The organism is Pseudoalteromonas sp. TP27, from assembly GCF_056470645.1.
On record NZ_JARDAK010000022.1, the window covers coordinates 1 to 57,671 of the forward strand.

Annotated in this window: 56 protein-coding genes (1 of these 56 running past the window's edge); 23 read left to right on the forward strand and 33 right to left on the reverse strand. The window is 39.2% G+C overall.

Annotation, left to right across the window (positions count from 1 at the left end; all coding sequences use genetic code 11):
- Positions 1 to 367: 367 nt before the first annotated feature.
- The 26 genes from PX700_RS18600 to rpmH form a co-directional block, all read right to left on the reverse strand.
- On the reverse strand, positions 368 to 2,161 hold the full coding sequence (locus PX700_RS18600) for a choice-of-anchor I family protein (protein WP_479521537.1): 1,794 nt from the start codon (positions 2,159 to 2,161) through the stop codon (positions 368 to 370).
- Positions 2,162 to 2,312: 151 nt separating this feature from the next.
- Complete coding sequence (locus tag PX700_RS18605; RefSeq protein ID WP_479521538.1) at positions 2,313 to 2,915, reverse strand: DUF1240 domain-containing protein; 603 nt, start codon at positions 2,913 to 2,915, stop codon at positions 2,313 to 2,315.
- Between the two features lie 120 nt (positions 2,916 to 3,035).
- Positions 3,036 to 3,626, reverse strand: coding sequence for a DUF1240 domain-containing protein (locus tag PX700_RS18610; protein ID WP_479521539.1), 591 nt, complete (start codon positions 3,624 to 3,626; stop codon positions 3,036 to 3,038).
- Between the two features lie 138 nt (positions 3,627 to 3,764).
- Positions 3,765 to 4,370: a DUF1240 domain-containing protein gene (locus PX700_RS18615; protein WP_479521540.1), complete on the reverse strand. Its 606-nt coding sequence runs from the start codon at positions 4,368 to 4,370 to the stop codon at positions 3,765 to 3,767.
- 117 nt (positions 4,371 to 4,487) lie between these two features.
- Positions 4,488 to 4,907 carry a hypothetical protein gene (locus PX700_RS18620; protein WP_479521541.1) on the reverse strand — a complete coding sequence of 140 codons (420 nt, stop codon included), beginning with the start codon at positions 4,905 to 4,907 and terminating at the stop codon, positions 4,488 to 4,490.
- A gap of 63 nt (positions 4,908 to 4,970) precedes the next feature.
- On the reverse strand, positions 4,971 to 5,189 hold the full coding sequence (locus PX700_RS18625; protein ID WP_479521542.1) for a hypothetical protein: 219 nt from the start codon (positions 5,187 to 5,189) through the stop codon (positions 4,971 to 4,973).
- Between the two features lie 205 nt (positions 5,190 to 5,394).
- Complete coding sequence (gene glmU / locus PX700_RS18630) at positions 5,395 to 6,753, reverse strand: bifunctional UDP-N-acetylglucosamine diphosphorylase/glucosamine-1-phosphate N-acetyltransferase GlmU (protein WP_479521543.1); 1,359 nt, start codon at positions 6,751 to 6,753, stop codon at positions 5,395 to 5,397.
- 284 nt (positions 6,754 to 7,037) lie between these two features.
- The gene (locus PX700_RS18635) at positions 7,038 to 7,460 is read right to left on the reverse strand and encodes a F0F1 ATP synthase subunit epsilon (RefSeq protein WP_007377666.1); all 423 of its coding nucleotides are present in this window, start codon (positions 7,458 to 7,460) and stop codon (positions 7,038 to 7,040) included.
- 13 nt (positions 7,461 to 7,473) lie between these two features.
- Positions 7,474 to 8,859 (reverse strand): F0F1 ATP synthase subunit beta, encoded by a 1,386-nt coding sequence (atpD, locus tag PX700_RS18640; RefSeq protein ID WP_024599969.1) that lies wholly within the window; start codon positions 8,857 to 8,859, stop codon positions 7,474 to 7,476.
- A gap of 33 nt (positions 8,860 to 8,892) precedes the next feature.
- Positions 8,893 to 9,753 (reverse strand): F0F1 ATP synthase subunit gamma, encoded by an 861-nt coding sequence (gene atpG / locus PX700_RS18645; RefSeq protein WP_008172041.1) that lies wholly within the window; start codon positions 9,751 to 9,753, stop codon positions 8,893 to 8,895.
- A 60-nt stretch (positions 9,754 to 9,813) separates the two neighbouring features.
- On the reverse strand, positions 9,814 to 11,355 hold the full coding sequence (gene atpA / locus PX700_RS18650; RefSeq protein WP_415638644.1) for a F0F1 ATP synthase subunit alpha: 1,542 nt from the start codon (positions 11,353 to 11,355) through the stop codon (positions 9,814 to 9,816).
- 14 nt (positions 11,356 to 11,369) lie between these two features.
- Positions 11,370 to 11,903, reverse strand: coding sequence for a F0F1 ATP synthase subunit delta (gene atpH, locus PX700_RS18655; protein WP_415638645.1), 534 nt, complete (start codon positions 11,901 to 11,903; stop codon positions 11,370 to 11,372).
- Between the two features lie 16 nt (positions 11,904 to 11,919).
- Positions 11,920 to 12,390, reverse strand: coding sequence for a F0F1 ATP synthase subunit B (gene atpF, locus PX700_RS18660; RefSeq protein WP_004335264.1), 471 nt, complete (start codon positions 12,388 to 12,390; stop codon positions 11,920 to 11,922).
- A 42-nt stretch (positions 12,391 to 12,432) separates the two neighbouring features.
- Entirely contained in the window at positions 12,433 to 12,666 is a 234-nt protein-coding gene (gene atpE / locus PX700_RS18665; protein ID WP_004335261.1) for a F0F1 ATP synthase subunit C, read from the reverse strand.
- Positions 12,667 to 12,735: 69 nt separating this feature from the next.
- Positions 12,736 to 13,593 carry a F0F1 ATP synthase subunit A gene (atpB, locus tag PX700_RS18670; protein WP_004335244.1) on the reverse strand — a complete coding sequence of 286 codons (858 nt, stop codon included), beginning with the start codon at positions 13,591 to 13,593 and terminating at the stop codon, positions 12,736 to 12,738.
- Positions 13,594 to 13,608: 15 nt separating this feature from the next.
- Positions 13,609 to 13,989, reverse strand: coding sequence for an ATP synthase subunit I (locus PX700_RS18675; protein ID WP_415638646.1), 381 nt, complete (start codon positions 13,987 to 13,989; stop codon positions 13,609 to 13,611).
- 142 nt (positions 13,990 to 14,131) lie between these two features.
- Positions 14,132 to 15,055: a ParB/RepB/Spo0J family partition protein gene (locus PX700_RS18680; RefSeq protein WP_415638647.1), complete on the reverse strand. Its 924-nt coding sequence runs from the start codon at positions 15,053 to 15,055 to the stop codon at positions 14,132 to 14,134.
- A 20-nt stretch (positions 15,056 to 15,075) separates the two neighbouring features.
- Positions 15,076 to 15,861 carry a ParA family protein gene (locus tag PX700_RS18685; RefSeq protein WP_004335235.1) on the reverse strand — a complete coding sequence of 262 codons (786 nt, stop codon included), beginning with the start codon at positions 15,859 to 15,861 and terminating at the stop codon, positions 15,076 to 15,078.
- A 14-nt stretch (positions 15,862 to 15,875) separates the two neighbouring features.
- Entirely contained in the window at positions 15,876 to 16,496 is a 621-nt protein-coding gene (rsmG, locus tag PX700_RS18690; protein ID WP_007377658.1) for a 16S rRNA (guanine(527)-N(7))-methyltransferase RsmG, read from the reverse strand.
- Between the two features lie 15 nt (positions 16,497 to 16,511).
- Complete coding sequence (gene mnmG / locus PX700_RS18695) at positions 16,512 to 18,401, reverse strand: tRNA uridine-5-carboxymethylaminomethyl(34) synthesis enzyme MnmG (protein WP_415638648.1); 1,890 nt, start codon at positions 18,399 to 18,401, stop codon at positions 16,512 to 16,514.
- A 428-nt stretch (positions 18,402 to 18,829) separates the two neighbouring features.
- Complete coding sequence (mioC, locus tag PX700_RS18700; RefSeq protein WP_479521544.1) at positions 18,830 to 19,279, reverse strand: FMN-binding protein MioC; 450 nt, start codon at positions 19,277 to 19,279, stop codon at positions 18,830 to 18,832.
- Between the two features lie 1,107 nt (positions 19,280 to 20,386).
- Complete coding sequence (gene mnmE / locus PX700_RS18705) at positions 20,387 to 21,751, reverse strand: tRNA uridine-5-carboxymethylaminomethyl(34) synthesis GTPase MnmE (protein ID WP_415638650.1); 1,365 nt, start codon at positions 21,749 to 21,751, stop codon at positions 20,387 to 20,389.
- Positions 21,752 to 22,147: 396 nt separating this feature from the next.
- Positions 22,148 to 23,785, reverse strand: a complete 1,638-nt coding sequence (gene yidC, locus PX700_RS18710; RefSeq protein WP_197239729.1) for a membrane protein insertase YidC — start codon at positions 23,783 to 23,785, stop codon at positions 22,148 to 22,150.
- An 8-nt stretch (positions 23,786 to 23,793) separates the two neighbouring features.
- Positions 23,794 to 24,069: a membrane protein insertion efficiency factor YidD gene (gene yidD, locus PX700_RS18715; RefSeq protein ID WP_479521545.1), complete on the reverse strand. Its 276-nt coding sequence runs from the start codon at positions 24,067 to 24,069 to the stop codon at positions 23,794 to 23,796.
- Between the two features lie 129 nt (positions 24,070 to 24,198).
- The gene (gene rnpA, locus PX700_RS18720) at positions 24,199 to 24,621 is read right to left on the reverse strand and encodes a ribonuclease P protein component (RefSeq protein ID WP_007377653.1); all 423 of its coding nucleotides are present in this window, start codon (positions 24,619 to 24,621) and stop codon (positions 24,199 to 24,201) included.
- A gap of 7 nt (positions 24,622 to 24,628) precedes the next feature.
- Entirely contained in the window at positions 24,629 to 24,763 is a 135-nt protein-coding gene (rpmH, locus tag PX700_RS18725; RefSeq protein ID WP_004335215.1) for a 50S ribosomal protein L34, read from the reverse strand.
- Between the two features lie 518 nt (positions 24,764 to 25,281).
- Between rpmH and dnaA the strand changes: the two genes are divergently transcribed.
- The 9 genes from dnaA to PX700_RS18770 all read left to right on the forward strand — a co-directional run bounded on the left by dnaA (position 25,282) and on the right by PX700_RS18770 (position 37,297).
- Entirely contained in the window at positions 25,282 to 26,670 is a 1,389-nt protein-coding gene (gene dnaA / locus PX700_RS18730; RefSeq protein ID WP_010555148.1) for a chromosomal replication initiator protein DnaA, read from the forward strand.
- Between the two features lie 13 nt (positions 26,671 to 26,683).
- Positions 26,684 to 27,787: a DNA polymerase III subunit beta gene (dnaN, locus tag PX700_RS18735; RefSeq protein ID WP_024599960.1), complete on the forward strand. Its 1,104-nt coding sequence runs from the start codon at positions 26,684 to 26,686 to the stop codon at positions 27,785 to 27,787.
- 15 nt (positions 27,788 to 27,802) lie between these two features.
- Positions 27,803 to 28,897, forward strand: a complete 1,095-nt coding sequence (gene recF / locus PX700_RS18740; protein ID WP_479521546.1) for a DNA replication/repair protein RecF — start codon at positions 27,803 to 27,805, stop codon at positions 28,895 to 28,897.
- 12 nt (positions 28,898 to 28,909) lie between these two features.
- The gene (gene gyrB / locus PX700_RS18745; protein ID WP_479521547.1) at positions 28,910 to 31,336 is read left to right on the forward strand and encodes a DNA topoisomerase (ATP-hydrolyzing) subunit B; all 2,427 of its coding nucleotides are present in this window, start codon (positions 28,910 to 28,912) and stop codon (positions 31,334 to 31,336) included.
- A 135-nt stretch (positions 31,337 to 31,471) separates the two neighbouring features.
- Positions 31,472 to 32,374 (forward strand): glycine--tRNA ligase subunit alpha, encoded by a 903-nt coding sequence (gene glyQ / locus PX700_RS18750; protein ID WP_007584197.1) that lies wholly within the window; start codon positions 31,472 to 31,474, stop codon positions 32,372 to 32,374.
- A gap of 2 nt (positions 32,375 to 32,376) precedes the next feature.
- Positions 32,377 to 34,446, forward strand: coding sequence for a glycine--tRNA ligase subunit beta (gene glyS / locus PX700_RS18755; RefSeq protein ID WP_479521548.1), 2,070 nt, complete (start codon positions 32,377 to 32,379; stop codon positions 34,444 to 34,446).
- Positions 34,447 to 34,520: 74 nt separating this feature from the next.
- Entirely contained in the window at positions 34,521 to 34,970 is a 450-nt protein-coding gene (locus PX700_RS18760) for an early set domain-containing protein (protein ID WP_479521549.1), read from the forward strand.
- 24 nt (positions 34,971 to 34,994) lie between these two features.
- Positions 34,995 to 36,359: an AAA family ATPase gene (locus PX700_RS18765; protein ID WP_479521550.1), complete on the forward strand. Its 1,365-nt coding sequence runs from the start codon at positions 34,995 to 34,997 to the stop codon at positions 36,357 to 36,359.
- A 2-nt stretch (positions 36,360 to 36,361) separates the two neighbouring features.
- Positions 36,362 to 37,297, forward strand: coding sequence for a hypothetical protein (locus tag PX700_RS18770; RefSeq protein ID WP_479521551.1), 936 nt, complete (start codon positions 36,362 to 36,364; stop codon positions 37,295 to 37,297).
- Here PX700_RS18770 and tusA read toward each other — a convergent pair.
- The 3 genes from tusA to fadB form a co-directional block, all read right to left on the reverse strand.
- Complete coding sequence (tusA, locus tag PX700_RS18775) at positions 37,290 to 37,532, reverse strand: sulfurtransferase TusA (RefSeq protein WP_024592278.1); 243 nt, start codon at positions 37,530 to 37,532, stop codon at positions 37,290 to 37,292. The two genes, PX700_RS18770 and tusA, sit on opposite strands and share 8 nt — an antisense overlap.
- 316 nt (positions 37,533 to 37,848) lie before the next feature.
- Positions 37,849 to 39,018, reverse strand: coding sequence for an acetyl-CoA C-acyltransferase FadA (fadA, locus tag PX700_RS18780; RefSeq protein WP_008171997.1), 1,170 nt, complete (start codon positions 39,016 to 39,018; stop codon positions 37,849 to 37,851).
- 4 nt (positions 39,019 to 39,022) lie between these two features.
- The gene (gene fadB, locus PX700_RS18785; protein WP_479521552.1) at positions 39,023 to 41,182 is read right to left on the reverse strand and encodes a fatty acid oxidation complex subunit alpha FadB; all 2,160 of its coding nucleotides are present in this window, start codon (positions 41,180 to 41,182) and stop codon (positions 39,023 to 39,025) included.
- A gap of 193 nt (positions 41,183 to 41,375) precedes the next feature.
- On the opposite strand from fadB, the gene PX700_RS18790 reads away from it, so the two are divergent.
- The 8 genes from PX700_RS18790 to PX700_RS18825 all read left to right on the forward strand — a co-directional run bounded on the left by PX700_RS18790 (position 41,376) and on the right by PX700_RS18825 (position 48,967).
- On the forward strand, positions 41,376 to 43,262 hold the full coding sequence (locus PX700_RS18790) for a transglycosylase SLT domain-containing protein (protein ID WP_479521553.1): 1,887 nt from the start codon (positions 41,376 to 41,378) through the stop codon (positions 43,260 to 43,262).
- Between the two features lie 116 nt (positions 43,263 to 43,378).
- The gene (pepQ, locus tag PX700_RS18795) at positions 43,379 to 44,701 is read left to right on the forward strand and encodes a Xaa-Pro dipeptidase (protein ID WP_479521554.1); all 1,323 of its coding nucleotides are present in this window, start codon (positions 43,379 to 43,381) and stop codon (positions 44,699 to 44,701) included.
- Positions 44,702 to 44,789: 88 nt separating this feature from the next.
- Positions 44,790 to 45,404 carry a YigZ family protein gene (locus PX700_RS18800; RefSeq protein WP_479521555.1) on the forward strand — a complete coding sequence of 205 codons (615 nt, stop codon included), beginning with the start codon at positions 44,790 to 44,792 and terminating at the stop codon, positions 45,402 to 45,404.
- Between the two features lie 96 nt (positions 45,405 to 45,500).
- Entirely contained in the window at positions 45,501 to 46,952 is a 1,452-nt protein-coding gene (locus tag PX700_RS18805; protein ID WP_121953916.1) for a TrkH family potassium uptake protein, read from the forward strand.
- A 41-nt stretch (positions 46,953 to 46,993) separates the two neighbouring features.
- On the forward strand, positions 46,994 to 47,647 hold the full coding sequence (locus tag PX700_RS18810; RefSeq protein WP_479521556.1) for a flagellar brake domain-containing protein: 654 nt from the start codon (positions 46,994 to 46,996) through the stop codon (positions 47,645 to 47,647).
- Positions 47,648 to 48,110: 463 nt separating this feature from the next.
- On the forward strand, positions 48,111 to 48,323 hold the full coding sequence (locus PX700_RS18815) for an EF-hand domain-containing protein (RefSeq protein WP_004335175.1): 213 nt from the start codon (positions 48,111 to 48,113) through the stop codon (positions 48,321 to 48,323).
- A 139-nt stretch (positions 48,324 to 48,462) separates the two neighbouring features.
- Complete coding sequence (locus PX700_RS18820) at positions 48,463 to 48,675, forward strand: calmodulin (protein WP_415638660.1); 213 nt, start codon at positions 48,463 to 48,465, stop codon at positions 48,673 to 48,675.
- Between the two features lie 76 nt (positions 48,676 to 48,751).
- Positions 48,752 to 48,967, forward strand: coding sequence for an EF-hand domain-containing protein (locus PX700_RS18825; RefSeq protein WP_415638661.1), 216 nt, complete (start codon positions 48,752 to 48,754; stop codon positions 48,965 to 48,967).
- An 81-nt stretch (positions 48,968 to 49,048) separates the two neighbouring features.
- On the opposite strand, the gene trkA is transcribed toward PX700_RS18825, so the two are convergent.
- From trkA to def, 4 genes are all read right to left on the reverse strand, one after another.
- Complete coding sequence (trkA, locus tag PX700_RS18830) at positions 49,049 to 50,425, reverse strand: Trk system potassium transporter TrkA (RefSeq protein ID WP_004335170.1); 1,377 nt, start codon at positions 50,423 to 50,425, stop codon at positions 49,049 to 49,051.
- 86 nt (positions 50,426 to 50,511) lie between these two features.
- Entirely contained in the window at positions 50,512 to 51,807 is a 1,296-nt protein-coding gene (gene rsmB, locus PX700_RS18835) for a 16S rRNA (cytosine(967)-C(5))-methyltransferase RsmB (protein WP_479521557.1), read from the reverse strand.
- Complete coding sequence (fmt, locus tag PX700_RS18840) at positions 51,800 to 52,753, reverse strand: methionyl-tRNA formyltransferase (RefSeq protein WP_479521558.1); 954 nt, start codon at positions 52,751 to 52,753, stop codon at positions 51,800 to 51,802. The genes rsmB and fmt overlap by 8 nt, the downstream gene beginning before the upstream one ends.
- A gap of 21 nt (positions 52,754 to 52,774) precedes the next feature.
- The gene (gene def / locus PX700_RS18845; RefSeq protein ID WP_479521559.1) at positions 52,775 to 53,281 is read right to left on the reverse strand and encodes a peptide deformylase; all 507 of its coding nucleotides are present in this window, start codon (positions 53,279 to 53,281) and stop codon (positions 52,775 to 52,777) included.
- Between the two features lie 118 nt (positions 53,282 to 53,399).
- On the opposite strand from def, the gene PX700_RS18850 reads away from it, so the two are divergent.
- From PX700_RS18850 to hemF, 6 genes are all read left to right on the forward strand, one after another.
- Positions 53,400 to 54,518 carry a LysM peptidoglycan-binding domain-containing protein gene (locus PX700_RS18850; protein ID WP_479521560.1) on the forward strand — a complete coding sequence of 373 codons (1,119 nt, stop codon included), beginning with the start codon at positions 53,400 to 53,402 and terminating at the stop codon, positions 54,516 to 54,518.
- Positions 54,519 to 54,549: 31 nt separating this feature from the next.
- A complete protein-coding gene (gene dprA / locus PX700_RS18855) occupies positions 54,550 to 55,641 on the forward strand; it encodes a DNA-processing protein DprA (protein ID WP_479521561.1) in 1,092 nt (363 codons plus the stop codon).
- Between the two features lies 1 nt (position 55,642).
- Positions 55,643 to 56,116 (forward strand): DUF494 family protein, encoded by a 474-nt coding sequence (locus PX700_RS18860; RefSeq protein ID WP_024593216.1) that lies wholly within the window; start codon positions 55,643 to 55,645, stop codon positions 56,114 to 56,116.
- 114 nt (positions 56,117 to 56,230) lie between these two features.
- Entirely contained in the window at positions 56,231 to 56,806 is a 576-nt protein-coding gene (locus PX700_RS18865) for a DNA topoisomerase family protein (RefSeq protein ID WP_166421555.1), read from the forward strand.
- Positions 56,807 to 56,831: 25 nt separating this feature from the next.
- Complete coding sequence (gene tsaC, locus PX700_RS18870) at positions 56,832 to 57,395, forward strand: L-threonylcarbamoyladenylate synthase type 1 TsaC (RefSeq protein WP_004335153.1); 564 nt, start codon at positions 56,832 to 56,834, stop codon at positions 57,393 to 57,395.
- A 1-nt stretch (position 57,396) separates the two neighbouring features.
- Positions 57,397 to 57,671, forward strand: partial view of an oxygen-dependent coproporphyrinogen oxidase gene (hemF, locus tag PX700_RS18875; RefSeq protein WP_479521562.1) — the 5' end (the start) only. The gene runs 676 nt beyond the window's last position; 275 of the gene's 951 nt are visible here — the first part of the coding sequence; it begins with the start codon at positions 57,397 to 57,399; the stop codon falls past the right edge of the window.

The following is a 57,671-nucleotide window of genomic DNA, read 5'->3' on the forward strand; positions in this document are numbered from 1 at the left end:
TCAAGGGATGCGAATAATACACCCTTTATTTTTCGAGTCAACACTTAGTTTTAAACTTTCTTTTTAGAAGATTCAAAACCGAAGTTTTATTTAACTCTCTGAGGTAGTTCGTGCCTCGCTATGCGTTGGCGTTTCCCGTCTCAGTGGGGTCGCATTATAGGGAGATTCGAGCGGGGGTCAATGTTTTATTTCAGCTTTTTGACAATTAAATGAATTTAGTATGAAAGCTATACAAATAAAGGGCTGCAGGATACTTTTAGTTTAAAAAACACTCACAATTTATGTATCTATTGATGATGTATTAATAAGGTTCAAACTAAGCTGTATGTTAAACAAACAACACACAGCTTTATTTAAAATTTAAGCCTTATTTAAGTGCTATTTCCCATACGGCAATAGAGCCTGATAGTTCATTTCCAACGATTAGGAGTGGGTTTCCTGTTGCACTTTGTTCTGCTGAAACGAATACCATTCCTTCAGGTGCTAAATCGCCTGTAATATTAGCTCCTTTAATTAAGCCTCTATTGTAAAAATAGTCTTCAAAATGCACATCATACGGATTGGTAATGTCATAAACCATAATGCTGCCCATGCGCTCCAGACCAATAAAGGCAAATGTCCGATCGCCAATTTTACCAATCGTCAACGCTTCCGGCTCTGCGCCTTTATCATCTGAACGAGAGTCTCCCTTGTTTTCATCTTCTTCATTGTTAAATGACTCACCATGCACTGACGCGGTTATGCGTGCTATATCGTCACCTGAATCAAAAACCACCAGCCCGTTACTATCCCAAATAGTAAATGAACGTGCGCCATAAGTATAAAGCGATTCGTATTGTCCATCGTTGTCAGTATCGCCTTTTGCTGTTGTTACTTTTAAGCGACCAATATCATTATCGTCGTTATTTAGGTAACTAAAATTACCAGCAAGCGTTAAATCTTCAACACGGCTTTTATCTGTATACGCTAAGCAACCATTATCTTTATCAAAATCCATCCCACCTTTTTTAATACAATCGGCTTCATCAATTGTATTAAAAGAATATTCTCTTGCGTCACCTTCGTTGGCAGACACTATAAAATCTGCACCTTTCCAACTAAAGCTAGAAATACTATCAGGCTGATAAATACCATAGAGCCCAGGATATGATTTGAAATTAACGCCGCCATCTTTATCTGAGGCATCAAGTTGTAAGCTTGACCAATCCTTAAAGCCTAAGCCTTTTAACTCAAGACTGTTGTCCTCTAAGTTAACAATTGCAAGTGCATTGTTTTCTTGAATAGATACATAAGCGTATTTATTATCTTTAGAAATACTGACGTATTCCGGCTCTAAATCCATAGCTACTGTGGTATTTATTAGATTACCGTTAATAGTACGACCATTTGGGTTTGCAAAAACTACCCCTTGCGCTTCTAGTTCGGTTTGTTTGTTGTTATAGGCTTTAAAATCAATATTTATTGCTGTATCAGCTATTACATTATTTGTTATATCGATAATACTAATAGAACCTTCAGGATCTACGCTGTAGTCGCCACTTGGTTCGCCTTCGTTAGCAACCACTACTTTTGCACCATTGTGAGTGAACGTCACCATATCTGGTAAAAAACCGACCGTTACGTTTTTAATAAATACAGGTAAGTCGCCACTTATATCGTAAAAAGCAATTTGCCCTGCATCACCCGTGTTTTTAGCCGCCATTGCCACAGCAAGTAAATTATTGTTTTCATCAATAGCAATACTGTTTGCATCGCCTTGGGTAAACTCGTTTAGAGGCAACGTAATAACGGATGTTAAATTTGTGCCGTTTATAACCCCTTCGTTATCTTTAACGAGTGCGGCAGTATCAAAGGTGTCGGCGGGTAGAATATTAACAACAGCGTCATCGCCTGAACTGTTAATAGCGTAAATCCATTTTTTAGATGCTTGATATGCAACTATTTCAGCTGCACCTTCTGGGCTTTGTGCATTTAATACACCTCTACCCACAAGGTTAATATTTAATGCTGAATTGGCATTTATACCATTTAATCCATTAGCTCCATCTGTGCCTTGTTCTCCCTGTAATCCTTGAGAGCCGTTTTGACCATCGTCACCATCAAGTGAGCAACCAGTAAGAACAGATATAAGTGACAGCGCAATAATTGATTTTTTAAACATGTAATTTTCCTTAGTATTGTATTTGCTAAATATCAACACACAGGCATGACAAGATTATGGCAGTTTTATTTTGACTAGCTTTCGACAATAAAAAAGCGAGTATATAACTCGCTTAAAGCTAAGGAGTAGCTTATTACTCATGAAAGTAGGTTTAGCTATTAATGGACTCGTTACGCCTTTTTCGAGTTTCTTTTATAAACTCTTTTAGCTCATCAACAGAAGGTTCAATTCCTTGTTGGTTTTTTTGCTCGAACCAATCGGCTATATCACTGATTATGACAGAGCCATCTTGTAAGCATAACTCATCGTTTTTCAGCCAAACATCAGGACCTCTAAAAGATGGACTAGTATACCAATAACAAAAACTATAACCCTTCCCTGCTAATTTAGACTCGATATAAAAACTATTAGTAATAGATAAAGTTATATATAGAGGAATTGCCCAAAGCATAAGTTTTACCATTAGCTTTATTGTTTTCTCGTTGCGAAAATTGAATACCTTTTGAAAACCGGCAATTGTCATAAACACAGGAAATGGTGTCATTACTATTATTGGAGCCAACAGGCCACTTTCTCTAATATAATAAAGCGAGTCATCAAAATAAACATTTTCAACAAACCCGTAATAAGAGAAATAAAATAAAGTAGTTGAGAATAATACAAAAACAACCAAGCCTATAACAACTGTTAACTTATGCTCGAAAGTTTGTTCTAAAAAGTGTTCTTCAGATTTCTGCCATTCTAAAATAGACATCAATTGTACTCATTTTTACTACGATTAAGATTTATTGTTGGAAAACAAAAAATCTATTGTGAAGTTGACTAGATTATCTGGTTTTGAAATAAAAACGCCTAAAGCAATCTTGTTTTAATTTTAACGATTATACTCTGCTCTAGTTTTCTGTATAAAAACTTCAAGCTCATTAAGCGTTGGCTCAATGCCTTTTTCATTATGTATTTCAAACCAATCTGCTATGTCACTAATTATTATAGAAGCGTCTTGTATACATAAATTATTATTTTTTAGCCAAACATCAGGCGCTCGAAGTGAGGGGTCAGTATACCAACTACAATAAGTGTAACCTTTACTTTTTAAATTAGACTCTATGACAAGATTCGTCGGGATTGATAGAATCAATAAAATAATTAAACCTACAACTGCACTTTTAAATGCATTAATTAAAGTTAATTTTATATCAAACCCCAAAAAACGCTGTAAAGTCGATAAAAACGTTAGAAATAAGCAAGGTAATAATAAAAAAGATAATAGTATGGTGGCTTGCTCTTTTATGAAAAATTGAGGCTGACTAACTAAAAATATAGTTTCCACTTCGGAAAAAAAGTTTAAGGCTATTTTATAGCACAGTCCTCCACTAACAATTAACAAGAAGAAAACAGAAGCTAATTCTTTCACATTTGCAAGAGATAACTTTTCATCTGCTTTTTTCCATTCTAAAATAGGCATTAGTTATAGCTCATTTCTGTTTCAACTTATATTCATCAACTAGACCGCAATAAACATAGCCCCTCGGTTGCATAAAAGTGAGTCATAAAATAGTTCTACATAGATGTTAGCTTATTACTCTTTAATGGTGACTTTTCACTACTTATAATTAGTATAATCATCACGGCTTTTTCTAGTTTCTTTTATAAACACTTTAAGCTCATCAACTGAAGGCTCAATACCCTGTTGGTTTTTCCGCTCAAACCAGTCGGCAATATCATCAATTATAACGGATCCATCCTGTAGGCATAGTTCCTCGTTTTTTAGCCATACATCTGGAGCACGGAATGAGGGTGCTGTATACCAACTGCAATAACTATAGCCACGTTTTTCTATACTTGATTCTACATAGGTATTAAATGGTATAACTCCAAATGCCAAAAATAAACAACCGTAAATACCGCTTTGAATGGCTCGTTTTATAGATAACTTAAAACTAAATTTAAACAAAAATTGAATTGCTGCCATAGCAAAATAAAACCAAAATGGAATTAAAGATATTAGCAAAACTTTACCACTGCTTTCTTTAAAGTAAAACGGGTCTTCACGGCTTATAAAAAGTAATTTATATTCATAATAAAAATTAATACCTATTAGGCAAATAATTACTAAAATAATCAACAACAATAGAATTTTAGAAAAAACTTCATTCTTACGAGCCTCTTCGTATTGGGGCTCCAATTCTCTCCAAATTAATAACTTCACTTACGAGGAGCCTTATTAAAAGTAGGTATGGCAAAAATTTTCTTCATAAAATCAACAGGGCTTTCTTTAGAAGATTCCTCTAATTGCTGTATTTGATTATTAATTATAATTTTTTATCTATAATATTTTTTCAGCGATTCGAAGGCTTTTAACAACATAACTCACGTACGCCGTAGTATCTGAAAAAATCCAAGCAAATAGAAACCCTACGGATACAACGATAATTAAAGGTGCTATAGCAATACCTGCAATTAGAGTCCCACCCATGGCGATTATAGCAGAGCTTGTAGCAATAGCGGCCCCAACTACTGCCATGTCGACCGCAACACCCGCAACTAAGTCATGCCATGTTTTTTGATCGTTTAAAAGATAGTCTGTAGCATGAAATGTCACTGAAATTATTAGAGTGAGCACAAACCCACCCTTCATCGCTTTTGCAGCTTCTAATTTACCGACACCTATAGTAAAAAGTTTGGGGTTACTTGCTAAATAACGAGTACCCGTTAAATGAGCTCTGATACCAGGGTAAGAAGTCATTATAATAGCGGGAGAGCCGTTATAAACTTTAATTTTAAACTTACCGAAAACATTACCTTGGCGCTACATTGCAGCCGCTATAATGGCTAATGCCTTCATATCATCAAATAAAGGGTATAACCCACCTCCTGTCTTTAATGGATCCTTAATTCGTTTCCATTTACTTGATAGTGAATTATGCTCTTCCAGTAACTCATCAAGCCAATCAACCACTTCAGAACGAGATTTACCTTGCTTCATCTTCACAGAAATAATGTAGTCTACAAACTCTGCAGAGTCCATTTGTATCAGCGTGTGATTGTTACCTGATAGAAGACTTTTAATTTGATTTTGACGTTGCCTTTAGGCAATAGCACGGCGAGCATATGCAGACATAAGAGTTCCTTGAGTATATTTTTTAATCCGTTAACCATAAGTTTAAATAATAGTCAAAATATAAGCAATAAAAAAGCGAGTATGTAACTCGCTTTAAAAAGGTGTTGGCTTATTATTTTTTAACTGGGCGTTTCCAACCCGTTAAATTACGCTGTTTAGAGCGTGCTATTGCTAATTGATCATCTTCAACGGTACTGGTGATCACAGAGCCTGCACCAATTGTTGCAGTTGCACCTATATTTACTGGGGCAACGAGTGATGAATTAGAACCAATAAAGGCGTTATCACCAATAATAGTTTTTGCTTTGTTAACACCATCGTAGTTACAGGTAATAGTGCCCGCGCCAATATTCACTTTTTCGCCAATTTCAGCATCACCCAAGTAGCTTAAATGATTAGCTTTAGAGCCTTTACCTAGACGAGTTTTTTTCATCTCTACAAAGTTACCAATGTGCGAGTCTTCTTCCATTACAGCACCAGGGCGAAGGCGGGCATAAGGACCCAGCGTACATTTATCTGCAACTGTGGCATCGTCAATCAGTGTATTAGCTTTAATAACAACGTTATCGCCAATGCTACAGTTTTTAAGTACGCAGTTTGGACCTATTTGTACATTGTTACCAAGCGTAACAGTGCCTTCAAAAATAACGTTTACGTCAATAAGTACATCTTCACCGGTGGTCACTGTTCCACGCACATCAATACGCGCAGGATCAGCAAGTGTTGCACCATTTAGCATTAGCTCTTCTGCTTGCCATGCTTGGTAAGCGCGCTCAAGACCTGCAAGTTGTACCCGGTTGTTTGCGCCTTCAACTTCCATAGCATGGTCTGGCTGAGCTGATGTAATTTCTACACCTTCACTGTGAGCCATTGCAACTATATCTGTAAGGTAGTACTCGCCTTGTGCATTGTTATTAGATAGATTGCCTAACCATGTTTTTAAAAGCTTACCGTTAACCGCCATAATACCGGTGTTTACTTCGTTAATTAGTAACTGCTCTGGGCTTGCATCTTTTTGCTCAACAATACCAACAAGCTTACCACCGGCACGAAGCATGCGACCATAGCCATTTGGGTTTACCAAGTTTACCGTTAATACAGCTAAACCATTTTTAGGTGTTGCAGCTAATAAACGCTCTAACGTTGATTGCTTTGTTAGTGGTACATCACCGTATAAAATTAATACCGTGTCTTCATCATTAATATGAGAGTTAGCTTGCGCTACTGCGTGGCCAGTACCAAGTTGTTCTGCTTGGAGTACCCAATTTACATCGTTATCGGCAAGTTGTTGTTGTAATAGTTCGCCGCCGTGTCCGTAAACTAAGTTTGTGGTTGTTGCACCTAATGCCATCGCATTATCAATAACGTGCTGTACCATTGGTTTACCTGCAACTTTGTGTAAAACTTTAGGTAGAGCAGAGCGCATACGAGTACCTTTACCCGCTGCAAGAATAACCGTTGTTAGAGCCATTAAAACAATTTCCTTTTTCCGTTGTTTTAGCTAAATAAGTCTTATGTATGATCAGAAGATTACGTAAACCACTTCTTGTGCAAATACTCAGTAGCTTATTTTACTATCACTGAATCTTGACTGAAAAAATAGACTTAATTGAATGGCGTTATTGTAGCGAGGATTGGTTAAGGATATAAGTGTAAATGTGTAGATAACAATCTGACTATGGTATTTAGTGTAAATACAAAAGTAACAGGCACAAAAAAGCCCACTTAAAGTGGGCTTTTTAAAACCGGATAGGCTTACTTGTGACGTAATTGCTGAATTACGCGTAACTGAGCAACTGCTTCTGCCAGTCGCGTAGCCGCTTGCTGATAATCAAACTCAACAGCTGACGAATTCGCCATATGTTCTTCAGCTTCACGTTTAGCTTTTTGTACTGAATCTTCATCTAAATCTTCACCACGAACCGCAGTATCTGCAAGAATCGTGATGTGATTTGGTTGAACTTCTAATGTACCGCCAGCAACATATATCACATCTTCGTGACCAAATTGCTTAACTAAACGTACCATACCAGGTTTAAGGGCAGTTAGTAGTGGAGCATGACCTAGGTTTACACCTAGCTCGCCTTCACTACCAGATACTTGAATCGATTCAACAAGACCAGAGAACAAACTCTGTTCTGCGCTTACTACGTCAAGATGTACAGTCATCGCTGTCATACTACCCTCCTAGTTACATGCCTTTGGCTTTTTCTTGAGCTTCTTCGATAGAGCCAACCATGTAGAACGCTTGCTCTGGAAGGTCATCAAACTCGCCGTTTAAAATGCCTTTAAAGCCAGCAATTGTATCTTTTAGTGATACGTATTTACCAGACGCGCCTGTAAACACCTCTGCCACGAAGAATGGCTGAGATAGGAAACGTTGGATTTTACGTGCACGAGATACAAGTTGCTTATCTTCGTCAGAAAGCTCGTCCATACCTAGGATTGCAATGATGTCTTTAAGTTCTTTATAACGCTGAAGAACTGTTTGAACGCCACGTGCAATACCATAGTGCTCTTCACCAATTACTTGTGGATCAAGCTGACGTGAAGATGAATCAAGTGGGTCTACCGCTGGGTAGATACCAAGTGATGCGATATCACGTGAAAGTACTACTGTTGCGTCTAAGTGAGCAAAGGTAGTTGCTGGAGATGGATCTGTTAAATCATCCGCAGGTACGTATACCGCTTGGATTGAAGTGATTGAACCCGTCTTAGTAGAAGCGATACGCTCTTGAAGCACACCCATTTCTTCAGCAAGTGTAGGCTGATAACCTACCGCTGATGGCATACGACCAAGTAGTGCAGATACTTCTGTACCAGCAAGTGTATAACGGTAGATGTTATCTACGAAGAAAAGTACATCGCGACCTTCGTCACGGAACTTTTCAGCCATAGTAAGACCTGTTAACGCTACGCGTAAACGGTTACCTGGAGGCTCGTTCATCTGACCGTATACAAGCGATACTTTATCAAGTACGTTTGAATCGTTCATCTCATGGTAGAAATCGTTACCTTCACGTGTACGCTCACCAACACCTGCGAATACTGAGTAGCCGCTGTGCTCGATTGCGATGTTACGGATAAGTTCCATCATGTTTACGGTTTTACCAACACCGGCACCACCGAATAAACCAACTTTACCACCTTTAGCAAACGGACATACAAGGTCGATAACCTTGATACCTGTTTCTAAAAGTTCAACTGAACTTGATTGCTCTTCGTAAGAAGGCGCTGCACGGTGAATAGACATACGGTCTTCTTCGCCGATTGGACCCGCTTCATCGATTGGCTCACCAAGTACGTTCATGATACGACCAAGTGTTGCAGTACCAACTGGAACTTGAATCGATTCACCTGTATTCATAACTAAAGCACTACGACGTAAACCATCAGTAGTACCCATAGCGATAGTACGCACTACACCGCCACCTAGCTGTTGTTGGACTTCTAAAGTCAAACCAGCTAAATCGCCATCTGTAACTCTTAGTGCGTGGTATACCGCTGGCACGCTATCTTGTGGAAATTCAATATCCACAACGGCGCCGATAATTTGGACGACCTTACCTAAACTCATGTCTATTCCTCTCGTTAATCTTTACCCGAAGCATTAAACTGCTGCTGAGCCAGAACAAATCTCACTAATTTCTTGTGTGATTGCTGCTTGGCGAGCCTTGTTATAAACAAGCTGTAGCTCATCCATAAGGTCACCTGCGTTATCTGTTGCAGCTTTCATTGCAACCATACGAGCAGCTTGTTCAGAGGCAGCATTTTCTACTACACCTTGGTATGCTTGAGACTCAATAAAGCGTACTAACAAAGACTCTAAAATAGCCTCTGGGTTTGGCTCGTATAAGTAATCCCATGTGTGAGCAGATACTTCTTCTTCAGCTTTTGGCAAAGGGAGTAACTGATCTATAATTGGCTCTTGCTTCATGGTATTAACGAACTTGTTATATACCAAGAATAAACGGTCTATTTTGCCTTCAGAAAATGCATCAAGCATTATTTTTACAGGACCAATAACATCTTGTACTGAAGGTTTATCTCCTAGGCCCGCTTTTTTAGCGAGTAGTTGACCACCAAAACGTTGGAAGAAACCAGCTGCTTTACTACCTAAAGTAGCAAACTCAGCATCAACACCTTTTTCTTTCCACGCTTTAACATCAAGTGCAACTTTCTTAAACTCGTTTGAGTTTAGACCGCCACACAGACCACGGTCTGTAGAGATAACAATATAACCAACTCGTTTTACTTCACGATCTTTTAAGAACGGGTGAGTAAAATCAAGATTTGCTTGAGCAACACGACCAATTACTTCACGTAATTTGTCAGCGTATGGACGGCTTGAAGCAACGCGTTCTTGCGCCCTTTTCATTTTAGACGCAGCAACCATTTCCATTGCGCTAGTGATCTTTTGAGTATTTTTAATACTCCCGATCTTGCTTTTAATCTCTTTTCCGCTGGCCATGACTCTCTCTCCGAATCAAGGTGTGCTTTAGTTTCCTAAAGCGCACCATTAATAACTAAATTACCAAGTTTGCGTAGACTTGAACTTCGTTAGAAGTTCTTTAAGCTGCGCTTCGATCTCGGCATTTAAGTTACCAGTTTCATTGATTTGAGCCACAAGCTCTGCGTATGTGCTACTTGCATAAGAAAGTAAAGCAGCTTCAAAGTCACCGATTTTCGCGATTTCGATATCTTGAAGGTAGCCTTTTTCAGCAGCAAATAACGACAAAGACATATCAGCAACAGACATTGGCGCGTACTGTTTCTGCTTCATTAGCTCTGTTACACGCTCACCATGCTCAAGTTGAGCACGAGTTGCATCATCAAGGTCAGACGCGAACTGCGAGAACGCAGCTAATTCACGGTACTGAGCTAGGGCTAGACGAATACCGCCACCTAGTTTCTTAACGATTTTAGTTTGTGCAGCACCACCAACACGCGATACCGAGATACCAGCATTTACTGCCGGGCGGATACCTGAGTTGAATAAGTCAGTTTCTAAGAATATCTGACCATCGGTGATAGAGATAACGTTAGTCGGTACGAACGCAGAAACGTCGCCGCCTTGAGTTTCAATGATTGGCAATGCCGTCAATGAACCAGTTTTACCTTTCACTTCACCATTAGTGAACTTTTCAACGTAATCTGCGTTTACACGCGATGCACGCTCTAAAAGACGAGAGTGAAGATAGAATACGTCACCTGGGTATGCTTCACGGCCTGGTGGACGCTTAAGTAGTAATGAAATTTGACGGTAAGCAACTGCTTGCTTAGACAAATCATCATATACGATTAATGCGTTTTCACCACGGTCACGGAAGTATTCACCCATAGTACAGCCCGCGAACGGTGCTAAGTACTGAAGTGCCGCAGATTCAGAAGCAGATGCAACAACTACGATAGTATTTGCTAGTGCACCATGCTCTTCTAATTTACGAACTACGTTTGCAATAGTAGATGCTTTTTGACCAATCGCAACGTACACACACTTAACGCCTGTGTCTTTTTGATTGATGATTGCATCGATTGCTAGTGCAGTTTTACCTGTTTGGCGGTCACCGATGATAAGTTCACGTTGACCACGACCAACTGGAATCATCGCATCAATAGATTTATAACCAGTTTGAACTGGCTCATCTACAGATTTACGCTCGATTACACCTGGTGCAATTTTTTCTACAGGTTCAAACCCGTCATTATCTAGAGCGCCTTTACCATCGATTGGTGCACCTAGTGTGTTTACAACACGACCAAGTAGACCAGGACCAACAGGAACTTCTAAAATACGACCAGTTGTATATACTTTTACGCCTTCAGTAAGGTCAGCGTACGGACCCATTACTACTGCACCAATTGAGTCGCGCTCAAGGTTTAGTGCGATAGCATAACGGCTGCCAGGAAGCTCAATCATTTCACCTTGCATACAGTCAGCAAGACCGTGGATGCGGATGATACCGTCAGTAACAGATACAATAGTACCTTCGTTACGAGCTTCACTTACAACTTCGAACTTCTCAATACGTTGTTTGATCAGATCTGAAATTTCAGTGGAATTAAGTTGCATGCTCTTTTTCCCAATTACGATTGTAGTGTTGTAGCTAAGCGGCTTAATTTACCGCGAATAGTACCGTCGATTACAGTGTCGCCAGACCTAATAATAAGCCCACCAACCACTGACGCGTCTTCACTACAATTCAGCTTAACTTTGCGTGCGAAACGTTTTTCAAGTGCCGCTACCAATGACTCTTGCTGCGCAGCAACAAGAGGAGTTGCAGAAATCACATCTACTTCGATTTCTTTATCGTATTCTGCTTTAAAATCAGCAAATAACTGTGCAACTTCAGGTAGAGCTGTCAAACGTCCATTTTCAGCCATCACCTTAACTAGGTTCTGACCTTGTTCATTGAGCTGCTCAGCACAAAGTTGAATAAATAATTCAGCTTGTGCAGTAGCTGTAGGCATACTCGCTAAAACAGATGATGCTTGCTCATTGCTGGCTACATGGCCTGCAAAGAACAACATATCGTTCCAGCTTTCAAGAGTGCCTTTCTCAACGGCAAGTTCAAAAGCCGCTTTAGCGTATGGGCGAGCGATAGTAGTCAAATTAGACATGCTCATACCCTCCTAATTACAGCTCAGCGACAAGTTTTTCAACGATGTCACTATGTGCGGCTTGATTAATTTCACGCTCTAAAATACGTTCTGCACCAATCACAGCCAGCGTTGCTACTTGTTTACGTAGCTCTTCTGTTATGCGATTACGTTCAGACTCAACTTCAGAGTGCCCTTGAGCAATGATACTTTCACGCTCTTGCTGACCACGAAGTGTTTCTTCGTCAACAATTAGCACTGCACGCTTTTTAGCTTGATCAATGATATCAGCCGCTTGAGCTTTTGCATCTTTAAGCTGTTCAGCAGCTTTCTTTTGCGCAAGTTCTAAGTCTTTTTCGGCTCTATCAGAGGCAGCTAAACCATCTTCGATTTTTTTCTGGCGAGCTTCAATTGCACCGTTTAGTGGTGGCCATACGTATTTCATACAAAATAATACGAACACCGTAAACGCAATCAATTCACCGATAAGAGTGGCGTTTAAATTCACAACCGCTCCTCCTTAAATAGTAAGCTGTTCAAAAAAATAAAATTAAAGTACGAACAACAATACCATAGCGATACCAACACCAATCATTGCTACAGCATCGATTAGACCAGCAAGGATAAACATTTTAACTTGTAGCGAAGGTGCAAGCTCAGGTTGACGCGCACATGCTTCAAGGAATTTACCGCCCATGTTACCAAAACCGATTGCTGTGCCGATTGCACCAAAACCAATTAGTAAAGCTACTGCGATATACTTAAGACCTAATACTAGTTCCATTTTTTTCTCCAAAGTTTCAATTGTAAATTAAAGTTAAATATTAAAAGTTATAAAAATTAAAGTTATAAATTAGTGATTATCTGAGCTTGCCATGCTTAGGTATACAATCGTTAGCATCATAAACAAGAATGCTTGTAGTGTAATAACTAAGATATGGAATACTGCCCAAACAAAATGCAATGGTAATTGCATAAAACCGATAGCGCCGATCAAGATGAAAATCAACTCACCCGCATATAAGTTACCAAACAAACGTAGTGCTAATGAAAACGGTTTAGAAACGAGTGCAATCAGTTCAAGTAATAAGTTAAATGGTATCAAAATAATTTGAACAAACATGTTATTTGAGCTGAACGGATGAAGCGTTAACTCTTTAATAAACCCGCCAATGCCTTTTATTTTGATTGAAAAGCCAACCATTAGTATAAATACACCTAGCGCTAGCGCTGAAGTCATATTGATATCAGTAGTAGGTACAATTTTCATGTACACATCGTGTGAATCCATACCAAATGCAGTTTCACCAACGAAACCTGCAAATGCTGGTAAAAAGTCAACTGGGATTAAATCCATTAAGTTCATTAAGAACACCCAAACGAAAATCGTTAAGGCTAATGGTGCAATAAGTTTGCTTTTACCATGGAAAGTATCGCGTACGTTGTCACCAACAAATTCTACGATTATTTCAATAAAACACTGAAATTTCCCAGGTACACCTAGTGTTGATTTTTTAGCGGCACTACGGAAGATCCATAAAAATATAAGACCTAGTCCGATAGACCATGCAAGGGTATCTATATGCCATGTCCAGAATCCACTGTCCGTACATGCTTTGTTGAAGGCGAGACCTGTATCGGTCGAACACATCTTAGCATTGGTCAAATGGTGCTGGATATGGCCAGATAGAGTAACTTCTTCTGCTGCCATGTTATATCCCAAAAGTTAATGTTTAAAAAAAACGGGTGCAAACAATCCAGTAAATAGCGCCAGTATATAAGTACTAAAAAAAGGTAATAAAATTACCGGAAAATGCTTCAGTACTAGCGCAAACAATACGATTGTTAGCATAAACTTTAATCCGTTGCCGCGTTTCAACGAGGCATACGCTTGATTTGCTCGGCTTGCACCCATATATCTGAATGCATAAAGCGCAAATACAAAGTGCGGAAGTACTGCTACAGCTCCACCAGCGAGTGATGAAAACGCGGCATTGACTCCCGAACTAAAAAAAATAATTATAGCAACAACTAATGCTACAACACCCTGAAGGCAAATTAACTTTAATACGGCAAGTCTATATGGACTTGCTAACTTGTCAGTCACGTTTAGTTAACCTTTATTGCGTTCTAATTGTTAGGGTGTGAAAACTGGCGAAATTATACTTAATCCTGCCAGTTTTGCAACTTGAGTAGACGCTTTGTAACACGAAATAGCTACAAATGTCCCTTTTTAGACATGTAATAAATTAATGGTGGGTATTGTCGTGATTGATATGATTTAAAATGCCGTCAAGTTCATCTAAATTAGTATAAGAAATAACAAGCTTACCTTTGCCTTTTTTATTGTAGTTAATCTCAACTTTGGCACCTAGGTTTTCAGCGAGTTGTTGCTCTAACTGCTTAACATCGGGATCTTTTTCGGTTACTTCTTTAACAGGCACAGGCTCTAAAATAGAACGTACGAGCTTTTCAGTTTCTCGAACGGTTAGTGCTTTAGCAACCGCTAAGCGGGCAGCATCTGACTGCGCTTCACCTTCAAGAGCCAACAGGCAACGAGCATGGCCCATTTCGATATCGCCATGTTCTAACAGAATTTTTACATCGCTATTTAAATTATTTAAGCGCAGTAAGTTAGTCACTGTTGTACGTGATTTACCAACGGCATCGGCTACTTGCTGATGTGTTAGTTCAAACTCTATAAGTAAACGATTAAGTGCAACTGCTTCTTCCATAGCATTTAAATCTTCACGCTGAATATTTTCTATCAGTGCAATAGCAACAGCTGCTTCATCAGGTACATCTTTAATAATACAAGGTACTGTTTCAAGCTTAGCTATTTGCGCAGCGCGCCAACGACGCTCACCAGCAATAATTTCAAAGCTATTGTGTGCAATAGGGCGCACAACAATGGGTTGAATAATACCTTGTGAGCGAATAGAACTAGCAAGCTCTTCTAACGCCTCTTCAGACATGTCTTTACGAGGTTGGTATTTACCAGAGTGTAAAAACTCTATTGGGAGTTTTTGTAATTCACTATTATTAGCCGCAGCATTTTGCACAGCCTCAGAAACGTTTGATGTGTCTTGTTCCTTGCTTGGGCTTGGTGCAGGCTTTGACGAACTTAAAAGTGCATCGAGTCCTCGGCCTAAACCTCGTTTTTTAGCAGACATGTTATTTTTTTACCTCAAAGTTAGGCGACAACGGACGCTGTTTTTTCTTTTCTGCGTAACATTTCACCAGCGAGTGCTAAATATGCTTTAGCGCCACTTGATGCCCGGTCATAGTACATAGCAGGAGTACCAAAACTAGGTGCTTCCGCTAAACGAACATTACGCGGGATCACCGTACGGTATACCTTATCGCCAAAATGTTGTTTTAATTGTTCTGATACATCATTTGCTAAACGATTACGCGGATCGTACATAGTACGAAGTATGCCTTCAATTTGTAAGCTAGGGTTTACTAACTTAGCAAGTTGCGTAATCGTATCCATTAATGCGGTTAACCCTTCAAGTGCATAATACTCACACTGCATTGGCACTAAAATAGAATCAGCTGCGGCCATTGCGTTAACAGTTAACATATTTAGAGAGGGCGGACAGTCGATAAAAATAAATTCGTACTGGTCCTGAATTTTTTCAAGTGCGTTGCGTAAACGCACTTCACGGGCAAATAATTCCATCAATTTAACTTCTGCAGCGGTAACATCACCGTTTGCAGCAATCATATGGTATTCACCAGACGTTTCTTTGATGATAACGTCTTCTATAGGCTTATCTTCAATAAGTAAGTCGTAAATAGTTGGCACGTCGCCATATTTATCTACGCCACTACCCATAGTCGCATTACCTTGCGGATCGAGATCAATTAACAACACTTTACGTTTCGTTGCAGCCATAGACGCAGCGAGATTAACAGCGGTTGTAGTTTTACCCACTCCACCTTTTTGATTTGCTAATGCGATGACTTTTGCCACAGTGTCTCTGATCCCTAGTCTTTAGAAAGAATAATTAAATGTCGTTGTGCATCTAACTTAGGTACTTCTAATGCAATTTTTTGCTCAAATTTAACGCCAGCAGGTAATGACTCTAGCTCTTCACTAGGGAACACTCCTTTAAGGGCTATAAATTTACCTGAATGATCGATTAAGTGCGAACACCAGTCAACCATATCTTGTAGTGAAGCAAATGCACGACTTAGTACGCCGTCTAATTTAACACTTGGTTGATATTCTTCAACTCTTGACTGAACCGGGGTCACATTATCAAGACCAAGCTCATGTTTAACGTGCATTAAAAATCGCACACGCTTACCTAAGCTATCTAATAACACAAAGTGTGTATTAGGCAATGCAATTGCTAATACGATACCCGGTAAGCCAGGACCCGTACCAACATCAATATAATGATGACCGGGTAAATGAGGTGCAACAACTAAACTGTCCATAATATGTTTAATCATCATTTCTTCAGGTAAGCGTACAGAAGTTAAGTTATAAGCTTTATTCCACTTATTTAATAACTCGACGTAACGAACTAGCTGTTGCTGTTGTTTTTCTGTTAGCGCAATATCAGTTTGCGCTAACAATGTAGTTAATTGTTGCTGTAACACTATGTACCCTTATCGTTACGCAGATTTGCGTAATAAGCCTTGCTTCTTCAGATACACTAATAATAGCGAAATCGCCGCTGGGGTGATACCAGAAATACGCGATGCTTGGCCAATAGTGTCAGGACGCGATTCAATAAGCTTAGCAACTACCTCATTTGATAAACCAGATACAGTTTTATAATCAAACTCTTTTGGTAAAATTGTTTGCTCGTGACGAAGCTGTTTGTTGATCTCATCTTGTTGACGCGCAATGTAACCTGCGTATTTAGTATGGATCTCAACTTGTTCAAGCGCTGCTTTATTTGTAAATTCAGATCCTAACCCTTCTATAGCCATAAGATCGTTATAACGAATCTCTGGGCGACGAAGTAATTCTTCTAAACTTGCTTCACGCGTAAGTGGTGTTTTCAGTAGTGCATTTACTTGATCTACAACGGAGTGATCTTTATGAATCCACGTATCTTTAATGCGTTGCTTCTCTTTTTCGATTACTTCCATTTTTTCGTTAAATGCCTGCCAGCGTTCGTCATTAACCAAACCTAGCTCACGGCCTTTTTCAGTTAAACGAATATCAGCATTATCTTCACGAAGTAATAAACGGTATTCGGCACGGCTGGTAAACATGCGGTACGGTTCTTTTGTACCTAAAGTTGCTAAGTCGTCGATTAATACACCCACGTAAGCTTCATCACGACGTGGTGTCCAAGAGTCTTTACCTTGCACTTTTAGCGCCGCATTCATGCCTGCAATTAAACCTTGTGCACCGGCTTCTTCATAACCGGTTGTACCGTTAATTTGACCCGCAAAGAATAAACCTTCAATAAATTTCGTTTCTAAAGACTGTTTTAAATCACGTGGGTCAAAGTAATCATATTCTATTGCGTAGCCAGGTCGGCAAATATGTGCATTTTCAAAACCTGTAATCGACTGCACAATCTCAAGCTGTACATCAAACGGTAAACTAGTCGAAATACCATTTGGGTATAATTCGTATGATGTTAAACCTTCAGGTTCAACAAATATTTGATGTTTATCTTTATCTGCAAAACGAACAATTTTATCTTCAATTGAAGGGCAGTATCGTGGACCAATACCTTCAATAACACCTGAGTACATAGGTGAGCGATGTAAGTTTTTACGAATAACATCATGTGTTTTTTCGTTTGTGTAAGTTATGTAACACGGTATCTGTTGTGGGTGATCTGATTGTTTACCCATAAACGAAAACACAGGAGTAGGTGTATCACCTGGCTGTGCTTCCATTTTTGTAAAATCAACAGTACGTGCATCAATACGTGGAGGTGTACCTGTTTTTAAACGATCAACTCTAAATGGATGTTCACGTAAGCGATCAGCTAAAGCGATTGAAGGAGGATCGCCTGCACGACCGCCTTTATAATTTTCTAAACCAATATGAATTAAGCCGCCTAAAAAAGTACCCACGGTTAAAACAACACTTGGTGCACTAAAACGTAAACCCATTTGAGTTACTACGCCAGTAACACGATCGTTTTCAACAATAAGATCATCACATGATTGTTGAAAAATCTTAAGGTTATCTTGGTTTTGTAATGTTGTTTGAATAGCCGCTTTATACAAAGCGCGATCTGCTTGTGCTCGAGTAGCACGAACAGCAGGTCCTTTTGAAGAATTTAGTGTACGAAATTGGATCCCGCCTTTATCAATGGCCTGTGCCATTGCACCACCAAGCGCGTCGATTTCTTTTACCAAATGACCTTTGCCGATCCCACCAATTGCTGGGTTGCAAGACATTTGACCAAGGGTATCCATATTGTGAGTCAGTAGCAGGGTATTCATCCCCATACGGGCAGCTGCTAATGCGGCTTCAGTGCCAGCATGTCCACCACCTACTACGATAACGTCAAAATTTTCGTGAAAAATCATTAATGGGATCCTACTTAAATCAAACCGGTAAACTTCAAAAGGGAGCGTATTCTACCTAGAAATTGGCAGAAGATAAATGATTAAACAAAGGGCAAGATCTAAGTATGTGATCTCTAATAATATAAAGGATCTTTTAAAGAGATCTTTTATTACTATTACTACTACTGATCGACTTTTCTGTTGATAAGGTTTAGATCTTCATTTAAAACATGAAATTAGATCAGATCTAAAGGTGTTAATATGATCGGATCATCCAGCAAATAAGCTCTGATCAAAAAGGCACTTTATGCACAGGGTTGAATCAGTTGGATCTTATCCAATGGATAAGCATGCTTTAAAACGCAGTTTATTCAATCTTTATCCACAAAACCTATTAAATTATTAGTAAATTGTGGGTAACTTTATATATAACTTTTTACTTGATCTGTCTATTTTATGCCTGTTTGAGCTATCCAAGAGTCTAACCATGCTAATGCAGTGTCTTCTGGTAGTGCTTCATCGAGAATATTAAGCTCTAAACGTTCTGCTACTTTTATAGCGCCTTTTTGAGTTAATAAGGCATCTATATTACGTCCTGCTAGGTTATAAGTGTCATAACTAGTGTCGCCTAAAGCGATTACTGAATATTTTAATTCAGATAAATCATCTGCTTGAGTTACATCTTCAACAAAACTAATAAGATTTTCAGGGTAATCACCTGCACCATAAGTTGATGTGCAGATTAACCAAATGGTATTTTGCTGATCAATATCGTTAAATTCAGGTTGATCATGTAGTTGCGTAGTAATACCAAGGTTATTAAGCGCGTCGCTTAATTGCTCTGCAACATACTCGGCTGATCCCATTTGGCTGCCGACAATAAGATTTACTGAACTCATGAATATTAGTGATCACATTGGTTTTAATTGCCGCCTATGATAACTGAGTGAGGATAACAGTAAAGTTAAGAGTGCTTTTTTGTATAACTATTTTTGCGGTAATTTTACACTCATTTAGAATCTCTTCTCTAAGTTGTTGATAATATAGTGTTTAACAAATTATCTTTAAATGTAATCTTCTGATCAAGTTGTTGATAACGGCGGGGAAAGCTCTGCTTAAACTGATTTTTTAGGTTGTTTTATATTCGCTAAGTTATTGATATTACTTGTCAGTAAATAATTAAATTGTAAATATCTCAATTAAAAATACATGTTGATCATAATGTGGATATAAAGCCTGTTGATAACCTTAAATTAAGATCGAAAATAATTTTTAAAAATGATCTAATAAAGGAGATCTAATGAAATTAATTAAAAATAAGTTCATAAATAGATAAATTACAATTGATCATGAGGTTTTTGCAGCTGATTTACCTAGTTTTGGTATTTATTTGAGCTGAAAATTAGGTATTGTGGATAAGTGATCTCGGTATTTTTAATTTTATGAGAATTTAGATCTGCTATTTTTATTAATTTTGCTGGTGGAGTAAGCAGATCAAAAGTTTTGAATACTTAAAAGTTGAGTCATTTTATTTAAAAATCACAGTGATTATCAAATTATATGTTGTCAAAAGTAAGCTTTTTAGAGTACTAATCAGTGTTTTTTAGCTCTTTAATTGAGCGAATAGTATCATTTTTTTGCGTGTATGAGGTGTGTTTTAGTGCATTTTTGTGAGCTAAAGTAAGTATAAGGAAGCCATTTATAACTACTTTTTGTATGACATATAACGCTATTAAAGTGTCCGGTTGTTTGAAAAGACATCGGTTTTAGCCTTAATAATAGGTGTAATTTGTGCTATTAATTCCCCCTATAAGCATTATTATTATTGTCTACTCTATATAATCTGACCTCTCTTAGCACGTAACAAAGGTAGTTTTGGATATGATTTTATTGGCAGTAATTTGCAGGCATCAGATGTACAAATACATATTTTACAGCTGAATATTTTACATAAAAAAAGAGCACCTAAGTGCTCTTATAATAAAAATATATCTGTAATAAGGTGCTTATTTACCAATACAAAATGAGCTAAATATTTTGCCAAGTAAGTCGTCTGAGGTAAATTCACCGGTTATTTCGTTTAAATACTGCTGTGTTAAACGCAGTTCTTCAGCCAATATTTCACCAGCAATGTGCATTTCTAATTGTGTTTTACCTGTTTCTAAATGATACGAAGCACTCTCTAGTGCATCCAAATGACGACGGCGCGCCATAAAGCCACCTTCTGTTGCGCCTTGAAAGCCTATACACGCTTTTAAATGCTCGCGAACAAGTTCAATACCGTCAGCATTTTTAGCACTTAAGCTGATTACCGGGTATTGTTGCTCTTGCTCCATTCCGACTATGTCGCCCGATAAATCAGCTTTATTTCTGATTACCGTCACGCCCATACCTTCTGGTAATTTTGCCATAAATTCAGGCCAAATTTTGTGCGGGTCAGTATCTATAGTATCAGTGCCATCAAGCATAAATAAAACGCGATCGGCTTGGTTTATTTCATCCCACGCACGCTCAATACCTATTTGCTCTACTCTGTCTGGGCTTTCACGTAGGCCTGCTGTATCTATAATATGCAGTGGCATACCATCTATATGTATATGCTCACGCAACACGTCGCGAGTGGTACCGGCTATTTCTGTTACGATTGCGGCTTCACGACCGGCTAGAGCGTTAAGTAGGCTTGATTTACCCGCATTAGGGCGACCTGCAATAACAACACGCATACCTTCGCGCATTATGCTGCCTTGCTTGGCTTGGTTGGTTACAGTGTTAAGCTGAGTAATAATCGCGTCTAAGTCGCCTGACACTTTACCATCGGATAAAAAATCAATTTCTTCATCAGGAAAATCTATTGCCGCTTCTACATACATACGTAAGTGAATTACTTTTTCTACGAGTGTTTCTATGTGCTTAGAAAATTCACCTTGGAGAGACTGTAGGGCGCTTTTAGCGGCTTGCTCGCTGGTAGCATTAATTAAGTCGGCGATGGCTTCTGCTTGTGTTAAATCAAGCTTGTCGTTCATAAATGCGCGCTCAGAAAACTCACCAGGCTTTGCTAAGCGAACGCCCTCTATTTTACTAATTTCTTTAAGTAACATATCCAGTACTACAGGACCGCCATGGCCTTGTAATTCAAGTACGTCTTCGCCAGTAAATGAGTTAGGACCTGCAAAGTAAATGGCAATACCTTGATCAAGTTGCTCGCCAGCAAGGCTTTTAAATGGCACATAATCGGCGTAGCGAACTTTAGGTATTTTACCTACTACTTTTTCGGCGACACTTTTAGCAAGGCTACCTGAAACGCGAATAATACCAACACCACCACGTCCAGGTGCTGTTGCTTGTGCTGCAATTGTATCTTGATTGATCATGCTATTAATTTGCCAACGATGAGTAACTTTATGCCCGTATTGTAACCTATCGATTTATTTGTAGCGAATAGCTGTGGTGAAAAACAGGCAATAAAAAAGGCGACCGAAGTCGCCTTTATATAAGTAATATACCCAAACCATATCAAGATGCGAGTTTCAGTTGGAGTTAAAAGCGATTCAGGCAAGGCATTGATTGAGAATAATAGTGGTTCTATTGTTAAAATCAATAACGCAGTATAAATCGCCTTTAAACCAACCCTTTGGGCGTTTCACAGGAACTTAATTTCATCGTTGTTACTTTTTAAAAGGGACTGCCATTCTTGCAAAGTAACGCCTTGATCTTAAGCCCCTGTGAAACGCTGAATTCTGCATCTTGATGTGGCTTGGGTATAGGCGCTAGCCTCTTACTTTAATTCCTTTCTTTTCCATGCCACGGTAGATGATTAACATCTGGACAATAGAAATAAGGTTAGACACTAACCAGTAAAGAACTAAACCAGATGGGAACCATAAGAAGAATACAGAGAAGATAACCGGCATAAAGGTCATCATTTTTTGCTGCATTGGATCAGTAACCGTCATAGGTTGTAGCTTTTGCGTTACAAACATACTCGCACCAAATAATATTGGTAGTACGTAGTACGGGTCTTGTGCAGAAAGGTCATTTAACCAAAAAATAAATTCAGCATGGCGAAGTTCAGTAGACTCTAAGAATACGTAGAACAAGGCTAAGAAAATTGGCATTTGTAGCAAAATAGGGAAACAGCCACCCATTGGGTTAACTTTTTCTTTTTTGTACATTTCCATAGTTGCTTGGCCGAACTTTTGACGGTCATCACCAAACTTTTCTTTAAGGGCTGCCATTTTAGGCTGTAGGGCACGCATTTTTGCCATTGAAGTGTATTGCGCTTTAGTAAGTGGGTACATTAACGATTTTACGATAATAGTTATAGCAATAATTGCTACACCCCAGTTACCTAAAATGCTGTGTAGCCATTTTAGCAATACAAATAAAGGTTGTGAAATAAACCATAACCAACCGTAATCTACAGTTAGGTCTAGGTCTGGGTGAATCGCTTCAAGAATATCTGACTCTTTAGGGCCCATATAATAAGTAGCAGTTAGTGTTTGTTCACTACCAGCTTGAATATTAACAGCAGGGTCTTTAGCACCAATAATAGCGGCATTACTTTTTGTAATTAAGCTATAAATTGTATTTGATTGATCCTGCATTGGAACCCAAGCACTTACAAAGTAATGCTGAATAAAGGCAACGTAACCACCTTGAGTACTTTTATTTAGGTTTTTGTCAGCCATATCCGAAAAACTATACTTTTCGTAAGGTTCTTCGTCAGTACCATATGCAGCACCTAAATAGTTTTGATCAACCATGCTGCCTTTTTCTTGTACGGTACGCTTAATTTGCGTGTATAGCTGTACTTGAAGTGGTGTGCTTGTTGTATTGTTAACTTTGTATTCTAAACCAACATCATATTGACCTTTTTTGAATACGTACGTTTTAGTAAAGTTAACACCATTACTATCAGTAAACTGAAGTGGAACGCGAAGCTCATCACCCGTTAAGGTATATGTTTTTTGTTCGGTACTATAAGTAGGGCGACCATTAGCTGATGCATCAGGGCCATTTAAGCCAATTAAGCCACTTTGTGAAAAGTATTGTCTACCTTCAATAAGCTCACCAAGAAGCATATAAGGTGTGTCGCTACCTTTGGTATCTTCATACTGAAGAAGATCTGCTTCAACAATATCACCGCCTTTGGTGTCAATTTTAACTTTAAAAACGTCAGTAGTGATATTAATTACAGAACGTTTAGCTAAAGTTGCTGAAGCGGGTAAACCTGAATCTGACGATGAAGGGATATAATCATCCGACTCTGGTGAATTTGCTTGTAGTGTTTGTGTTGTGGCACTTGGATCGACTTTAGGCTTGTTGTAATCATTATCCCATTCTTGGAACAATAAAAACGACACTAGCATTAGGCCAATTAATAAAAACGTGCGTTGCGATTCCATAACAGCTCTTATTTCTCGTGTTGGTGGTTAATATGGGTTAATTTTTCAGGAACGGGGTCGTCTCCGCCTGAATGTAAAGGATGGCATTTTAATATGCGTTTTAAAGCTAACCAACTACCTTTTACCGATCCATGCAATTTAATTGCTTGAATAGCATAACTAGAACAGGTTGGATTAAAACGACAATGCGGACCTAACAGCGGGCTAATCCACTTTTGATAACCGCGGATAAATAACACTAAATAAAAAGTTGGTAAAGCAACAAGTGGTTTAAGTAACCTCATGATGTTTATGCCCCTACTTAAGTTTAGTGAGATAGATATCATGTATTTAAAGACTCAATTAGAAAATTTAAATGCATGATTAAAAGGTGAGCTAAAGATACATTAATTAACCCTGCAATTCTATTGCAATTAGGTTTGTTTATTAGATTTAGCTGATTTGTTTGGGCGTTTCTTAAAAGGTGGCGGTTTAGGTGCACCTGGTTTACAGCGTTCGTTAATTTTTCGCCATAATTTAGTAAGTTGTTTGGTTATTTCTTCATTAGACTGTTCATCAATACCATTTTTAACCATAAGCACAATATCAATATTATCGATGCTGTGTTGATTTAAACGAAAACTTTCGCGAGCGAGACGTTTAATACGGTTTCGTTGGCATGCCTTTTTTACACGTTTTTTAGCAACAGTAAGACCTAACCGAGGTTTATCTTGGTCATTTGGTTTAGCTAATAGAGTAAAGAAAGGAGTTGCAGCCCGAGCGGGTTCATTAAATATGCGAGAGTAATGCGAGGGAGTTAACAGACGTAACTCCCTGCCAAAGCTAAAGTCTTCCACTTATAAATTAAGCAGAAAGAACTTTGCGGCCTTTAGCGCGGCGACGTGCTAATACTTTACGGCCATTTACAGTTGCCATGCGAGCACGGAAGCCGTGTGCACGTTTGCGTTTTAAAACGCTAGGTTGAAAAGTTCTTTTCATAACAATCTCATCCGATCGGTTAAAGTTAAAACATCCTATACAGGTCGCGATCCTGGCATAGGTGCCATTGCGAGCGCGAGATATTATAGAGTAAGTAATGTAAAGTCAATCATAATTACGTTAAGGGTATATAACCCACCTACTACTATATAAGAGATCATATAAGGCGATCTGTTAGGATCATCATAAATAAGAAGTTTTCCACAGCCCCTGTATAAAAAGTGAATAAAAGCAGGGGAAAAGTAAATTGGATCGTAAATTTGGTTCGCGATCTTGGTGTTATTTTGTTATGATCTCCTCTCAGGATCTAAAATAAAAACTGTTTTAAATCAGCTTGTTAATGATTTTATACATCGATATCAACAATTTTATAAAAATCAATCTTTTACTTGTGGATAAAGTGTCTTCATAATACGCGGTCTTGGGTCGCTTATTGGACCATTTGAACGCAATAAATGTATGATTTATAATCATTAATGATGTGCGGGAATAAAAATTATATCTCTGGGAGTTTAACTGTGTATCTGTCGGTTTGGCAAAGTTGTTTATATGTATTGCAAGATGAGCTGCCTTCGCAGCAATTCAGTATGTGGGTAAGACCGCTACAAGCAGAAAGTACCGAAGATACCTTAACGATTTATGCACCTAATCGCTTTGTGCTTGATTGGGTGAGAGAAAAGTACCTAAATAGAATTAACGAATTACTAGTAGAAATTTGTGGTGTTGAAGCACCAAAACTACGTTTTGATGTAGGTAGTAAACCTTTATTAAATGCACAAGCTGCACCGGTTATAGAAACTCAATCGGCACCAAGTGCACACGCTTCAGCAAAACAACAGCCTCGCGAGCAAAAGCCAGTTGTTGAACCTGCACCTAAGTCAGGTTACAAATCTAACATTAAAGAAAATTATACTTTTGACAGTTTTGTTGAAGGTAAATCAAACCAATTAGCAAAAGCTGCGGCCACACAAGTCGCCGACAATCCTGGCTCTGCTTTTAACCCTGTATTTATATACGGCGGTACTGGTTTAGGTAAAACTCATTTATTACATGCGGTAGGTAATGGCATTATGGCAAATAAGCCAGATGCTAAAATTGTTTACATGCATTCAGAACGCTTTGTTCAAGATATGGTAAAGGCACTACAAAATAATGCGATAGAAGAATTTAAGCGTTATTACCGCAGTGTTGATGCATTAATGATCGATGATATTCAATTTTTTGCTAACAAAGAGCGTTCACAAGAAGAGTTTTTTCATACCTTTAATGCATTGCTCGAAGGCAACCAACAAATTATTTTAACCTCTGACCGTTACCCTAAAGAGATTGAAGGCGTTGAAGACAGGCTTAAATCACGTTTTGGTTGGGGATTAACAATCGCGATAGAGCCACCAGAGCTTGAAACGCGCGTTGCTATTTTGATGAAAAAAGCCCAGCAAAGTAAGATTAACTTACCACACGAAGTTGCCTTTTTTATTGCCAAAAAATTACGCTCGAACGTACGTGAATTAGAAGGTGCACTTAACCGTGTAATTGCTAATGCTAACTTTACGGGTCGTCCAATTTCTATCGATTTTGTAAAAGAAGCGCTACGCGATTTACTTGCCTTGCAAGATAAACTGGTTACCATAGACAATATTCAGCGCACCGTTGCTGAGTACTATCGAATTCGTATATCAGATCTGTTATCTAAGCGCCGCAGCCGCTCTATAGCGAGGCCGCGCCAAGTAGCTATGGCATTATCTAAAGAATTAACTAATCACAGCTTACCTGAGATTGGTGACGCATTTGGTGGACGCGATCATACGACCGTATTACATGCATGTCGTAAGATAAAATCACTGCGTGACGAAAGCCACGAAATTAAAGAAGATTACCAAAACTTAATAAGAACATTGTCATCTTAGGGCTGACTTTATTATGCAAATAACAATATCAAGACAACAATTTTTAAAGCCATTGGTGCAAGTGTCGGGCGCAATAGAGCGCAAACACACGTTGCCAATTTTATCTAACGTTTTGTTAGTGGTAGAAAACGGACAACTTTCAATGACGGGTACTGACCTTGAAATTGAATTAGTTTCTGGCGTATTTGTAGGTGATGATATTGCCGATACAAAACTAACGTTACCCGCTAAAAAGTTACTCGATATTTGTAAAAGTCTACCAGATGGTTCAGACATTACTTTAAGCTTGCAAGAGCATCAATTACTTTTGACCAGTGGTAAAAGCCGTTTTTCATTAACGACTTTATCGGCTGATGATTTTCCTAACTTAGAAGAGTGGGACGGAGAGGTTGAATTTCAACTAACTCGTTTAGAGCTTCGTAAGTTACTCGAAAGCACGCATTTTTCGATGGCAAATCAAGACGTACGTTATTACTTAAATGGTATGTCGTTTGAAGTAGATAATACCGACATAAAAACAGTAGCAACAGATGGCCACCGTTTAGCTATAGCGCAAAAGCAATTAACGCAATCGCTTAATACGCAGCGCCAATTAATTATACCTCGCAAAGGTGTGCAAGAAATTATGCGCCTTATGGTCGCTGATGACGAATTGGTAACAATTCAGTTTGGTGCTAACCATATCCGTATTATTGATCTTGAGTTTACATTTACAAGTAAACTAGTTGATGGGCGTTTTCCAGATTACCGTCGTGTATTACCACGTGGTGGCGACAAAGTAATTACAGCTAACCGAGAATGGTTACGTAATGCGTTTCAACGTGTGTCTATTTTATCTAATGAAAAGTTTCGTGGCGTACGCTTAAACTTATCAAATGGTTTATTAAAAATTACGGCCAATAACCCAGAGCAAGAACAAGCTGAAGAAGTTGTTGAAGTAAGTTACGAAGGTGCCGACCTAGAAATAGGGTTTAACGTGTCTTACGTATTAGACGTACTTAACACATTAAAAACAGAAGACGTACTATTTACATTAGCCGACTCAAACAGCAGTGCATTAATTGAAGGTGCAGGCGATGAAGAAGCAATGTACGTTGTTATGCCTATGCGTTTATAAGACTATAAATATATAATGAGCTTAAGTCATTTGAGCCTCAAATATTTTCGTAATATTGAGGCGCTGACGCTAGAACCAGTTAACGGCGTTAATATAATATATGGTGAAAATGGCAGCGGAAAAACCAGCCTTTTAGAGGCTATCTATTACCTTTCTCACGGCAAATCTTTTCGCACTCCAAAACACAAAAGTATTATCGCGCATCAGCAAGAGCAGTTTGTAATTCACGGGCGCAAAACAATACACGACTTATCTATTCCTATTGGTATTAGCAAAACTCAAACGGGTGATACTAATTTAAAAATTCAAGGTAAGGCGAGCCGTAAAATATCCGAACTAGCTCAACTCATGCCAGTGCAAATTATTACACCAGAGAGCTATTCTTTATTTTTTGGTGGGCCTAAAGAGCGCAGAAAGTTTTTAGATTTAGGTTTGTTCCACGTGGAACATGAGTTCTTTTTTTTATGGCAATCGTTCAATAAAGTACTTAAACAACGTAATGCATTGTTAAAAACTAAGCCCAAGAATTATTTTGACCAAATTAAGTTTTGGGACAAAGAATTTGTTAGACTGGCTGAAGAAATAAATAAATTAAGATTGGCGTATATAAGTAGGTTTAAGCAGCAGTTTTTTGATAAAATGTGTGCAGAATTAACGCTTGTACGTGATTTAGAAATGACCTTTAACGCAGGTTGGAAAGAGACTGAATCTCTTGCAGATGCGTTAGAGCAAAACTTTGAGCGAGATGCTCGCCAAGGGTTTACAAGTAAAGGCCCTCATAAGGCTGATTTTAGTTTTAGTGTCGCTGGCAACAGTGTAGAGAATACGTTCTCACGCGGTCAATTAAAGTTACTATTGTATGCGTTAAAAGTTACGCAAAATAGCTTAATTGAGTCAGAGACAGATAAGCAATCTATATTGCTAATAGATGATCTACCTTCAGAGCTAGGCGAAGATACAAAAGAGAAAGTGGGTCAATTACTTGCTCACTGCAGTTCTCAAATTTTTATCTCTTCAATTTTGTCTGAAAGTATTTCTGCTGTGGTGGAACCCATGCAACGAGAACTACAAATGTTCCACGTGAAACATGGCAACCTAATAACAAGATAAGTGGGATTAACCATGTCTGAGAATTATGACTCGTCGAGTATTAAAGTACTTAAAGGATTAGACGCAGTAAGAAAGCGTCCTGGAATGTATATTGGGGACACCGATGATGGCACAGGCTTACACCACATGGTGTTTGAGGTCGTTGATAACTCGATCGATGAAGCCTTAGCAGGTCATTGTGATGATATTTACGTAACGATTCACTTAGACGGTTCTGTCTCAGTACGAGATAACGGTCGTGGTATCCCAACTTCTATTCATGAAGAAGAAGGCGTATCAGCAGCCGAAGTTATTATGACGGTACTTCATGCCGGTGGTAAGTTTGATGATAACTCTTATAAAGTATCAGGTGGCTTACACGGTGTTGGTGTTTCTGTTGTAAATGCACTTTCAGAAAAACTAAAACTTACAGTTCGCCGTGAAGGTAAACTTCATGAGCAGTTTTACACTATGGGTGTACCAGATGCACCTTTAGCAGTTATTGGCGACTCTGAAACTACTGGTACAGAACTACGCTTTTGGCCAAGTGGTGAAACATTCACAAACTTAGATTTTCATTACGAAATTTTAGCTAAGCGTTTACGCGAGCTTTCATTCCTAAATTCAGGTGTGAGCATCATTTTAAATGATGAACGTGAAGAAAATAAATCTGACCACTTTAAATACGAAGGCGGTATTCAAGCTTTCGTTGAATACTTAAACCGTAATAAAACACCTATACATAAAGGTGTATTCCATTTTACTCACGAACGTGAAGAAGATGGTATTAGCGTTGAAGTATCAATGCAGTGGAATGATGCATACCAAGAAAACATTTACTGTTTCACAAATAATATTCCACAACGTGATGGTGGTACTCACTTAGCCGGTTTTAGATCAGCGCTAACACGTACACTTAATAACTACATGGAAAAAGAAGGCTTTAACAAAAAAGCTAAAACAACCAGCAACGCTACCGGTGATGATGCCCGTGAAGGCTTAACGGCTGTTGTAAGCGTTAAAGTTCCTGATCCTAAGTTCTCATCGCAAACTAAAGACAAGCTCGTTTCAAGTGAAGTTAAGTCTGCAGTTGAACAAGCAATGGCTGAAAAATTCACTGAGTTTTTATTAGAAAACCCAACTGATGCCAAAATTGTTGTAGGTAAGATTATTGATGCCTCACGTGCTCGTGAAGCAGCGCGTAAAGCCCGTGAAATGACTCGACGTAAAGGTGCAATGGACTTAGCTGGTTTACCAGGTAAGCTAGCTGATTGCCAAGAAAAAGATCCAGCCCAATCTGAACTATACATAGTGGAAGGGGACTCTGCTGGCGGATCAGCCAAGCAGGGACGTAACCGTAAAAACCAAGCTATTCTTCCACTTAAGGGTAAAATCTTAAACGTAGAAAAAGCACGCTTTGACAAAATGTTATCTTCGCAAGAAGTAGCAACGCTAATTACTGCATTAGGGTGTGGTATTGGTCGCGACGAATATAACCCTGAAAAGTTACGTTATCATCGTATCATCATCATGACCGATGCGGACGTGGATGGTTCTCATATTCGTACGTTACTACTAACATTCTTCTATCGTCAAATGCCTGAAATAGTAGAACGTGGTTATATTTATATTGCTCAACCACCACTTTATAAAGTGAAAAAAGGTAAGCAAGAGCGTTACATTAAAGATGATCCTGCACTAGTAGAGTACCTAACATCGCTTGCACTTAATAATGCAGCCTTATATCCAAGTGCAGATGCATCTGCGCTAGAGGGTGAAGCATTAGAGTCAATAGTTCACGATTACCAAAGTACAGTTAAGGTTATTGAGCGTTTAAAACGTAAATACCCTAATACGGTAATGGAACGCTTAATCTATCAAACAGAGTTAAAAACTGATGACCTTTCTGACGAAGCAAAAGTAATTGCTTGGACAAAAGAGTTAGTTGATGACCTGATTGCACGTGATGAAGATGCGACTATTTTCCATGCTGGTACAGAGCATGACACCGAGCGTAATATGTATTATCCGGTTGTGAATATTCGTCAGCACGGTGTTGATAAAGCGCACGTACTTCATTATGACTTTATTGCGTCACGTGACTACCAACGCATTGCTGTGACTGGTACTAACATCGCAAACATCCTTAGCGAAGGTGCATATATTCAACGTGGTGAGAAAACAAAACCTGTTGATAACTTTGTGGATGCTTTGGAATGGTTGATCACAGAATCTAAGCGTGGGATCTATATTCAACGCTATAAAGGACTAGGCGAAATGAACCCTAGCCAGCTGTGGGAAACTACAATGGATCCTAGTGCTCGTCGCATGTTACAAGTAACTATTGAAGATGCTGTTGGCGCGGATCAATTGTTTGCAACCTTAATGGGCGATCAAGTTGAGCCTCGTCGTGAGTTTATTGAAAATAATGCACTACGTGTAGTTAACCTAGACGTGTAAAAATATTACTTACATTGAAAAAGGAGCCTAATGGCTCCTTTTTTATTTTCTACACAAACTGCTTAAAACCTGAGTGTACACACGGTATACTAAGGGTAATTTTCACGCTACTTCTTAGATAGTAAAAAGCCAAATATGCAAAAATATGACGTAAAAACCTTTCAGGGTTTGATCCTGGCTTTACAGGATTATTGGGCGCAGCAAGGCTGTGTCATTATTCAACCACTTGATATGGAAGTGGGCGCAGGGACATTTCACCCGCAAACATTTTTAAAGTCTATTGGTCCAGAGCCAATGGCAAGTGCATACGTGCAACCGTGTCGTCGTCCTACCGATGGTCGTTACGGTGAAAATCCAAATCGCTTACAACACTACTACCAATTTCAAGTAGTTTTAAAGCCATCGCCAGATAACATCCAAGAGCTTTACTTAGGTTCTTTAGCGGCTATGGGTATCGATACACTAACTCACGAAGTTCGCTTTGTAGAAGATAACTGGGAATCACCTACATTAGGTGCCTGGGGCTTAGGTTGGGAAATTTGGTTAAACGGGATGGAAGTAACGCAGTTTACCTACTTTCAGCAAGTTGGCGGTATTGAATGTTCGCCTGTAACAGGTGAGATTACTTACGGCCTAGAGCGTTTAGCAATGTACATTCAAGGCGTAGATAGTATTTACGACTTAGTTTGGGCAGACGGTCCACTAGGGCGTGTAACATACGGCGACGTGTTCCATCAAAATGAAGTAGAGCAGTCTACTTATAACTTTGAACACGCAAACGTAGAAGACTTATTTGCTCAGTTTGATAAATGCGAAGCAGAAAGCCAAAAGTTAATTGAAGCAAACTTACCACTACCAGCTTACGAGCAAGTAATGAAAGCATCGCATGCATTTAACTTGCTAGACGCACGCCACGCTATTTCGGTAACAGAACGTCAACGTTATATTTTACGCGTACGTGCGTTATCTAAAGCGTGTGCACAAAGTTACTATGACAAACGCGAAGCGCTTGGTTTCCCGCTGTGTAAGGATAAGTAAGCATGTCAGCACAAAATTTATTAGTAGAAATTGGCACCGAAGAGTTGCCACCAAAAGCACTGCGTAAACTAGCAGAAGCCTTTGCAGCAAACTTAACTGCAGAGCTAGAAACATTAGAGTTAGCACACCAAGGCGTAAGTTGGTATGCATCGCCTCGTCGTTTAGGTTTACAAGTAAAAGCGCTTGAAGCTAAGCAACAAGACAAAGAAGTTGAAAAACGCGGTCCAGCAACTAAAGCAGCATTCGACGGTGAAGGTAACCCAACAAAAGCAGCAATGGGTTGGGCACGTGGTTGTGGTATTGAAGTAAAAGATGCACAAACACTTGAGACTGATAAAGGCGCATGGTTATTGCACATTGCTAAAGTAGCAGGGCAAGAAACCAAATCGCTAATGACGGGTGCAATTACTAAAGCGTTAGCTAAATTACCAATTCCTAAGCCAATGCGTTGGGGCGCGAATAAAACACAATTTATTCGTCCTGTGCATACAGTAACTATTTTATTTGGTGATGAGCTACTTGAAGGCGAGATCCTTGGTAAGCAAATAACTAACCAGCTTCAAGGTCATCGTTTTCATCACCCAGAAAAAATTAGTATTAACCATGCGGATGACGTTTTTGACGTACTTAAATCGGCTTACGTTATTGCCGATTACGAACAACGTAAAGCACAAATTCGTACGCAAATAGAAGAGGCTGCAAAAGCAGTTAACGCTGTTGTTGCTATGGATGAAGATTTACTAGAAGAAGTAACATCACTTGTAGAGTGGCCAGTTACTTTAACGGCAACATTTGAAGAAGCATTTTTAGATGTACCAGCCGAAGCGTTAATTTACACCATGAAAGACGATCAAAAATACTTCCCGTTATTAGATCAAAACGGCAAACTTTTAAATAAGTTTTTGTTTGTATCTAACATCGAAAGTAAAGATCCAAGTGTAGTTATATCAGGTAACGAAAAAGTAGTACGCCCGCGTTTAGCTGACGCACAGTTCTTCTTTGAAACAGATAAAAAGAAAACACTAGAAAGCCGATTAGAGTCGCTTGATAGTGTATTGTTTCAAAAGCAACTTGGTACGCTTAAAGATAAGTCTGCGCGCATTAGTGAGCTTGCAGGTTATATCGCTGAGCAATTAGGTGCTGATAAAGACCTAGCACAGCGTGCAGGCTTATTAAGTAAAACAGACTTAATGACTGAAATGGTAATGGAATTTACCGACGTACAAGGTGTAATGGGAATGCATTACGCTCGCCACGATGGTGAAGCTGAAGATGTAGCCGTAGCGCAAAACGAGCAGTACATGCCACGCTTTGCAGGGGATAACTTACCAACAAACTTAATTAGCTGCGCAGTAGCGATTGCTGATAAGTTTGACACGCTGGTGGGTATTTTTGGTATAGGCCAAGCGCCTAAAGGTGACAAAGACCCATTTGCTCTTCGTCGTGCAGCTATTGGTGCACTGCGCATCATGGTAGAAAAAGAACTACCACTTGATATTTTAGACCTAGTAGCTAAATCGCAAACATTGTTTGGCGACAAGTTAACTAACTTAAATGTATCAGCTGATGTATTTGAATTTATGCTAGGGCGCTTCCGTGCGTGGTATCAAGACGAAGGTATAGAAGTAGACGTAATTCAAGCAGTGCTTGCACGTCGTCCAACTAAACCTGTTGATTTTGATCGCCGTGTTAAAGCGGTGAGTCACTTCCGCACATTAGACGCAGCAGAAGCGCTTGCAGCCGCTAATAAGCGCGTAAGTAATATTCTGGCTAAAAACGACATTACCAGCCAAGGTAACGTTGATGAGAGCTTATTAAGCGACGACGCCGAAAAAGTATTGGCATCACAAGTAGCAAAGTTTGCAACTGACCTTGCACCACTTTACGCAGACGGTAACTACCAAGAAGCATTAAGCCAATTGGCGGGTATTCGTGAAAGTGTTGATAACTTTTTTGACAACGTAATGGTTATGGCCGACGATGAAGCTGTTAAGCAAAATCGTCTAGCGCTATTAAGCCAGTTAAGCGGATTGTTTTTAGGTATTGCAGATATTTCTGTTTTACAAAAATAACACCGATTAGCAATTTTAAAAGCCAGCGTTTTGCTGGCTTTTTAGTTTTCACTGTACGCAAAGGATACCCATTGATGATTTCTATGAAACGAATTTTAACCTTAGCAATTGCTGGTTTACTTACCGCATGTACTAGTCAAATTTCGATTAACGATGTATTGCCACAGCAAGAGCTTGACCGCACAATTTACTTACGTGGCGACTTTACATTGTGGGATGCAGAGGCCCAGTATCAGTTTGCGCCAGTTGGCCCTGCGCTTTATCAAGCACAAGTTAAATTTTCGACGCCTGGTAAAGTGTACGAATTTAAAATAGCCGATGCCGATTTTAGTGAAGGTTACAACTGCGGCTACAGCGATGCACAACCAGAAGGGCAGAAACTAACACTCGGCCAGCCAGCTATCGCAGACTGTAATACTATTTATAACTACTTTAGTTACACGCCAGCAATAAAAGGCACGTACATAGTAAGTATTGATTACAGTGACTACGACAAACCACAAGTGACGATAACGAAGAAATAAACTCCAACTACAATGAGGCTATGTATGAAAAAGGAATTATGTGTACAAAAATTAATTATTGAAGGATTGCATGGTGTTTATTCCTATGACCTAGATTTTAAATCGAACTTAAATATATTATATGGGGAAAATGGCTCAGGTAAATCTACAGTCCTGCACATTATAGCTAACATTCTCAATTGGGATTTTGCAAAGTTTGTTAGCTTAAATTTTCAATATATATATGCATTTTTTGATGATCAAAGCTATATAGAAATTATAAGATTCAAGGACGAGAATGACGATGATGCACACTTCTTTATTACTGGCGGTTATAAAGATAGTTCAGAAAAGTTGAACTTTAGCGAGTCAGAGGCGATCGATCTACTAAAAGGGGTAAACAAAGATAGGGGCATAATTACTTTTGAAAAAGAAATAACGCATCCGTTACAAAAACGAATAGATAAATTTTGTCATCAAACAAGACTAAAAAAAGTGAATACGTCTTACTTTCCTGCTTTTAGAACTATGCTTGAGGCTTGGAGTCATAAAAAATCGCCAAATCAGGTTGAAAGTTTTGCTAGAGAGATTTTTGGTCACTTTTTACCTCAACTAAATTATCCAACACCAGTTTTTGTTGAGGAGAGTTTAGGACGGCAATACCATCGAGCACTGTACAATTTGAGTGAGAAGGAAAATGAAATATTTTCTGCTTCGTTCTTAAAAATGTTATCTAAAGTAACAAATAAGTCATCTGTTCCGATTCATGATGCTATTAATACTATCGAGAAGTTTGAATTACATTCTAAGAAATATCTCAATTCTATTAGCTTAGAGTCATCATCTAAAATTAATGCGATTTTAGAGAGTGTTAAAAATTTATGTAAAGAAGAAGCTGAGGGAGAGAACGATTCCTTGTCGGGTGCATTAGAAGTTTATCTAGAAGCATTAGAGGAGATAAACTTATATAAATATAATTTATTCTCAAAAATAGATACATTTATTAACAACGTTAACTTTTTCCTGAAAAATAAAAAGTTAAAGTGCTCAATCGAACCTTTAGATGAAGATAGAGAGAGTTCGAATACAAAGCTAGCATATAGCCGAGTTCGAGTCGGTTTTGACGTTGGTACAAAAGAGCTGTGTAAATCTATAGACCTTTCTTCGGGAGAAAGGCAAATATTGACAATGCTTTGGGCTGTAAATCAAGTCGTTGATAATACAGTAGTATTAATTGATGAACCTGAAATTTCCTTGCATATTGATTGGCAAGAAGATTTAATAAAAAAAATGGGAGATGGTCTAAAAAGTTGTCAACTCATTATCTGTACACACTCTCCGGCAATTGCTGCTGACTATGATGGCTACATGCAAGAAGTAAAGCCGACTTTACTTAAGCACGGTAAATAATTATGTTAAGTAACAGCGCTAATGATATTCCTAATTACATCGCGAAAGTAAGGATTAGCAATCGAAAAAGAGTATTGGTCGAAGGTCGAGATGATAGATCTCATTTAACTAATTTGCTTGATGTCCTTTTGGAGGAGCATTCAATAAAAATCGATGTGGCCGAGGATATTAAGGGTGATTGTCGAGAAACCTCCAAAAATAATAGAGCAAAAATAGATAAAGTGCATGAATTGTGTCGGGAGTCTGAACCCCATCAAAACTTGTTTTATTTAATCGATCGTGAATTTTATGGATTTGAAATTGATGATAAAATAAAGGATATTTTGAATGGTGAGCATGAAACTATAGGGAATTATAATAGAACGGTAGGCCATTCTTTTGAAAACTACTTTATTGATTTTGAGCTTATTTCTGATGCATATAAATACTTATGTGGCTCTGAGTATAAAAAACCAGCAATCATACTTTTCTCTGCATTATTTCCAGATGCTTTAAAAATAATTACAGCCCTTAGTTTTGCTTCGAAAGATATAAATAAAGCAACATATTCAATAGGTAATATCAAATGGGAAGATTTTGAAATAATAGATGAAAAATTATTTTTTGATATAGCTAAATGGTCAAATAATACAGATAACGCCTTATCTGCTCCTTTTCAGGATGCGTACAATAGATATCTCCCTTTAGTGAATAATACTCCTGACTATATATGTAATAATGTTTGCAGAGGGCATACAGCTATGATTTTTATTCAGCGTATTTTTTCAAAATGTTTATTCATTGTAGGGGAAGACAAAGATTTAGCTTTACGACATGCCAATAATTTTTCTTCTATTAAAGAGCATGCAATTTCAAGTGCTCTTTCTGAGGCTTGGGTTCGAAAGATTAGTTTAGGAAGTATGAACTATCCAATAAAGTTAATAAATGCTTTCATATAAGTCCTTTCTTAACCACATATCTATACGGTGCTTCTTCTGCATCTTTAGCCACCAGCGTGTGATCCATAAACGTACAAAAACTCGGAATATCGCGGGTGGTTGATGGATCATCAGCAGTTATTAATAACGTTTCACCATCACTCATTTTACGAATTGCAGCGCGCACCATCATTACTGGCTCTGGACAGCGTAGGCCAATGGCATCTAATTGGTGATCGGGGTTATCAAAGCTCATAATAAATTGGCCTGTTTAATTAAAGTGATTACTGTGTACGCGAGTGCTTAGGTATAGCAATTAATAAGTTTGGAAGTTTAACGCAATTTTAAGTGTAATTTAACTATTTTACTTAGATCTAGATCAGCATTTTATTTAATGCTTTTAGCAGCTTCAAAATGCTTTATTTAATAATACGCCCGATCACATAATTACGCAGTTACATGCTTGTTTGATAAAAGGTCGTTTTTATAAATAGAAGCTAATAAAAAAGGCGAACTGAATAAAATCAGTCCGCCTTTTTAATCACCAAGATGGTTTTACATGTTTAAACTAATTAGTCTTGAACACGTTCAAATACAGTGGCAATGCCTTGGCCTAAACCAATACACATAGTTGCTAAACCGTATCGTACATTTTTGTCTTCCATTAAGTGAATAAGCGATGTGCTAATACGCGAACCCGAACAACCCAGTGGGTGACCAAGTGCGATTGCGCCGCCATTTAAATTCACTTTTTCGTCAACAACATCCATTAACCCTAAATCTTTCATTACAGGTAATGATTGTGCTGCAAAGGCTTCGTTAAGCTCTACTACGCCTAAGTCATCAATTGTAATACCGGCTTGTGCAAGTGCTTTTTTACTTGCTGGTACTGGGCCGTAACCCATAATTGATGGATCGCAACCAGCCACTGCCATTGCTTTAATGCGCGCACGAATTGGTAAGCCAAGCTCTTTAGCTTTTTCTTCGCTCATTACTAACATTGCAGATGCACCGTCAGAAAGTGCAGAAGACGTACCGGCTGTTACCGTACCCGATGCAGGATTAAACACAGGGCGAAGCTTTGATAGGCCTTCTACTGTTGTTTCTGGACGAATTACTTCATCGTCTTCAACTAAGATAAGAGAACCATCTGCTGCGTGACCTTCCATTGCTAAAATTTCGCGACGAAAACGCCCCTCAACAGTTGCAGCTTGTGCACGTTGATGTGAGCGATATGCAAATTCATCTTGTTGCTCACGGCTAATGCCATGAAGCGTTGCAAGGTATTCTGCTGTTAAACCCATAGAGCCCGAGGCTTGTGCAATTGATGTTGCTAAGCCTGGGTGAAAGTCGTTGCCGTGAGTCATAGGTACGTGGCCCATGTGCTCAACACCACCAATTAGGTAAGTGTCGCCAGCGCCGGTCATTATTGCGCGTGCTGCGTCATGTAATGCTTGCATTGACGAGCCACATAAACGGTTAACCGTTACAGCAGGTACGCTGTGCGGAATACCGGCAAGTAATGCTGCGTTACGTGCTACGTTAAAGCCTTGCTCTAATGTTTGTTGTACACAACCCCAATAAATATCGTCAATTGATGCTGGATCAACTGCTGGGTTGCGATCAAGTAAGCCTTTCATTAAATGTGCGCTTAAGTCTTCAGCACGTTTATGTTTGAATACACCACTTTTAGAGCGACCCATTGGTGTGCGGATACAATCTACAATTACTGGATTATTCATGATATTAACCTTCCACCTTATAGAAAACACGACCTTCTTCGGCCCACTTGCGAGTTTGCTCAGATACTTGGTAAATCGCACCTAGGTGAGCGTATTTGTCTGCTGCTGCAACAAAGTTAGCTAAACCAGTTTGATCTAAGTAACGGAACGCGCCGCCTCTAAATGGAGGGAAACCAACACCATAAACTAATGCCATATCTGCTTCTTGCGGAGAGGCAACAATGCCTTCTTGCAAACAAAGTAGCACTTCGTTAATCATTGGAATCATACAACGGTCGATGATTTCTTGTTTATCAAATTCTTTTGGTGCGTCTGTAATTGGGCTTAATAGCTCAACTGCTGTCTTGTCATGAGACTTTTTAAGACGACCGCGACGATCTGTTTCGTATTTGTAAAAACCGGCTTTGTTCTTTTGACCAAAACGTTTTTCGTTGGCAAAAATAGTCACAGGGTCTTTATCAGCACGCGCCATACGTTCAGGGAAACCGTCAGCCATTACGCCAGTACAATGGAACGCCGTATCAATACCTACAACATCAAGTAAGTAAGCCGGACCCATAGGCCAGCCAAATACGTTTTCCATTACTTTATCTACTTTTGCAAAGTTAGCGCCTTCAACCACTAATTTGCTAAAACCTGCAAAGTAAGGGAATAAAACACGGTTTACAAAAAAGCCTGGGCAATCGTTAACAACAATTGGTGATTTACCTAATTTAAGCGCGTAATCAACTACTGCATTAATTGTTTTATCTGAGGTTTTTGCACCACGGATAATTTCTACTAATGGCATTTTTGGCACTGGGTTAAAGAAGTGCATACCACAGAAATTTTCTGGCTTATCTAGCGCTTCTGCTAGTAAATCAATACAAATAGTCGATGTGTTTGAAGTAAGTACAGTGCCTTCTGGCATGTTCTTTTCAAGATCAGCGAGTACTGCTTGCTTAACTTTAGGGTTTTCTACAACGGCTTCAACAATAATATTGGCGCTTTGTAGGTCTGAATCGTTAAGTGTTGGTTTGATTTTGCTAAGAGTTGCCAACATTTTTTCCATTGGCATGTGGCCACGCTTAACTTTTGCACCTAATAACTTAGACGCTTCACCCATACCTAAATCAAGCGCATCTTGTTGGATGTCTTTCATTATAATAGGTGTGCCTTTATAAGCAGACTGGTATGCAATACCGCCGCCCATAATACCTGCACCTAATACAGCTGCTTGTTTAATTTCTACATCGCTGTGCTTAGCAAATTTACGTGCTTTACCTTTAATGTATTGGTCAGCTAGGAATATACCTGTTTGAGCTGCTGCTTCTGGTGTACGTGCTAATTTAGCAAAGTTGGCATTTTCGATTGCCATTGCTTCATCGCGAGTACAGTTTGCCGCTGCTTTAATGGTACGTACAGCCATAACCGGTGCAGGATAGTGGCCTTTGGTTTTACCCATTACCATACCTTCTGCCATTGCAAAGCTCATGCCTTGCTCAACACGGTTTAATTTAAGTGGCTGTAGTTTTACGTTACGTTTTGCTTGCCAATCTAGCTTGCCAGCAATCGCAAGTTCAAGAGTTGATATACTTGACTCTAAAAGTTTGTCAGTACTAACTACCGCGTCAAACGCACCTACTTTAAGGGCATCTGCTGCGCGGTTTTCTGCGCCTGAGGTAATCCACATCATCGCGTTATCGGCGCCAATGATACGTGGTAAGCGCACTGTGCCACCAAACCCTGGCATTATGCCAAGTTTAACTTCTGGTAGGCCCATTTTAGCTGTTTCGCTTGCCACACGATAATCGGTAGCAAGTGCCCACTCACAACCACCGCCAAGTGCCATACCGTTTATAGCGCTTAGAGTTGGGAATGGTAAATCTTCGATTGCGTCGAAAATATCGGTCGCATTTTTGATCCACACTACTAATTCTTCTTCAGGTCTAGTAAATGTAGGTAAAAATTCGAAGATGTCGGCACCAATAATAAAGTGCTCTTTATCACTGGTAAAAATCATGCCTTTGATATCAGAATTGGCTGCTAGTTCTTTTAATGCTGCTGCGCAATCTGAAAGAGTTTTTTGAGATAATGTGTTTACAGAACCTGTAGCACAAAACTTAAACTCGGCGATGTTTTCCTTTAGGAAGCTAACTTCAAAGGAATCGCTTTTATATAACATTATTATTCTCCCTAGTTGACGAACTAAGACTGGTACGATGAGTTTGCATTTTATTCAGTGTGCTTGCTTTAAATTAAAAATGCAACGAAAAATTTAACTTGGTTACAATCGATTGGTTAAAATATAGCTGGTTTGGTGCTAAGGTGGTTGAAAAGTTTTTATTCACTACTTTAATTTTCTATTAAAGGACACTATGAAAAAATATTTATTAAGTGTTGTGGCAGCTGCATTCATTTTCCCTCTTTATTCTGCCGAGGCAAGTATCGATAACGATACATTTTTAGATGCCGAAAAAAAAGTAAGGTACGGAAGCTACCAAGACTTTAAAGAAGCGGTTAGTGGCTTAAATCATCCGTTGAAACCTTACGTTGAAAAAACATACTGGCAGCGCCATCCAAATATTAAGTATCAAGCAGAGATAGAAGACTATTTAAATATATATCAACATACTCCGCTTGAGTGGCCGGTACGTAAAGCATGGTTAGAGTATTTAAAAAAGAAAAACAAAAAAGCAGCTTATATTCGTAATTACCGTGAAACGTCTAATACTGAGCTTACCTGTACTTATTTAGATTTTCAGCTGGATTTGGGCGCACCTGAAAAAGCAATATTTAATCAGGTAACCGACCTATGGGCTGTGGGTAAGTCACAACCAAATGAGTGCGATAGTTTATTTTCACAGTGGCGTAAAAAAGGCTACATGAAAGAAGAAACCGTTTGGAAGCGCGTTACACTTGCCGCAGATGGCGGTACACAAAGCTTACTACCTTATTTAAAAACACTGTTACCTAAAAATGAAAGCTACTTAGCAGATTTATATTTAAAAGTACGTAAAGATCCAAGCGCTGCAGCTGGATTATATAGATATAAAAATAAGTCAGCTAAAGAAGGCCAAATAGCACTTTATGGGGTTAAGCGTTTAATATGGCGCGATAAAGAGCTTGCTTTGAAGGCGTGGGAAAAGTTAGAAAAAATATTTAAGTACAGTGATGAGGAAAAAGCGGGTGTGTATTACACCTTTGCGTTGTCACTTGCTTCAAGCGGGCATAAACAAGCGAGCTTTTGGCTAAATAAAGTGCCAAAAGAGCGACTAGACAGCAAGCTTATTCAATGGCAACTGGGCAATATGCTCAAAACCCAAGATTGGGAAGGTATCGCTGCGTTTTTTACAGGTAAAGAAAACTTAAGCCTTGGCCAACAATATTGGCTAGCTTACAGCTATGCAAAACGTGGTGAGCAACAAAAAGCCGACGACATTTGGAAAAAAGTTGCAGCTAATCGCGATTATTACGGTTTTTTAGCAGCTGCGCGTTTGGGTTTGCCCGTTGATTTAAACAATCAACCTTTAGCGGTTGATAAGGTACTTGTAGATAAAGTAAGTAATGCACCGGGTTATAAGCGTGCAAAAGCACTTTACGATATTGAGCGCTTTACGTCGGCGCGCCGTGAGTGGAATTACTTAACGGATACCTCTAGCGACGAAGAAAAACTAGCTGCATCACAGTTATCTACCGATTTAGGTTGGCACGACAGCACTATTTTTACTTTAGCAAAAATTAAAGCGTGGGATAACGTAGAGCAACGCTTTCCGTTTGCTTTCCAAGATGTATTTGAGCGCTACAGTAAACGTAGCAAAATAGATGTTGCGTGGAGCATTGCTATTGCAAGGCGTGAAAGCTCTTTTGCACCAGATGCACGCTCGCATGCTAATGCGCGTGGTTTAATGCAGTTATTACCAAGTACGGCAGACTATGTAAATAAAGGCAGCGTTACGAGTAGTCGTTTATATCAACCTAAAACAAATATTAGGTTGGGTACGAGTTACCTCCAGTACTTGAAAAAGAAAAACCACGGTAACGAAGTGCTTGCTACGGCATCTTATAATGCAGGGTACCATCGTATAAAGCGTTGGTTACCTGATGAGGCTATTCCGGCTGAGTTATGGGTAGAGCTTATTCCATATCGCGAGACCCGTGATTACGTAAAAAATGTATTTGCGTATAGACAGGTTTACCATACTAGAATGGGTCGAGAGGGCAATGTACTCGCGCCGCTACTGGAAATGAAAATGGGCGGTTAGTAAACATAAGTTTAAAGTAGAGGGGATATCTAATGCGTTCAGATATCCCCTTTTTTGAGCGCTTTGCATATAAGTGGTAGACTCAGAGCAAGTTAAATTTAACAGATGGATTAACAATGGATAAATTAGCCGTTTTATACGCCGAACATATTGCAACACTGCAACAGCGTACTCGTACTATTTGTAGCAGCGAAGGGTTAGAAGGATTAGTCATTCATTCAGGCCAAGCTAAGCGCCAGTTTTTAGATGATATGTATTATCCATTTAAAGTTAATCCACAGTTTAAAGCGTGGTTACCTGTTATCGATAATCCGCATTGCTGGATTGTGGTAAATGGCAGCGACAAACCAAAACTAATATTTTATCGCCCGGTAGATTTTTGGCATAAAGTGCCAGACGAACCTCGTGATTTTTGGGCTGAGTACTTTGATATAGAGCTATTACTACAGCCTGATCAAGTTGAAAAGCTATTACCATACGACAAAGCTAAATACGCCTACATGGGTGAATACATTGAAGTAGCGCAAGCACTTGGTTTTAGTATTATGAACCCTGAGCCTGTACTTAATTATTTTCATTACCACCGCGCTTATAAAACGCAGTACGAGCTTGAATGTTTACGCAACGCTAACCGCATTGCAGCAGATGGGCATAAAGCTGCGCGCGATACATTTTTTAATGGCGGCAGTGAGTTCGATATTCAGCAAGCGTACCTAATGGCAACACGTCAAAGCGAAAATGAAATGCCGTACGGCAACATTGTTGCGCTTAACGAAAACTGCGCTATTTTGCATTACACCCACTTTGATCCAAAAGCACCACACACTCATAACTCATTTTTAATTGATGCCGGTGCAAACTTTAATGGTTACGCTGCTGATATTACCCGAACTTATGATTTTAAAAAGCAGGGGGAGTTTGCTGAGCTTGTGCAAGCAATGACTGTTCAACAAATCGAGTTAGGTAAAGGTTTAAAGCCAGGCATGCTTTATGGTGATTTACATGTTGAGTGCCATAACCGTATCGCACAGATTCTAAGTGATTTTAAAATTGTTAATTTACCTGCTACAGAAATTGTTGAGCGTAAAATTACCTCTACTTTCTTCCCGCATGGACTAGGGCATCACCTTGGTTTACAAGTGCATGATATGGGCGGTTTTATGAGTGACGAAAAAGGCACTCATCAGCCATCGCCAGAAGGTCACCCGTTCTTGCGTTGTACTCGTCGAATAGAGAAAAACCAAGTGTTTACTATTGAACCGGGTTTATACTTCATTGATTCACTGCTTGGTGATTTAGCACAAACCGATAATAAGCAGTTTATTAATTGGGAAAAGGTTGAGTCATTTAAACCATTTGGCGGTATTCGTATTGAAGATAACATTATTGTTCACGAAGATAGCTTAGAAAATATGACACGAGATTTAGCGCTCGATTAATTCTAGTTAACACTAATTAGTTGATACACGTTAAAATACGTACATTATTTAAAGGGGCCTTTTGGCCCCCTTTTTACAAGTTTAAAATATGTCTGAATATAAATATCCCGCTGCTGACGTTTTTCATCAAGAAGAAATTAAAAAAAGTACGTTTATAGTTCACATTGCACATACCCCCGATTTAAATTCAGCTAAAGCATTTATTAAAAGCATTGAAGAAAAGTATAGCGATGCCCGTCATAACTGCTGGGCACATGTAGCAGGCAACCCCGGTGGCAGCCATGTTTATGGTTTTTCGGACGATGGTGAACCAAATGGCACTGCAGGAAAGCCTATGTTAAATGTGCTGGTGGGCTCGGGCCTTGGCGAAATCACAGCTGTAGTCACACGTTACTTTGGCGGAATAAAATTAGGTACAGGCGGATTAGTACGTGCTTATGGTGGCTCATTAAATAATGCATTAGTAAAATTGCAAACAGTACTTAAAGTTCCCAGTGTTGAAATTACAGGGAGTAGTGAATACAGCATGCAAGGTGCTATAGAGCAATTATTAAAAACAAAGTATCAAGTGCTTAATATTGATAAGCAATTTACTGCTAATATTGAATGGGTGATTACAATAGATAGCCGCGAAGCTCAGCAAGCAATCAAAGATATTTTTGATTTAAGTCACGGCGTAGTTGAGTTAACTATTAAAGAGTAATAACCTACACAAATTACATGTAATGCATACAGACTCTATTTAATTTGGCTGATACGACTCAGCCTGAATTTACTAATAATAAAAGCGACAAGCTAAATGCAATTTCGTACCATCATAAAAATTCTTGGCCAACTTGTTGCGCTGTTTAGTATTACCATGGTGCCCCCGGCACTGGTGTCTTTAATATATAAAGACGGTGGTGGTGTTCCTTTTGTTTTAGCATTTATCTTCAGTGTTGTTATTGGCATGATGGCTTACTACCCAAATCGCCACGAAAACGGTGACTTAAAAGCACGTGAAGGCTTTTTAATTGTTGTTTTATTTTGGTTGGTACTTGGGGCGTTTGCGTCCTTACCGCTCATATTTTTACAAGAACCTAATCTATCGCTCGCCGATGCGGTGTTTGAAGCATTCTCTGGCTTAACAACCACCGGCGCTACAGTACTTACCGGTATTGAGTATTTACCCAAATCAGTATTGTTTTATCGCCAGCAACTCCAGTGGTTTGGCGGTATGGGTATAATCGTACTCGCTGTTGCTATACTCCCCATGCTAGGTGTTGGTGGTATGCAGTTATATCGTGCTGAAATACCAGGGCCTGTAAAAGATTCCAAAATGACCCCGCGAATTGCCGATACAGCAAAGCACCTTTGGTATATTTATGTGTCGCTGACTATTGCTTGTATGCTGGCTTATTGGGCTGCAGGAATGGAGTGGTTTGATGCTATATGTCATGCATTCTCAACGGTGGCGATAGGTGGTTTTTCTACTTACGATGCCTCTATGGGGCACTTTGATAGCCCTGTTATTAACTTTATTTGTGTGTTCTTTTTAATTATTGCCGCCGTTAATTTTTCTTTGCATTACGCCGCTGTGGCGAGCCGAAACGTACAAGTTTATATTCGAGACCCTGAGTTTAAGGTGTTTTTGTGTATTCAATTAGCGCTGGTGGTTATTTGTTTTACCGTACTTTCCTCTAATGAAATATTTGCTAATGGTGATGAAACCCTCGATCAGGCATTATTTCAGGCTGTTTCTATGAGTACAACGGCAGGCTTTGCTACTGATAACTTTTCAACTTGGCCTTTGTTTTTACCTATTTTACTTATATTTTCGAGCTTTATTGGTGGCTGTGCAGGCTCTACCGGTGGTGGTATGAAAGTAGTCCGCGTATTCCTACTTTACTTGCAGGGTGTGCGTGAGCTCAATCGTTTGGTTCATCCTCGTGCTATATATTCAATCAAGCTGGGTAGAAAGGCGCTGCCAGATAAAGTAGTAGAAGCTGTATGGGGGTTTTTCTCTGCTTATGCGTTGGTGTTTATTATTATTATGTTAGCGCTTATGGGCACGGGTATGGATAATATAACGGCGTTCTCAGCCACTGCTGCTTGTTTAAATAACTTAGGCCCCGGCTTGGGTGATGTAGCATCGCATTATGGCGCTATAACCGATGGTGCTAAATGGCTACTTACCATTGCAATGGTGTTTGGTCGCCTAGAAATATTTACTTTATTAGTATTATTTACGCCTACTTTTTGGCGTGGATAAAACTTATAACCTAATCTTTACTAATATCTTGGAGGAAATATATGTTAGTAACAAATTTAGATAAACTGCATAAGTTAGTTAGCGGCAGTATGGTCGATTTGGAAATTCTTACTCCAACAGATAGTAAACGCTTAAAAACAGAGTTTATTGGCTTGTTAGATGATAAGTTTATTATTTTAAACTATCCAAACGCCAAACGATTAGTTAAAGCCGGTGATTATTTGAATGATGGGGTTTCCGTTGTTGTAAGGGCGTTAGTTGGAGGACAAGTTATTGCATTTCGGCAGCAAATTATGTCAATAGCGTTTCACCCGACAAAGCTAATATTTATTCATTTCCCCAAGCAAGTGCAGCTATTTGCGCTACGCTCGCAAACGCGTATACCTACCTTATTACCCGCAAAACTAAAACTAATTGACGACAGAGTACTTGAAGGCATTATTAAAGACATTTCGCTAACAGGAGTAATGTTTGATATTAGAGGCGATCAGCAGGATGAAAATCTGAAAGATATGCAATGCACTGTAATACTCAACAGTCGTGATAAAGATTTTGAAGGCGAAATTTGCAGTGTTAAAGAGCATGCCGCAGGCGTGCGTTGTGGAATTAAGTTACTAGCAAGCGAGGATGAAATGAAAACTTTTATGAAAGAGCATTTTATAGACCCTTCAGCGCTCGAACCTACCGTTGAATAAATAGCTTTTCGCTTATTTGCAACAAAAAGGTGTTTTACGTCAGTATTTATAAAATACTTTTTATTATTTTTATAATTAAAATTATTATTTAAATAAAACAATGTATTACGTATTATTTTTTGTAATTTTTTTTGTGTTATTAAATCTACCTCGTTAAAATTTATCTGAATTATTCTATAAATCCCCTTCTTGAATTTCCATACATTTAAAAATGTATCTTTTTATCTAAACATAACTATATGTTTTTAATAGTTTTAATATATCCACTTTGAAGTGCGTTGCTAAAAGGCAACAGTAATTACTTTAAAAATCTCTTCTTTTTATGAGTTTTACATTTAACTATCTGAAATTTAATAGCTTTTAAATGTTGGCATCTAAGTTGTAATAGTCTAGGTGTACTGAACGAAATCGTGATTCAAAGTGAAATACTTAATCGCACACATAAATTTGAAGGATACATATTATGAAAAGCATTAATAAAACTTTAGCACTTATCGCTATTGCATCTTCTTCAGCCGCTTTTGCTGCAACAGACTTTGACACACTTGATGTGGATGGCAGTGGCACAATTAGCCAAGCAGAAGCATCAGTAGACGCAAAATTAATGAGTATGTTCTCAGAACTTGATACTGACCAAAATGGTGAGTTATCAAAAGAAGAATTTTCAGAAGCTTAATTTAAAGTATTTATCCTGAGTTGCCAAAGACAACCTAAGTAGGCAAGGGAGTTTACGAAAGAGGATAACAAGGAAGTGAAAAATTACGTTTTAAGTTAAACGAAGCAATTTTTTTGATAGAACATTGAAGGATTAAGTTATGAAACATTTAAATAAAGCATTAGCACTTATAGCACTAGCGTCTTCTTCAGCTGCATTTGCAGCATCAGATTTTGACAGCCTTGATATCGACCGTAGCGGCACAATTAGCCCAAGCGAAGCGGCAGTCGATACAGATTTAATGGCTGAGTTTATTGAGCTAGATACCGACGTTAGCGGTGAGCTTTCTAAAGAAGAGTTTGCTAATTACTAATTAACCTCTTTAGGTTAAACATTTTCACAGTCAGGGATCTTTGAAAAGGACTTCCTATTTTACTAGGAATATTATTATGAAAACATTAAATACAACACTTGCAGTTATCGTTTTAGCATCTTCATCAGCAGCATACGCAGCAGTAGACTTTGCCTCTTTTGATGCAGATGGCGACGGCGCGATTTCAATGGAAGAAGCGAAGGTTAATCCTCAGCTTGTAAAGATTTTTGATGATTTAGATACTGATGGAAACGGTGAGATCTCTAAAGAAGAGTTTTCAAAAGTACAGTAATCAATATTTAAGTATACTCCACTAAAGCCGCCTTAGTCAGCGGCTTTTTTGTGTGTTCAATTAACAAATTAAAGGAAATAATTAAAGAAAGATAGCACTTACTTGGAATAGTTTTTCTACAACGGTAATGTGTTTTTTGTCGATTAGAAACATGATGACATGATCGCCCGACATAATAATTGTATCGTCGTGGGCTATCAGTACATCGTCATTACGTACTATTGCGCCAATAGTGGTACCCGCTGGAAGTTTTATATCGGCAATTGCACGACCAACCACTTTAGATGTGTTTTCATCACCATGGGCAACCGCTTCAATAGCTTCTGCCGCACCTTTACGTAGTGAATACACATTAACAATATCACCACGTCGTACGTGAGTTAATAGCGCTGATATAGTGGCTTGTTGCGGTGATATGGCAATATCTATTTCGCCGCCTTGTACTAAATCAACGTAAGCTCCACGCTGAATAAGCACCATGGTTTTTTGTGCGCCCATACGCTTTGCAAGCATGGCCGACATAATGTTTGCTTCATCGTCGTTGGTTACGGCAATAAATACATCAACTTGTTCTATATGTTCTTCTGAAAGTAGTTCTTGATCAGATGCGTCACCACAAAAAACGACCGTGTTGTCGAGCATTTCTGAGAGCTGCTCAGCACGTTCTTTACTGCGTTCAATAAGTTTAACGGTGTGATTTTTTTCAAGTGAGCGGGCAAGGCCTGCACCAATGTTACCGCCACCAGCGATCATAATTTTTTTGTACGAACGCTCAAGTTTTTGTAGCTCGTTCATTACTGCGCGTATATGTTTTGTTGCGGCAATAAAGAATACTTCGTCGTCGGCTTCAATAACGGTGGTACCCAGTGGCTTTATTGCTTTACCCTGGCGGTAAATAGCGGCAACACGAGTTTCTACATTAGGAATATGTTCTTTAAGTGCAGATAATGCATAACCTACTAATAAACCACCATAGTAAGCTTTTACGGCGACTAACGAGAGCATGCCATCGGCAAACTGCAATACTTGCAGAGCACCAGGGTAGTCAATTAAACGGCGAATATACTTAGTGACCAGTGCTTCTGGGGCAATGTAATGATCGATTGGTAAATCATCGTTTTGAAAAAGCTTTTCGCGGTATTTTAAATATTGCTCTGAGCGAATGCGGGCAATTTTAGTGGGGGTTTTAAAAATACTGTATGCCACTTGGCATGCCACCATGTTCACTTCATCTGAACTGGTTACAGCTATAATCATATCGGCATCTTCAGCGCCTGCACGGCGTAATACATCAGGATGCGCGCTGTGGCCCATAACCCCTTGTAAGTCGTACTTATCTTGAAGTTCACGTAATCGGTTACCATCTATATCAACAACGGTAATTTCGTTTTGTTCGCCAACTAAGTTTTCAGCAAGCGTAGCACCAACTTGCCCGGCACCGAGTATAATTATTTTCATTATTTACCCGTGGTATTGACCATAATTTAATTAAAAAAATAGCCATTTAATATCTCATAAATGGCTAACTATTCAGTGTACGGCTATTAGGCTTTTTTAACTAGTTTAGCGTAATAAAATCCATCACTTTCACCGGGTAATAACTGCAAACCAGGAGTTGTTACGGTATCGTTTTCGTGTAGCGGAATATGCTCTACGTCATCGTTATTAGCTAAAAACTTAGCAACTTGCTGTTGGTTTTCTTGTGGAAGAACCGAACACGTAGCATATACCAATGTGCCGCCTGGTTTTAACAGAGGCCAAATGCTATCAAGAATATCGCTTTGTAATTTAGATAAGTCTTCGATGTCTGATGCGCGACGTAACCATTTTATGTCAGGGTGACGGCGAATTACGCCAGTAGCCGAACAAGGCACATCAAGCAAAATACGATCAAATAACTTTTCGTCCCACCAAGTATGTGGTTGTGAAGCATCGCCACATTGTAGGTCTGCACCTAAGCCAATACGCGTTAAGTTTTGTTTAACACGTTCAAGGCGAGTTGCGTCGCTATCAAGTGCAAGTACTTCTGCATCAGCAAGCTCTAATATATGACATGTTTTACCGCCAGGTGCTGCACAGGCATCTAAAATGTAGTCATCTGCTTTAGGTTCTAAAAAGCGTGCTGCAAGTTGGGCTGCTGCATCTTGTACTGAACATGCACCCGTATCAAACTCAGGCAATGAAAATACATCGCGTGGTTTGGCAAGCTTAATCCCATCTATAAAGTCTGGGTTTAAGGTGTGTTCAATGTCGTTAGCGCTAAGCATATCGCTGTATTCTTGCGTACTAAATTGCGATTGATTTACACGTAACCACATAGGTGCTTGTTGTTGGTTTTCTGCAAGTATCTCTTCCCAGCTATCTGGATAGGCTTCTTTAACTTGTTTGATAAACCAATTTGGGTGGTTGTATAAGCACACAGGGATCAGCTTTGCTTTTTCTTCAAGCTCTGCTTGTTGGCGCTGAAAACTACGTAAAATAGCGTTTATTAGCCCTTTTAATCCTAAAGCGCGCAGTTGAGCCAGTGCGTTTACCGTTTCTGAAATGGCAGCATGCGGTGGTACGCGCATATGCTGTAACTGATAAATACCCACGTATAATAAAAACTGAAATATTCTACGTTTACCTTTTAGTGGCTGCTCTACTAAGTGTTGGCAGTAATTTTCAAGGCTCGGTAAGTAGCGTAAAACGCCGTAACAAATCTGCTGTAGCAGCGCTTTATCTTTAGGCGGCAAGCCTTGGCTTGCAAATGGAAGTTCTTGATTAAGCGATGCGCCTTTATCAACTACGTTATATAAAGTTTCAGCGGCCAGCGCTCGTACGTTTGGAACATTACTCATTGTTATCGCCTAATATTGTGCCAGGGGTAACCCAGTCACTACGACCATTTAAAAAGTCGTTAATTGCCATTGGTTTTTTACCTTGCGGTTGTAATTGCGTAATACATAAAGCATGTTCGCCACACGCCACTACTACGCCATTTTTGTCGCTTGATAAAATCTGCCCAGGATCACTTGATTGCAGCACAACCTGCGCTTGATAAATCTTTACTGTTTGCCCACCCATTTGGGTAAAGCACACTGGCCATGGATTAAAAGAGCGAATGTTACGCTCAATTTGCAGCGCGCTCATGGACCAGTCAATATTAGCTTCCTCTTTAGAAAGCTTTTTAGCGTAATTAGCAAGTTCATCATTTTGAGGCTCAGGGGTGATCTCGCCATTTGCTAATTTATTAATGGTTTCAATTAACGCGTCTGGACCTAGCTCAGCAAGCTTTGTATATAAACTAGCGCTAGTTTCGGTCGTGCTAATAGGGCAGCGGCTTATATGTAGCATATCGCCGGTATCTAGCCCTTCATCCATTTGCATTATTGTTACGCCGGTTTGTTCATCACCTGCCCAAATTGCGCGTTGAATAGGTGCAGCACCGCGCCAGCGCGGTAATATAGAACCATGCACATTTAAACAACCCAAACGTGGAGCTTCTAATATAGCTTTAGGTAAAATTAAGCCATACGCTACAACAATCATAATGTCGGCATTTAAGCTTGTTAGCTCTGCTAGTGCTTCATCATTTTTTAATGACTGTGGCTGAAAAACCGGTAAGTTGTGCTCAAGCGCTAGCGCTTTCACTTCACTGGCTTTTAATTTTTTACCACGACCTGCAGGGCGATCTGGCTGGCTATATACACCCACTATTTGGTGTTCGCTTTGTATTAGCGCTTGTAAATGACGTGCGGCAAAGTCCGGCGTCCCGGCAAATATAATGCGTAATGGTTGAGTCACTGAGTTTTCCTAAGGTGCTTATTACTGTTCTGCAAACTTGGCTTCTTTTTCAAGCTTTTTACGAATACGTTGGCGCTTTAATGGAGATAAGTAATCAATGAACAGCTTACCTTGAAGGTGATCTAGTTCGTGTTGAATACAAATAGCCAGTAATTCATTTGCATCTAATACAAATTCTTCACCGTTTTCGTTAAGTGCAGCGACTGTTACTGTTTCTGCTCGGTCTACTTTTGCGTACGAGTTAGGTACTGATAAACAGCCTTCTTCGCTAACAGTAGATCCGTCTTTTTTGATGATTTGTGGGTTAATTAATACCAGTGGCTCATCTCGCTCTTCTGATACATCAATAACAACTATTCGTTGATGAATATCTACTTGCGTAGCTGCAAGCCCAATGCCATTTTCATCGTACATTGTCTCTAGCATATCTTTTACAATTTGACGTACTGTGTCGTCAACTTGTGCAACATCTTTTGCTATAGTACGTAAACGCTCATCTGGAAATCTTAAAACTTCTAACCTAGCCATAGTTACCTTTTTCACTTGTGCTTAATTTAGGGTGTTGTATGCTCTTATTTTAGCCATTCGCGTTCACCTTTAACAGGTTTTGGGCAATAATAATGAAAAAACAATACGAGGAAGCTCAATGAAATCTCCATTACTTGCGATCGTGCTTGTGTTTAGTGCTGCGTTTCCCGCAGTTGCTGATGTACTTAAAATAAAAAAAGATGCACCAAAACAGTATGTTGTAAAAAAAGGTGATACGCTCTGGGATATTTCTGGCATCTATTTAAATGAGCCCTGGCTCTGGCCTGAACTTTGGCAAATGAATCCACAAATTGATAACCCTCACTTTATTTACCCTGGTGATGCATTGGCGCTTATATACGATGCAGATGGAAACCCGCGTTTAGTGATCAATAAAGCTTATAGAAAATTGTCTCCTCAGGGTCGCATTACGCCAAAAGGGCGTAATGCTATTACCACTTTGCCGCTTGAAATGATTAAGCCTTACATTAGCTTTGAGCAAGCAATGAACAGTGATGATATTAAAGGTAAGCCTTATATTTTAGGCGCTAACGAAAATACTAAAACACAAACGTTAGGCCATATTTTATATGTTAAAGGCGACTTACAAGTACATAAAGCATATGCCATTTACCATAAGGGTGACCCCTACACTGATTTAAACGGTGAAGTGTTAGCAACGCGTGCATCTTACGTGGGTATCGCACGAGCGTTTAGATCGGGTGACGAACACAATGGCGTGCCTTCGTCATTACGTGTTGAATCTGTTAAACGAGAGATTCAGCAAGGCGATTTTTTAATGCCGGCAATGGAAGGTCAAATGCTTCCAGCGTACTTTAATATACACCGTCCATCTGAGCCTGTAACAGGTAATATTATTGCTTCGCCACGCCACGTTAGAGAATTCAGCACAATGGATGTTGTGGTGCTAAACTTAGGCAGTGAACAAAATATAGAAGCGGGTCATGTATTAGATCTCGAACGTCAATCGCCAACGGTTATTGATGGTCCTCGTGGCCCTCGTTACCCAGAAGATTCTAGTAAATACGAGAAGCTTTTATCTGATGCAAGCCAATTATTTGGTGGTGAGTCTGACGAAGAAAATACAACGTGGACTATGCCTAAAGAAAAAGTTGGCGAGCTAATTGTCTTTAAAGTGTATGACAAAGTAAGTTATGCATTAATAACTAAAAACCAGCACCCAATTCGCATTGGAGATATTGCAGTTATTCATTAAGAAGTAGCGAGTCGGTGCTCTAGGAGAGAGCATGGATCAGTCATCTGGCAAGCTAGCCCACTGGCTTGCCTTTTATATGTGTAAAGGGTTGGGTATAAAAACCCTTTTAGCATTATCTACACATTATTCCCTTGGGTCGTTATTCGACTTACCCCATGACAAGCTTTTAAAGCTTGGATTAACTGCTAATCAAGCGAGTAATTTACTCAACACTAATTGGCAGCAAGTAAATCATTATGAGCAATTAATTGCGCAGCAGGGCATTACCGTAGTCTGTATTTTTGATGCGCTTTATCCTGAGGATCTTCGTCAGATTTCCAGCGCGCCTTTATTACTATTTTGCAGGGGCGATGTCTCGTTATTAGCTACGCCGCAAATTGCAATAGTAGGAAGTCGTAATGCGACACGCACCGGGCTTGAAATAGCCTCAGAATTTGCATACGAGTTAACTTTGGCTGGTATTACAGTTACTTCAGGTATGGCACGGGGAATAGATGGAGCAGCGCATAAGGGCTCTCTTGCTGGTACGGGTAAAACTATAGCAGTGCTCGGTACTGGGGTTGATATTTACTATCCAAAACGCCATAAACTATTAACAGACCAAGTTTTAGAAAGCGGCCTGCTGGTGAGTGAGTTTTTACCCGGAACGGCGGCGCATGCACATAATTTTCCGCGTCGTAATCGTATTATTTCTGGGTTATCGTTGGGAGTGCTTATTGTTGAGGCTGAAATTAAAAGCGGTTCGTTAATAACAGTACGCTATGCGCTTGAGCAAAATAAAGAGGTGTTTGCAGTACCGGGTTCTATCAAAAACCCGTTAGCGCAGGCAAGTCATTTTTTAATAAAGCAAGGCGCTAAGCTAGTAGAAAACGTAGCCGACATTCTTGATGAGGTGAGTTTTACTTACGACAGTAACTTAGGTAATAAAGAGCAACCGATTCAAGCCAATTCTCAATGTGAGGTTTTAAATAGTATTGGTTTTGAAGTAACCAGCGTAGACGACATTGTACGTCGTGCTCAGTGGCCCATAGATAAAGTACTCGCGAGATTGCTCGATTTAGAATTAGACGATCAGATTGAGCGCGTGCTAGATGGTTATATTAAGTTAAGCGCAGGAAGGTAATATGTTTGATATTCTTTTATATCTTTTTGAAAATTACATTCATAGCGAAGCGGATATATTTGCCGAGCAAAATGAGCTAACCGATGAGTTATTACGCGCGGGTTTTAATAAGCCTGAGATATTTAAAGCGCTTGATTGGTTAGAGCAACTGGCCGACTTACAACACAGTGACGAATCTCCTTATTTAATAGCTAACCCTAAAGATGCAGTGCGTATATTTACCGATAGCGAGTGCCAAAGGCTCAGTGCTGAGTGTCGTGGCTTTTTAATGTTTATTGAGCAAATAGGCGTTATTAACAATGTGACTCGTGAAATGGTAATGGACTGTTTAGCCTCACTCGATAAACCAAACATAAGCTTAGAGGATTTAAAATGGATTGTGCTTATGATTTTGTTTAATGTTCCTGGCTCTGAGGAGGCATATGAGCAAATGGAAGATTTGATTTTTGATGAGCCCAGCGAACTTCTTCATTAGAGTAAATTATCTTGATTGTACTCAAATTACTTAAACGGATAAGCACGGCATTGCTTGTATCTTTAAGTGGTTTGGGTATATTAGGCGAAAATTCACCAACCTATTAGGATCACCATGAGTAAAATCGACCATTCGCTTTTCTCGGCGAACAAGCACGCCCTCGAAAAAGAATACGAGATATGCCCACAGTGTGGTTCAGAGTTAGTGATCCGCAATAGTAAATCAGGCCCTTTTTTAGGATGTGCAAGTTATCCTAAATGCGATTTTATTAGACCGTTGGCACATCATGATAGTAATGAAATCAAAATATTAGAAGATTCGGCATGTCCTGAGTGTAGCAAACCGCTGGTGGTTAAAAATGGTCGCTACGGTATGTTTATTGGATGTACGGGTTATCCAGAGTGTCATTACATTGCTAACGAAAATGAAGAAAAACAAAGCGAAGACACTTTGCCTAGTTGCCCAAAATGTAAAAAAGGGCATTTAGTCGCGCGTAGTAATAAGTTTGGTAAAGTATTTTACTCTTGTGATTGCTACCCAAGTTGTAAATACACACTTAATAACAAACCGGTCGAACACCCTTGCCCACAATGTAATTGGCCAATCGTCATAGAAAGAAATATGGCAAACGGTACATTATTGCAATGCCCACAAAAAAGTTGCATGCATAAGCTCGCCCCAACTGAATAACGTTTAATTATATCTGGAGACTACTTTGTCAGACCTTTCAAATACGCCCACTGCAATAACATGCTTAACGCAAGGCGAAGTTATTTTATACCCAACAGAAGCTGTGTATGGTTTAGGTTGCGATCCAGATAATCAACAAGCCGTTGAGGCACTATTAGCTATTAAGCAGCGTCCGGTTGAAAAAGGGCTTATTTTAATTGCTGATAATTACGGGCAGTTATTAAAATACGTAGATGATGCAAAAATACCAATGGATAAACGCGCTGATATTTTTTCCAGTTGGCCTGCTGCAATTACATGGGTTATGCCCGCTTCTAAAAATACGCCTAAATGGTTAACTGGGCAGTTTGATACCATTGCAGTAAGAGTAACAAACCATCCAACAGTAAAACGTTTATGCCAAGAGTTTGGTAAGCCACTAGTATCAACCAGTGCAAACTTAACAGGGCAAGAAACTGTTATTAGTATTGAGCAAGCTAAAGCGCAATTTGCAGAGCAAGTTGGTTTTTACGTTGACGAGCCGTTAGGTGGTAATACTCAGCCAAGCACAATAAAAGACGCCATGACTGGCAAAATATTTAGAGGTTAATATGCAAAGCGAATTATTAGATCAAGTAAAAGCATACTTTATGGCTTTGCAAGACACTATTTGCCAAGGTTTAGAGGCCGCAGATGGCAGCGCTAAATTTATAGAAGATAATTGGCAGCGAGCCGAAGGCGGTGGTGGTCGTACGCGTGTAACTACAAACGGTACTGTAATTGAGCAAGGTGGAGTTAATTACTCACACGTATTTGGCGCTTCAATGCCTGGCTCTGCAACAGCGCATAGGCCAGAGCTTGCAGGGCGAAGTTTTCATGCATGTGG

Coding starts and splice junctions, on each gene's coding strand:
- PX700_RS18600 (WP_479521537.1), bottom strand. CDS start 2,161: ATGTTTAAAAAATCAATTATTGCGCTGTCACTTATATCTGTTCTTACT.
- PX700_RS18605 (WP_479521538.1), bottom strand. CDS start 2,915: ATGTCTATTTTAGAATGGCAGAAATCTGAAGAACACTTTTTAGAACAA.
- PX700_RS18610 (WP_479521539.1), bottom strand. CDS start 3,626: ATGCCTATTTTAGAATGGAAAAAAGCAGATGAAAAGTTATCTCTTGCA.
- PX700_RS18620 (WP_479521541.1), bottom strand. CDS start 4,907: ATGACTTCTTACCCTGGTATCAGAGCTCATTTAACGGGTACTCGTTAT.
- PX700_RS18625 (WP_479521542.1), bottom strand. CDS start 5,189: ATGGACTCTGCAGAGTTTGTAGACTACATTATTTCTGTGAAGATGAAG.
- glmU (WP_479521543.1), bottom strand. CDS start 6,753: ATGGCTCTAACAACGGTTATTCTTGCAGCGGGTAAAGGTACTCGTATG.
- PX700_RS18635 (WP_007377666.1), bottom strand. CDS start 7,460: ATGACAGCGATGACTGTACATCTTGACGTAGTAAGCGCAGAACAGAGT.
- atpD (WP_024599969.1), bottom strand. CDS start 8,859: ATGAGTTTAGGTAAGGTCGTCCAAATTATCGGCGCCGTTGTGGATATT.
- atpG (WP_008172041.1), bottom strand. CDS start 9,753: ATGGCCAGCGGAAAAGAGATTAAAAGCAAGATCGGGAGTATTAAAAAT.
- atpA (WP_415638644.1), bottom strand. CDS start 11,355: ATGCAACTTAATTCCACTGAAATTTCAGATCTGATCAAACAACGTATT.
- atpH (WP_415638645.1), bottom strand. CDS start 11,903: ATGTCTAATTTGACTACTATCGCTCGCCCATACGCTAAAGCGGCTTTT.
- atpE (WP_004335261.1), bottom strand. CDS start 12,666: ATGGAACTAGTATTAGGTCTTAAGTATATCGCAGTAGCTTTACTAATT.
- atpB (WP_004335244.1), bottom strand. CDS start 13,593: ATGGCAGCAGAAGAAGTTACTCTATCTGGCCATATCCAGCACCATTTG.
- PX700_RS18680 (WP_415638647.1), bottom strand. CDS start 15,055: ATGTCTGCTAAAAAACGAGGTTTAGGCCGAGGACTCGATGCACTTTTA.
- mnmG (WP_415638648.1), bottom strand. CDS start 18,401: ATGATTTTTCACGAAAATTTTGACGTTATCGTAGTAGGTGGTGGACAT.
- mioC (WP_479521544.1), bottom strand. CDS start 19,279: ATGAGTTCAGTAAATCTTATTGTCGGCAGCCAAATGGGATCAGCCGAG.
- mnmE (WP_415638650.1), bottom strand. CDS start 21,751: ATGATCAATCAAGATACAATTGCAGCACAAGCAACAGCACCTGGACGT.
- yidC (WP_197239729.1), bottom strand. CDS start 23,785: ATGGAATCGCAACGCACGTTTTTATTAATTGGCCTAATGCTAGTGTCG.
- yidD (WP_479521545.1), bottom strand. CDS start 24,069: ATGAGGTTACTTAAACCACTTGTTGCTTTACCAACTTTTTATTTAGTG.
- rpmH (WP_004335215.1), bottom strand. CDS start 24,763: ATGAAAAGAACTTTTCAACCTAGCGTTTTAAAACGCAAACGTGCACAC.
- dnaN (WP_024599960.1), top strand. CDS start 26,684: ATGCAAATAACAATATCAAGACAACAATTTTTAAAGCCATTGGTGCAA.
- recF (WP_479521546.1), top strand. CDS start 27,803: ATGAGCTTAAGTCATTTGAGCCTCAAATATTTTCGTAATATTGAGGCG.
- gyrB (WP_479521547.1), top strand. CDS start 28,910: ATGTCTGAGAATTATGACTCGTCGAGTATTAAAGTACTTAAAGGATTA.
- glyQ (WP_007584197.1), top strand. CDS start 31,472: ATGCAAAAATATGACGTAAAAACCTTTCAGGGTTTGATCCTGGCTTTA.
- glyS (WP_479521548.1), top strand. CDS start 32,377: ATGTCAGCACAAAATTTATTAGTAGAAATTGGCACCGAAGAGTTGCCA.
- PX700_RS18760 (WP_479521549.1), top strand. CDS start 34,521: ATGATTTCTATGAAACGAATTTTAACCTTAGCAATTGCTGGTTTACTT.
- PX700_RS18765 (WP_479521550.1), top strand. CDS start 34,995: ATGAAAAAGGAATTATGTGTACAAAAATTAATTATTGAAGGATTGCAT.
- PX700_RS18770 (WP_479521551.1), top strand. CDS start 36,362: ATGTTAAGTAACAGCGCTAATGATATTCCTAATTACATCGCGAAAGTA.
- tusA (WP_024592278.1), bottom strand. CDS start 37,532: ATGAGCTTTGATAACCCCGATCACCAATTAGATGCCATTGGCCTACGC.
- fadA (WP_008171997.1), bottom strand. CDS start 39,018: ATGAATAATCCAGTAATTGTAGATTGTATCCGCACACCAATGGGTCGC.
- fadB (WP_479521552.1), bottom strand. CDS start 41,182: ATGTTATATAAAAGCGATTCCTTTGAAGTTAGCTTCCTAAAGGAAAAC.
- PX700_RS18790 (WP_479521553.1), top strand. CDS start 41,376: ATGAAAAAATATTTATTAAGTGTTGTGGCAGCTGCATTCATTTTCCCT.
- pepQ (WP_479521554.1), top strand. CDS start 43,379: ATGGATAAATTAGCCGTTTTATACGCCGAACATATTGCAACACTGCAA.
- PX700_RS18800 (WP_479521555.1), top strand. CDS start 44,790: ATGTCTGAATATAAATATCCCGCTGCTGACGTTTTTCATCAAGAAGAA.
- PX700_RS18805 (WP_121953916.1), top strand. CDS start 45,501: ATGCAATTTCGTACCATCATAAAAATTCTTGGCCAACTTGTTGCGCTG.
- PX700_RS18810 (WP_479521556.1), top strand. CDS start 46,994: ATGTTAGTAACAAATTTAGATAAACTGCATAAGTTAGTTAGCGGCAGT.
- PX700_RS18815 (WP_004335175.1), top strand. CDS start 48,111: ATGAAAAGCATTAATAAAACTTTAGCACTTATCGCTATTGCATCTTCT.
- PX700_RS18820 (WP_415638660.1), top strand. CDS start 48,463: ATGAAACATTTAAATAAAGCATTAGCACTTATAGCACTAGCGTCTTCT.
- PX700_RS18825 (WP_415638661.1), top strand. CDS start 48,752: ATGAAAACATTAAATACAACACTTGCAGTTATCGTTTTAGCATCTTCA.
- trkA (WP_004335170.1), bottom strand. CDS start 50,425: ATGAAAATAATTATACTCGGTGCCGGGCAAGTTGGTGCTACGCTTGCT.
- rsmB (WP_479521557.1), bottom strand. CDS start 51,807: ATGAGTAATGTTCCAAACGTACGAGCGCTGGCCGCTGAAACTTTATAT.
- def (WP_479521559.1), bottom strand. CDS start 53,281: ATGGCTAGGTTAGAAGTTTTAAGATTTCCAGATGAGCGTTTACGTACT.
- PX700_RS18850 (WP_479521560.1), top strand. CDS start 53,400: ATGAAATCTCCATTACTTGCGATCGTGCTTGTGTTTAGTGCTGCGTTT.
- dprA (WP_479521561.1), top strand. CDS start 54,550: ATGGATCAGTCATCTGGCAAGCTAGCCCACTGGCTTGCCTTTTATATG.
- PX700_RS18860 (WP_024593216.1), top strand. CDS start 55,643: ATGTTTGATATTCTTTTATATCTTTTTGAAAATTACATTCATAGCGAA.
- PX700_RS18865 (WP_166421555.1), top strand. CDS start 56,231: ATGAGTAAAATCGACCATTCGCTTTTCTCGGCGAACAAGCACGCCCTC.